The sequence below is a fragment of the Chromobacterium sp. INPA-IVC genome (genome assembly GCF_059047085.1).
On the sequence record NZ_JBTNLS010000003.1, the window covers coordinates 227,095 to 283,192 of the forward strand.

Sequence of the window (56,098 nt, forward strand, 5' to 3'; positions counted from 1 at the left end):
GATCGCCGGCGGCCAGGCGGCCGCAATCGAAGGCGGCCAGATTGTCGTCGCCGTTGCCGCCCTGCAACCGTATCGCCTGCCTCACGGCATCCAGCCTCAGCGGCACCAGGCCGGCCTGCCAGGCGAAGCCCAGCAACAAGACATTGGCCTGCAGCGGCGTAGCGAAACGCTCAGCCAGCGCCTTCGCATCCAAGGCCCGCGCCTGCGCGCCGCTGCGCTTCTCCAACAGAGAAAGCATCCCGGCGCTGTCGACCTGCAGCGTCGGATCTCGCAGCATCAGGCCGACCTGAGTTTCATGCAGGTTGGCGGCGATGCGCGTCCGCCCGGCGCGGATGCAATCCAGCGCCTCGCGCTCGGTGGCCACCACCAGGTCGGCGGCGATCAGGGCATCGGCTCCGCCCCGGTCTATGCGGTTCTGATGCAGTTGCGCGCGATCGCTCGCCAGACGGATGTGGCTCAGCACCGAGCCTCCCTTCTGCGCGAAACCGGTGAAGTCGAGCACCGAGACCGCGGCCTGCTGCAGATGCGCGGCGATCGCCACGATGGCCGACACCGTCACCACGCCAGTGCCGCCGATGCCGGTCAGCAGTATTTCGTACGGCGTCGCGCCAAGCTCCGCGCCCGGGTGCGGCAAGCGCGCGGCAGCCTGTCCAACGGCCTTTTGCAGCGCCGCGTCGGCCCGTTTTGCCCGAGGCCGCCCCTTCAGCGTCACGAAGCTGGGGCAGAATCCCTTCAGGCATGACAGGTCGGTATTGCAGGAATTCTGATCGATGCGCCGCTTGACGCCATGATCGGTCTTCAGCGGCGCCACCGACAGGCAGTTGGAGGCTTTCTGGCAATCGCCGCATCCCTCGCAGACCTGTTCGTTGATCACTACGCTGCGATTCAGCGCCGGCGCCTGCTTGCGCTTGCGACGCCGCCTGGCCTCGGTTGCGCAGACCTGGTCATAGATCAACAGCGAAACCCCGCTAAGCTCCCTTAGCTCACGCTGCACCTCGTCCATGCGGTCGCGATGATAGACCCGGGTGTCGCCGGGCAAGGCATTGTCGCCGACATATCGTCCGGGATCGTCGGCCACCACCACCACTCTCGACACTCGCTCCGCCAGCGCCAGCCTGACGATTTGCGGCACCGTCAGCTTGCCGTCGATGGGCTGCCCCCCGGTCATCGCCACCGCATCGTTGTAAAGCAGCTTGTAAGTGATGTTGCTGCCGGCGGCCACCGCCTGGCGGATCGCCAGATGCCCGGAGTGGAAGAAGGTGCCATCCCCCATGTTCTGGAAGATATGGCCAGTGCCGACAAAGCTTTCGGAGCCGAGCCAGTCCACGCCCTCGCCCCCCATCTGCACGCTGCCGCTGGTGCTGCGCTCCGGAATCCGCGCCGCCATCGCATGGCAGCCTATTCCCAGCTGCGCCCGGCTGCCCTCCGGCACCAATGTCGACAGATTGTGCGGGCAACCGGAGCAAAAATAAGGCGTCCGCTTCAGCAAGCCGGCGGGATGCTCCAGAACCGGCTGCTGCCAGCAGGCCGGCAGACCCGCGCTGACGCCCAGCGCCTGCAAACGCTCTCGCAGCAGCGACGCCAAACGGGACGGGCGCAACTCCTCCGCCACCGGCAGCAAGGGCCGGCCTTCCTCGTCCTGCTTGCCAATGACAATGGGCCGCCGCTCCTCCGGCACGTTGTACAGATGCTGCTTCAGCAGCGCCTCCGCCACCGCCGCCTTCTCCTCGACCACCAGCACCATGCCGGCCGTCTCCGCCAGCTCCGCCAACAACGGGGACAAAGGCCACACCAGTCCGACCTGCAACAGCGCGATGCCAGACGCCTCCAGCTCCGCCTCGCTCGGGCCCAATTGGCGCAGCGCTTCCATCACATCGCCATGCGCCTTGCCGATCGCTGCGATCAGCAAGCGCGGCGCGGCCTGGCCGAAGGTAAGCTTGTCCAGCGGATTGGCGCGGGCAAAAGCGGCGAAGGCCTCCAGCTTGAACGCCATGCGCTGCTCCATCTGCGGCCCCGGCAGATCAGGCCAGCGCCAGTGCAGGCCGTCATTGCCCGGATCCACTGGCGGCAGCGTGAAAGGACGACGCTCGACGGAATGGCAGGAAACCGAACTTTCCACCGTTTCGCTGATGGCCTTGAATCCGACCCATAGGCCGGAATGCCGCGACGCCGCCCAGCCCCACAAGCCGTATGCTTCGTAATCGGCAACCGAGGCGGGGTGGATGACCGGCATTCCCCAGGCGATCAGCGTCTGGTCCGACTGATGGGACATAGATGACGACACGCAGCCATGGTCGTCGCCGACGATGACCAGCACGCCGCCCATCTCGGATGAGCCATAGGCATTGCCGTGATGCAATGCGTCGCCGGCCCGATCCACACCTGGCCCCTTGCCATACCAGAGGCCAAACACGCCATCCACCTTGCGGTCGGCATCGCTGCCCACCCGCTGCGTGCCGAGCACGGCGGTTGCCGCCAATTCCTCGTTGATCGCTGGCAGAAAACGGATGGCGGCCTGCTCGAGAACGCTCTTCGCTTTCCACATCTCCATATCTACCGCGCCCAGCGGCGATCCCCGGTAGCCGCTGGCGAAACCCGCGGTATTCAGGCCAGTCTCGCGATCCGCTGCGGCCTGGGCCAGCATCATCCTCACGATGGCTTGCGTTCCCGACAACATAATGCGGCCGCCCGGGCGGGAAATTCCGATTTCATAGCGGTCGCCGCCGCTAAAACCATTGTCAATTTCCATGAAGCATCTCCATCTTTTTATGGTTGCTCGCTAGCCGGATCGCTGCGCCAGCCGTCTTGCGGTTGTGATCGCGTCGGCGATTGCCGCTCTGTCGTTAACCCGGCTGGCCAGCAATACCAGCAGTTGCGCGTCGACCAGCCTGGCCTGCTCGTCCGGCAAGTCCTGCCCGGCTTCCAACAGCATGGAAAACAGCTCGTCGGGAGACGGCTGCATATGGGATTGCTCATTGCTGGGCATCAGGCGCGCCTTTCGAAAGTGGAAGAAACGGAGTGGCCCAAAGCCAGTTGCAGCGCCGCGGCCAATTCGACCGGGTCCAGCTGGTCGGCGGCGTAACAGATATGCTGGTCGGGACGGATCAGATAAACGCGGCGTTGCGCCGCCCGGTAGCGCTCATGGGCCAGACCGGCGTCATCGACGACATGCGTGCGGCCATCGCCGCCATCGCGTCCCGAGCGGCCCACCGTCAACAACGCCACGCCGTGCAGATGGCAGAAGCGCTCGACCGCCTCGACGCCAGATTCATCGTCGACGAAATGCAGCAAAGTAAAGCGGTTGCTGATCTGCTCCAGCAACCAAGCGGGTTGCCCCCCGAGCGACACCGGCGCGTCCGGGGCAGCATCGCCCGGCCCCGGGCCTTCCCGATGCCCGGCAGACTGCAACAAGCTGCAACCCGCCAGCGACGCCGGCCGCGACAATCGTCCGGAATTGACCATGGGACGGATGGCCTCCTGCTCGGCGGACAGCAGCAGCACCGCCTCCTTGAGCAGCCTGGCCCGCTCCGAGCGCGGCGTAATGAAATCAGCGCTGCGGCTGGAGTTGAGAATATTCTCGTCAGCCGCCAAGCCACGCTCTTCGCCGTAACTGTCCAGCAAAGCCGGACCCGCCCGTCCTGCGATGATTTCGGCTAGCTTCCAGCCCAGATTGTCGGCGTCCTGAATACCGCCATTTCCGCCGCGGCCGCCGAAAGGACTGACCTCATGCGCGCTATCCCCGGCAAAAATCACCGGACCGTGCACGAAGCTGGCCAGCCGGCGGCAACGGAAGGTATAGACGCTGACCCATTCAAGTTCGAAATCGATATCGTCGCCGAACATCCTGCGCAGCCTGGCCGCGACGCGCTCCGGCTCGCGCTCCAGCACCGGGTCGGCATCCGGCCCCAGCTGGAAATCGACGCGCCAGACGTCATCAGGCTGTTTGTGGATCAGGACTGACTGCCCCTCGTGGAAGGACGGGGAAAACCAGAAGCGGCGCTCCGCCGGCAGAGCGGCAGGCATGCGCACATCGGCGATCAGGAAGCGGTCATTGAATGTCCGGCCGTCAAAAGGCAGCTGCAGCGCCTGGCGCACAAAGGATCGGACGCCATCGCACGCCACCAGCCAATCGCAGTGAATCCGGTAGCCGCCCTCGTCGGTCGCGATATCGACAATCGCGCGACGCGGCTCGCGTTGCACGCCGGCGACGCGATGCCCCCAGCGGAATTCCACCAACCCCGATGCCAGGCAAGCATCGATCAACCATTCCTCGAGATAGTACTGCTGAAGATTGATGAAGGCCGGGTACTGGTGCCCTGGCTCCGGCAGGTAGTTGAATTCGAACAGCTGCCGGTCTCCATGCAGCACCTTGCCTAGATGCCAACTGACGCCTTTTTCCAACAGTTGCTCGCCTAAACCCAGCCGCCCCAGTATTTCCAAGCTGCGCTTAGCAAAAACAATCGCACGCGATCCATCAGAAACCTTGTCATCCTGATCGACAACCAGCGTGCGCACTCCTCTCCTAGCCAGATCAAGAGCCAGAACCAGCCCTACCAACCCAGCGCCGGCAATAACAATCTCCTTATTAATCAGCAGATTGCCATCAAATTTTGTGCGTTCAAAAGTACGACGTCTTACCACCATGGCCTGCTCCCGCGGATAAGTGACAAAACCATTCACCGCGGCGGAATTTACATTAGTAATAAATACTCATCAAGCATAATTATTCATTATGGTATATTCGATTCGAAAAAATAATACGGATGAAACAATCAAGTTAGAACATTATGAAAATAATTTATTTTATTTTTCAACAAGATAAAGAAAATCGCACCTGACCAGAGCAAATCATGCCGCCCTGAGCAAGCATGGCAATTTAATAGGCAAATCATGAGTCAATCATCGATACTCAAATACTATTTCTATAGTTATTACTCGCATGCGATCATATTTGAAGGTCATAACGACCAGGTTGAAAACACTCTTTGGCATGACAGCCCCATTCCATCCGACAAGACCCATTTAACAGTCAGCGGAAGGAGTGGCGCATGACCCTCTCGCGACGCGCGTTTCTGGAACACAGCCTGCTGTATGCAGCGCTGGCCCCCTTCGCTTCGCAAATGGTCAAGGCCGAAGGAGTGATGCCCCGAGCCCTCTCCAACACGCAAGGATCCAACATGAAACTGTCCCGCAACGAATTCGACTATCGTCCGCCGCACCTGCAAGACCTGCAGACAGCAAGCGACCCGCTGATCGTCTTGTGCACGCTGCTCGCGCGGGCGGACAGTTCGCCGCTCAGCGAGCGCCGCCGCGACCCTGGCTTTCTGATTGACCGCGATGGCCAAACCATCGAGGATCCGACCAGCCACAACCAACGCCCGGCCTTCGATAGCCCGGTCAACGTATCGTTTGAAAAATGGGGAGAGTATTGGCGAAAAGTGCACGGCCCGCGCTTCCTGTATGCGCAGAAACCGCAAGATGGCGGCATCCAGCGCATGGTTCGCTACGACCAGGTTCATCGCCTCGCCTTCGGCCCCAGCAAGGGCAGCCCGATGCCATACCTCCCGCCGGTCGACAACGACGGCGAACTGTTCCACACAGTAGTGGACCATGTGCCGGCATACCGCCGCCCAGACTGGGACGGCATCGCCTACCTGGGCTTCAAAAGCACCGACGACATGGGCGCGGTCTTCTCGCAACCCAGCCTCGCCGCCACCATCATTCCGGAAGACAAGGCGATCTTCCGCGAACTGGCCCCGGTTTTGTCCCGCCAGCACATCATCATCCCCAGCGCGACTCAGCGAGACCCGATCCTGCTGGTCAAAACCCACCAGCGCCGCGCCGACCTGAACCGCCAGGCGTTCCAGCATCAGTGGCTGGCCGAGCACGCCGATCTGGTGCGCACCAAACCTGCCACCGCGCGCTATGTCCGCCGCTACGTCCAACTGCATGCGATCGGACCGGAACAGGAAGGCCAGCCTTTCTGGCATCCCGCCAGCAGCAAGATAGACGGCGTGACCTTGATGGCTTTCTCCAGCCTGAATGATCTGGAAGACTACATGCTGAGCGAAGACTATCAGGCCATTGAACGCGACGAGCAGCGCTTCGCCGATGCGGACCGCTCGGACTTCTGGACCGCGATGGGCATCAATGTGGTGAACCGCATCCAACAGGAAGTCGCCACCCCGCGCTAAGCCAAATTCCCCGCCATAGGCGGGCAACTGGCTGAGATGCGCCCGGACCTGCAGGCCGGGCGCATCCTGTCCTTCACGTACCCGGCAATCACGAGAGCAAAATGAGCAAGGCACTCCCCTTCAGACTGATATTGGTCATGGCCATCGCTTGCGGTTTTTCCATCGCCAACATCTATTACAACCAGCCCCTGCTGGGCCTGCTGCAGCGTGAATGGGGAGAATCCCCGCTGATCGGCCTGATACCAGCCCTGACTCAGTTGGGATTCGCCTTCGGCCTGATTCTGCTGGTTCCACTTGGCGACGTCATGGATCGCAAGCGGCTGATTCTGGCGCAGACGCTGGCGCTGATCGCCTCCCTCGCCTGCATGGCCGCCAGCCCGACGCCGCCGCTGCTGTTGCTGGCCTCGGTGCTGGTCGGCGCCACCGCCACCATCGCCCAGCAAATCATTCCATTCGCCGCGGAACTTGCCGGACCGGAGCAACGCGGCAAGGTGGTCGGCCATGTGATGAGCGGCCTGTTAAGCGGCATTCTGCTGGCGCGTACATTGAGCGGCTTCGCCGGCGCTTATCTGGGCTGGCGCGCCATGTTCATGATGGGCGCGGCGCTGGCGATCGCCATGGGATTGATGCTGCTGGTCTTCCTGCCTAGCAGCAAACCGACTGCCCAACACGGCTATCCTGCGCTGCTCGCCTCCCTATTCAAGCTGGCGCGCGAGGAAAGGGAGCTACGCTACGCGATCCTGACCCAGGGCATGCTGTTCGCCGCCTTCAGCGCCTTCTGGAGCACCCTGGTTCTGCTGCTGCAACAGCCTGAGTTCCACATGGGCAGCCGCGAGGCTGGCTTATTCGGCATCATCGGCCTGGTCGGCGTCCTGCTGGCGCCGCAAGCGGGCAAGCTTGCAGACGCGCGCGGGCCTCACGGCATCGTCAAGCTAGGGGTAGCGCTGGTTGTCGCGTCTTTTCTGGTATTCGGCGTGGCGCCTAACCTGATGGGGCTGGTCATCGGCGTGATTCTTCTGGACGCTGGCGTACAAGTCGCCATGGTTTCGCATCAGACCATCATTTTCGCTTTGAACCCCTCGGCCCGCAGCCGCATCAATACCGTATATATGACCGGACTGTTTTTGGCTGGCGCGGTAGGCTCGGCGATAGGCGGGTTCTGCTGGCAAATGCTGAAATGGAACGGCGTAGCCTCCGCCGGATTCGCTCTGGGCGTGCTCGCGATGTTTTTCCATCTTGGAATGGGCAGCCCGCAACCTAGCCGTCAAACCGGCGGCTGAGAACTAGCTCAGCCCTCCGGCATCGTCTGCCAACGGCCGCCGTACAGCATCTGCAGCGGCCGATAGCCGGACTTGTACGCCATCTTGCGGCAGTCTGCGATCCAGTAGCCCAGATAGACGTAGCTCAGTCCCAGCATGCGGGCCTGCTCCACCTGCCACAGCACGTTGTAGACCCCCAGGCTGGACTGGCTGTCCTCCGGATCATAAAAGGTGTAGACGGCTGACAGGCCGTCCACCAGCCTATCCACCAGACTCACCATCTTCAGCTGGCCGTCCAGCCGGAACTCGGCCAGGTGGCTGTCCACGCCGCTCTTCAGGATGAACTCGGAATACTGCTGCGCGTCGTCGTCCGACATGCCGCCGCCGGCGTGGCGGGTCTGCTGATACCAGCGGTACAGCGCGTAATGCTCGGCGTCGAAGCCCAACGGCAGCCAGCGCGCGCTCATCTCTGCGCCGCGCCGCCACACCCGCCGCTGGGTTCGGCTCGGCCGGAACTGATCCACCGGCAGCCGCACCGGGATGCAGGCCTGGCAGGAGTCGCAATAAGGGCGGTAGGTGTAGAGGCCGCTACGGCGAAAGCCCAGCCTGACCAGCTGGCTATAGACGCCGCTGTCTATCGCCTCGGCCGGAATCGCCACCTGGGAGCGCGCCTGCCGGCCGGACAGATAGCTGCACGGGTATGGCGCAGTGGCGTAGAAATGGATGGCCGCGACCTGGCCGGCTTCACGATGACTCATGGCGGTAATGGTAATCCCACATCTGATCCGGCTGGGGATGCCGGATGCTCTCTTTCAGAGTAGCAAGAAAAACATCGCGCGATATCAGCCTCGCGCCGAGGCTGGCCAGGTGCTCGGTGTGCATCTGGCAATCTATCATCGCCACGCCCTGGGCTTGCAGATGCCGAACCATGTGGACGAAGGCCAGTTTGGACGCGTCCCGCCGCCGCGAAAACATCGACTCGCCGTAGAACATGCGGCCGATGGACACGCCATACAGCCCCCCGACCAGCTCGCCGTCCATCCAGGTTTCGAAACTGTGGGCATAGCCTAGTTGGTGCAGCCGGCAATAGGCGGCCACCATGTCCGGCACGATCCAGGTGCCGTCCTGCCCCTCTCGCGGCTCGGAACAGGCGCGCATCACTTCGAAGAAAGCGGCATCGACGCGCACCTCGTAATCGAGATTGCGCAGCGTTTTGGCCAGCGAACGGCTGACCTTGAGCTCATCGGGAAACATCACCATGCGGGGCGCGGGCGACCACCACAATATCGGTTCGCCCTCGGAAAACCAGGGGAAGATGCCTTCGGAGTAGGCAGTGAGGATGCGGCGCGACGACAGGTCGCCGCCAGCCGCAAGCAGGCCGTTGGGATGACTGAGGGCCTGCGACACCGGCGGGAAGACAGGCTCGGGACCGAGCCAGGGAATCATCCGCGGCGGCCGCTCTTGCCCAGGCAGTCCGGGCACTCGCCATACATGTACAGCGCGTGCTCGACGATGCGGAAACCGTGCTGTTCGGCGATCCGGTCCTGAAGCGCTTCGATCTCCGGATCGAAGAACTCCACCACCTTGCCGCAGCTGATGCACACCATGTGGTCATGGTGGCCGCCCTGGTTCAGCTCGTACACAGCCTTGCCGGTTTCGAAATGGTGGCGCACCAGAATGCCCGCCTGCTCGAACTGGGTCAGCACGCGGTAAATGGTGGCGAGCCCGATGTCGATGTTTTCCGCGAGCAGCTTGCGATAAACGTCTTCGGCGGACATATGGCCGGCGTCGCCCTGCTCGAACAGATCAAGGATTTTCAGACGCGGGCCGGTGGCTTTCAGGCCGATATCTTTGAGGTGACTGGCTTTGCTCATCGTGATATAAAGTGTGTCGGTTTTCGAATCATGATAAAGCCTTTTGACGGCTTTGCCTAATTACAGCCTCATAAACGTTTGAGTCAATCGGAGTACCATGCGCGCCCTGATTTTCGCCGCCGTCATCGCAGTCGCCGGCTGCAGTTCGATGAATCCCCTCGACTGGAGCCACCGCGTGGAAGTCCAGCAAGGCAATTACGTCACCCAGGACGCCGTCGCCAAGCTCAAGCCCGGCATGACCCGCGCCCAAGTGCGCTTCCTGCTTGGCACCCCACTGCTGACCGACCCCTTCCATGCCGACCGCTGGGACTACAAGTATAGCGACGCCAAAGGCGGCAAGGTGGACCCCGCCAGCGACAAACTGCTGACCGTCTATTTCAAGGGCGATACGCTGGACCGCGTCGAAGGCAATGCCCAGCCGGCGCCGCCGGCGAAACAGCTGGACGCGTCTGCGCCCGCCCAGGAAGCCAAGAAGCCATGAGCGGCCAGAACATCGTCATCGTCGGCGCATCCGGCCGCATGGGCCGCGTGCTGATCGAGTCGGTGCTGAATGCGCCGGGCGCCCGGCTGCACGCCGCGATAGACCGCGCCGACTCCGGCTTCATCGGCCAGGATGCCGGCCTGTTCTGCGGCCGCAGCAGCGGCGTCGCCATCAGTTCCGATTTCATCTCCGCCCTGGACGGCGCCGACGTGGTGATCGATTTCACCCGCCCCGAAGGCACGCTGGAGCACATGCTCGCCTGCGCTGAGCGCGGCGTGCGCATGGTCATCGGCACCACCGGCTTCGACGACGCAGGCAAGGCCGCCATCCGCGCCGCGGCGGACAAGATCGGCATCGTGTTCGCGTCCAACTTCAGCGTGGGCGTCAACCTCACCTTCAAGCTGCTGGACATGGCCGCCCGCGTGCTGAACGAGGACTACGACATCGAAATCATCGAAGCCCATCACCGCTTCAAGGTGGATGCGCCGTCCGGCACCGCGCTGCGCATGGGCGAGGTGATCGCCGACGCGCTGGGCCGCGATCTGAAGCAATGCGCGGTTTACGGCCGCGAAGGCGTGACCGGCGAACGCGATCCGCAAGCCATCGGCTTCGCCACCGTGCGCGGCGGCGACGTCGTCGGCGATCACACCGCGCTGTTCGCCACGCTGGGCGAGCGCGTGGAGATCAGCCACAAGGCCTCCAGCCGCGCCACCTTTGCCAACGGCGCGGTGCGCGCCGCGCGCTGGCTGTCCGACAAACCGCGCGGCCTGTTCGACATGCAGGACGTGCTCGGCCTGCGCTGACGCACCGGAGGGGCTCAAGCCCCTCCCTCTTCCACCCATGCGCGTCCGCTCTCTTCTCTTCATCCTACTCCCCCTGCTCGGCTTCACCGCTCTAGCATCCCTGCTGCACCACAGCCAATTGCGGCCCGCCAGTCTGCTCGCTCTGGATCCGCAGCCGGCTCTCGAATGGCAGCTGCTGCTGGAACTGCGCCTGCCGCGACTGCTGGCGGCCGCCTCCGCGGGCGCGCTGCTGGCCAGCGCCGGTTGCGCGGTGCAGGCCCGCTTCCGCAACCCGCTGGCCGAGCCCGGCCTGATCGGCATCAACAGCGGCGCGGCGCTGGCCGCGGCCCTGGCGCTGAGCCTGGGCGCGGGCCTGTACGCCGTGGCGGCGGCCGGTTTCGCCGGCGGCCTGGGCGCGCTGCTTCTGGTCCGGCTATTGGGCGACGACAAGGACGGCAACCGCTTGATTCTCAGCGGGCTGGCGGTCAGCACCCTGCTCAGCAGCCTGCTGACCTTGCTGATCACCATGCTGCCGGACGGTTCCCTGCGAGTGGTGACCTTTTGGCTGATGGGCAGTTTCGCCAGCGCCGAGTGGCCGCTGGCTCTGGCGCTGACCGTGTCCGCGCCCCTTGTCTGGCTAGCGCTGTTCAGCCACTGGCGTTTCCTGAACGCCTTGCAGCTGGGGGAGAGCGCCGCCTTTCATCTGGGCTTTTCCGTGCGGGGACAGGAGTGGCGCATCGTGCTGCTGGCCGCGTTAGCGGCCGGCCTGGTGGTGTCCGGCTGCGGCATGATAGGGTTTGTCGGCCTGATGGCGCCGCACTTGGCGCGCCAGCTGCTCGGCAGCGACTCCCGCCGGCTGCTCGCCGTCTCCCCGCTGCTGGGCGCCTGGCTCACCGTCAGCGCCGACTGGCTGGCCCGCTCGCTGCTGGCGCCGGCGGAATTGCCGGTCGGCGTGATCACCAGCCTGCTGGGCGCGCCGTTCTTCCTGTGGCTGCTTCGCCGCCAGGGGCCTCGCCATGCTTGAAGCCCGCGGCCTGTCGCTGAGCAAAGGCGGCCGAACCTTGCTGGCCGATATCGACCTGACGCTGCGCCCCGGCGAGCTGCTGGCCGTGCTGGGACCCAACGGCGCCGGGAAAAGCAGCCTGCTCAAGCTGCTGTCCGGCCTTTGGCAACCTGACCGGGGAGACATTCTGCTCGCCGGACAGCCGCTGGCGCGGATGCGCAGCGCGGAGCTGGCCGGCTGGCGCGCCGTCGTCGAACAGCATCCGGTGACGCCGGACGGCTGGCGCGGGGCGGAGCTGGTAGCCGCCGGCGCCTACCTGCGCCCGGAAGCCGGACGGCAACGCATCGACGCCGCCGTGGCTAAGGCTCTGCGCCTCAGCGATGCCGCGGACCTTGCCGATCGATACCTGACCCGCCTCTCCGGCGGAGAGCGGCAAAGGCTGCAGCTGGCGCGCGCATTGTGCCAGCTGCTGCTGTCGCCGCAGCCCGAGCGCTATCTGCTGCTGGACGAGCCCACCGCGGCGCAGGACTTCGCGATGGCAGACGCGCTGATGGCGCAGGTCCGGACCCTGGCTCACGAACTGGGCATAGGCGCGCTGGCCGTGGTCCACGACCTCAATCTGGCGTTGCGCCACGCCGATCGGGTGCTGCTGCTGAACGACGGCCGCGCGGCAGGCTGCGGCGACAACCGCGAGATGATGCAGCGCGAGCGGCTGGAGGCGGTTTATGGCGTGCGGCTGGCTGAACTGGCCCACCCTGAGCAGCCGTGGCGCGCCTTCATCCCCATGCCCGGACAGACTCCCCCGCAAGCCTGACCCGTATTGCATTCGCCAGGCAAACCTGCGATCCTGACCGTCTCGCATCCGCAACCGGAAGAGAGAAGTCATGCCGCTGCTAGCCGCTCTGCAATCGCTTCCCAACCAGTTCTGTGGCGAAGGCATCAACCACGAAGACCAGACCTTCACCGGCTGCCTGCACTGGCAGGCCTTGCCCGGCCAGCGCGCGCTGCTGCTGCACTATACGGCCAGCGGCACCGACGGCGAAATCCTGCATCGAGAAACCACCCTGCTCGGCTATCTGCCCGACGGCACGCTGTGCCTGTGGCCGGTAATGGACGAGCTGCCCTATGTGCTGGCCCACCCGGCGATACGCCAGGCGGAAAGTGGACACGGCGTGCTGGAAGTGGTGTTCGCCAGCGGCCCCCGCAGCCTGAGCGAGCATTTCCGTCAGGAAATCACCATTCGCGTCGAAGCCAATGGCCAGGTGCTGTACGCCCAGGCCTGGGGCGAACCCAACGGCAGCTTCGAAGACCGTTCCCACTGCCGGCTGTCGCCGGTGGCCGGCACCGCCTGATCCCGCAGCCGCCAGCCCAGCCTCTCGGCCTGGCTGGCAGGAAAAGAAAACGGACGGCGCGCCCGCGCCGTCCGTTTTGATCCACGCCCAAAGGCTTCAGGCTGTTTCCGTCTCTCTCACCGCCTGCACCTCGTACACCTGCTTGACCTCGCCGTTGATGTCCACGCTCTCCAGCCGGACGTCGAAGCCCCACAGCCGGCATACGTGCTTCAACACCTCTTGCGCGCTCTGTTCCTCCAGCGGCCGACGGTTATGCATGGTATGGCGCAGCGTCAGACTGCGGTCTCCGCGCATATTGACCGACCACACCTGGATATTGGGCTCGCGCGAGCCCAGATTGTATTGCTCGGCCAGCTTGCCGCGGATGTCCCGATATCCTTCCTCGTCGTGAATGCTGGAAATCTCCAGCTTGTCGTCGCGGTCGTCGTCGCGGATCGAAAAGAGGCGAAAATCGCGGATCAGCTTGGGCGACAGGTATTGGGAGATGAAGCTTTCGTCCTTGAAGTTGCGCATCGCGAACTCCAGCGACTCCCGCCAATCGCTGCCGGCCAGGTCCGGGAACCAGGCGCGGTCCTCGTCGGTAGGCTCCTCGCAAATGCGCTTGATGTCCTGGTACATCGAGAAACCCAGCGCATAGGGATTGATCCCGCTGTACCACCGCGCGGTGACCGGCGGCTGAGACACCACATTGGTGTGGCTCTGCAGGAACTCGAGCATGTAGCCGTCGGTGATCAGGCCCTTGTCGTACAGCCTGTTCATGATGGTGTAGTGCCAGAAAGTCGCCCAGCCCTCGTTCATCACCTGGGTCTGCCGCTGCGGATAGAAGTACTGGGCCACCTTGCGCACGATGCGCACCACCTCGCGCTGCCAGGGCTCCAGCAGCGGCGCCGACTTCTCGATGAAGTACAGGATGTTCTCCTGCGGCTCAGCCGGGAAGCGCGGCGGCATCTTGTCGCCGCCATCCTTGTCCCGCTTCGGTATCGTACGCCACAGGTCGTTCACCTGCATCTGCAGATAATGCTCGCGCTCTTCCTGGCGCGCCTGCTCCTTGGCCAGCGACAGCTTCTGCGGCCGCTTGTAGCGGTCGACGCCGTAATTCATCAGCGCGTGGCAGGAATCCAGCAGCTCTTCCACCTCGTCTATGCCGTAGCGCTCCTCGCACTTCATGATGTAGCTCTTGGCGAACACCAGGTAGTCGATGATGGCCGAGGCGTCGGTCCAGGAGCGGAACAGGTAGTTGCCCTTGAAAAAACTGTTGTGGCCATAGGCGGCGTGGGCGATCACCAGCGCCTGCATCATCATGGAATTCTCTTCCATCAGATAGGCGATGCAGGGGTTGGAATTGATCACGATTTCATAAGCCAGCCCCATCTGGCCGCGCTTGTAGCTCTTCTCCGTGGAGACGAAATGCTTGCCGTAGCTCCAGTGGTTGTAATTGACCGGCATGCCCACCGAGGCGTAGGCATCCATCATTTGCTCGGCGGTGATGATTTCCAGCTGGTTCGGATACACGTCCAGCTTGAATTCGCCCACGGCGATCTCTCGAATCGCGCGGTCGTATTCGCCGACCAGATCGAAAGTCCATTCCGACCCAGTGGAAATCGGCGCCATGCCCTCCCCCTTGCGCGTCCGTTTCATGCCGACACCCTCCCATTCGCCGGCTGGCGCTTGAACAGTTCCCGGAACACCGGATAAATGTCGGATGCGGAGCGGATTTTCTGCATCGCGAACTGCGGGCACTGAGCCTTGACCTTCAGGTACTCGTACCACAGGTTCTGCGGCTCGCCTTCGGTGATCTCGATGTAGGCGAAATACTGGCAGTACGGCAGCAGGTTCTCTTCCAGAATGCGGCCGCAATTGGCCGAGTCGCTGTCCCAGTTGTCGCCGTCGGAGGCCTGGGCGGCGTAGATGTTCCACTCGCTGCTGGCGTAGCGCTTGCGGATGACGTCGCTCATCAGATTCAGCGCCGACGACACCACAGTGCCGCCGCTCTCGCGGGAATGGAAGAAATCCTGCTCATTGACCTCCACCGCGCTGGTATGGTGGCGGATGAACACGACTTCGATCTTCTCGTAATTCCGCTGCAGGAACATGTAGAGCAGGATGAAGAAGCGCTTGGCCATATCCTTCTTCTGCTCGTCCATCGAGCCGGACACGTCCATGATGCAGAACATCACTGCCTGGCTGGTCGGTTTGGGCTGCTTGACTCGGTTGTTGTAGCGCAGGTCGAACGGATCTATCCACGGAATGCTGGCCAGACGTTCCTTCATCTGGTGGATGCGCTGCCGCCTGTCGCGCACCTCCATCGCATTGTCATCGTCGGACTCGATCAGGGTATCGAGCTCCTCCTCCGCCTCGTCTATGCTGCTGAGCGTCGGCGCGGCCATCGCCACCCGACGCGCCAGCGCGCCTCGCAGCGAACGGACGATGTTGATATTGGTGGGCGTGCCGTCGTTGGTGTAGCCGGCGCGCACCGTCTTCATCTCCTCGATGCCCATCAGCTGCGTCTTGACCAGATTGGGCAGGGCCAGGTCGTCGAAGAACACATTCATGAATTCCTCGCGCGACAGCTGGAACACAAAATCGTCCTCGCCCTCGCCATCCTGGCTGGCCTTGCTGCCGCCGCCGCCGGCTCCACCCTGCGGCCGCGGAACGCGGTCTCCCTTGATGAACTCCTCGTTGCCGGGATGAACGTTTTCCCAAACGCCGCCCTTTCCATGATGGAAGTTTGGCTCGGAAATGTCCTTCACCGGGATGGATACCTTTTCCCCGCTCTCGATATCGGTGATGCTCCGCCCCTTGATCGCCTTGGAGACGGCTTCCTTGATTTGCGCCTTGAAACGGCGAAGAAAGCGTTCGCGATTGACCGCCGACTTGTTCTTGCCGTTGAGGCGTCTGTCTATGATGTGGGACATAGCCACCTCTCTGGCGCGCAGCTGGCGGCTGCCGGCTTCCTTGCCGGAATCCGTGGCCGATCGCCGCGCGCGGTTGTGTCTCCTTGTCGCCGAGCCGCGCGGACCCGACGCCTCCTGCCGGCCCGGCTCACGGGCCGGGCCGGCTCAGGCGGCTTATGAGGATTTGCGCACGCGCAGGTACCACTCGCACAACAGCCTCACCTGCTTCGCGGTATAGCCCTTCTCCACCATGCGGTTGACGAAGTCCTCGTGCTTCTTGGCATCCTCGGCGCTGGCCTTGGCGTTGAAGGAGATCACCGGCAGCAACTCCTCGGTGTTGGAGAACATCTTCTTCTCTATCACCGTGCGCAGCTTCTCGTAGCTGGTCCAGGTAGGATTTTTCCCGCCATTGTTGGCGCGGGCCCGCAGCACGAAATTGACGATCTCATTGCGGAAATCCTTGGGATTGGAAATTCCAGCCGGCTTCTCGATTTTCTCCAGTTCGGCATTAAGAGACGTGCGATCGAAGATTTCACCGGTATCCTGATCGCGATACTCCTGATCCTGAATCCAGTAATCAGCGAAAGTTACGTAACGGTCGAAAATGTTCTGCCCGTATTCGGAATAACTTTCCAGATAAGCGGTTTGAATTTCCTTGCCGATGAATTCAACGTATTTCGGCGCCAGATATTCCTTCAGGAACGTCAGGTATTTCTGTTCCGTTTCGGCCGGGAATTGTTCGCGCTCGACCTGCTGCTCTATTACATACAGCAAGTGCACCGGATTGGCTGCCACCTCGCTGTGGTCGAAGTTGAACACCTTGGACAGGATCTTGTAGGCGAAGCGCGTCGACAATCCGCTCATGCCTTCGTCCACGCCGGCATAATCGCGGTATTCCTGCAGCGATTTGGCCTTGGGATCGGTATCCTTCAGATTCTCGCCGTCGTACACCTGCATCTTGCTGTACAGGCTGGAATTTTCCGGCTCCTTCAAGCGCGACAGCACCGCGAACTGGCCCATCATCTTCAACGTGCCCGGCGCGCACGGCGCCTTGCCCAGCGAGGAGTTGCGGATCAGCTTGTCGTAGATCTTGATTTCCTCGGCCACGCGCAGGCAATAAGGCACCTTGACGATGTAGATCCGGTCGAGGAAGGCTTCGTTGTTCTTGTTGTTGCGGAACTGCTTCCACTCGCTCTCGTTGGAGTGCGCGAGGATGATGCCGTCGAATGGAATCGCGCCGAAACCCTCGGTGCCCTTGAAGTTGCCTTCCTGGGTGGCGGTCAGCAGCGGATGCAGCACCTTGATCGGCGCCTTGAACATCTCGACGAACTCCAGCAAGCCCTGGTTGGCCAGGCACAAGCCGCCGGAGTAGCTGTAGGCGTCCGGATCGTCCTGCGCGTATTTCTCCAGTTTGCGGATGTCCACCTTGCCCACCAGCGAGCTGATGTCCTGATTGTTCTCGTCGCCCGGCTCGGTTTTGGCAACCGCCACTTGGCGCAGCACCGACGGATAACGCTTGACCACGCGGAACTGGCCGATGTCGCCATTGAACTCGTGCAGGCGCTTGACCGCCCAGGGACTGGGGATGGATTTCAGGTAGCGGCGCGGGATTCCATACTGCTCCTCCAGTATCGAGCCGTCCTCGTCATAGCTGAACAGCGACAATGGCGACTCGTTGACCGGGCTGCCTTTCAGGCAATAGAACGGCACCAGCTCCATCAGCTCTTTCAGCTTCTCGGCGATCGACGACTTGCCGCCGCCCACCGGCCCCAGCAGGTAGAGAATCTGCTTTTTCTCTTCCAGGCCCTGTGCCGCGTGGCGGAAGTAGGCGACCACCTGCTCGATCACCTCCTCCGTGCCGTAGAAATCGCGGAACGCCGGATAAACCTTGATGACTTTATTGGAGAAAATTCGGGACAGCCGGGAATCGTGGCGGGTGTCCACCAGCTCGGGCTCGCCGATGGCGGTCAGCATGCGCTCGGCCGCGGTGGCGTAAGCCCCCGGATCTTTCTTGCACAGCTCCAGGTACTCCTGGATCGTGTACTCCTCCTCGCGGGTCTTGTCGTATCGCACTGCGTAGTGACTGAAGATATCCGGGTGCATGACTCTCTCCTGGCTGGTAGCAGGGGCCGGGCGCGCTGCAACTCGCAATCTGCCTTTCCCCTTGCTGAATTAGAGTACTGACTGTGTCTCCGGTTCTGTTTTGGGTATAGCATAGCAGCGCCAATCAACCGGACAAAAGCCGGTCAGAACCGGGTTCAGGCAGTGCCGAGAACATTGTGCGAGGGAAGCCTTTGAATCAATGGATTTTTTTAATTGCGGATTTTTGTAACAATAGATGAAGCTTAGTAAATTCTTGTAATGGCTACTGAAATTAGTGCCTGAAAACGATGAATATCTCGCCGTTCAGGTTTTTCGCACCAGGATGCGCACGCCTATTTCATAAATCAGCCCGCGCTGCACTTCATTGCAGCGCTTGACCTCCACCTCGGCCTCGAACGGTTTGCCCGAAGTGGCGCCGACGCCGGGCACCAGCACGATCACGCTGAGACGCTCGCCGAATTGCGGCACGAAGGCTGAGCGCAAGGCCATGCCGTCCACCGACAGATCCACGCACTCCCCGTAAAACGTCTGCCCGCTCAACAACGACTTGATCCGGGCCTTGCACCCCATGCTTACCCGGCGGCCTCGCCGCCGGTCGTAATACGCGTCAAATCTCGACACCCCGCATCCTCCCGCCCAAGTAGGCCGCCAGCCAGTGCAGGCCGACAATGGATTTGCTGTCGCAAATTTCGCCGGTCAGCGCCATGTTCATCGCGGCGTCCAGAGGCACGGTCAATACTTCCAGAAACTCGCCGGCGTCCAGTTGCCTTTCGCTAAGCATAAGTTCTTGCGCGAGGTAATAGCTGATTTTTTCGTTGGAATATCCGATGCAAGGGTGGGCGGTGCCCAGATACGTCCAGCGGCCGGCCCGGTAGCCGGTCTCTTCCAGCAGCTCCCGCTTGGCGGTCTGTTCCGGCGCTTCGTCCGGATCGATCTTGCCGGCGGGGATCTCGATGAACTCGCGACCGGCCGGATAACGGTATTGCCGCTCCAGCACCAGCTCGCCTTCCGGCGTGATCGCCAGCACGGCCACCGCGCCGGGATGAAGAATGTATTCGCGCGAGGACTCGTTGCCGTCCGGCAAGGCTACCCGGTCCTTGCGCACATTGATGAATCCGCCCTGGTAGACCAGCTCCGACGACAACCGCTTTTCAACGAGATCCACACTTCGCCTTTCTATCGTTCCATGCGCTGACCACCGCCCAGCGCCACAATACCCGGGTGGCCAGATAGCCCGCCGCGCCCAGGGTCGCTCCCAACGCCGGCATGCCCACCAGCAGCGGCCAGCCCAAATCAATCAGCCACCCCAGAGTCTGCCGCGCCCAGGCCGCCGGCCCCAGCGCGAGCAAACCCGGGGGCGCCGTCATTGTAGCCGCTGCGTCCGAGCCCAGCAGCCATCGTCCATAGCAATAGGCCAGATAGTACAGCGGCAGCACGGTCAACGGATTGCTGTACAGCGAAACCACCATCGCCGCCGGAATGTTCACCCGCAGCAGCAAGGCCAGAACCAGCGCCGTGGCCTTTTGCGTGAAGCCCGGCATCACGCCCGAATACAGCCCCACCGCCACGCCCATCGCCACCTTGCGGCGATTGAACGACCAATAGGCCGGCCGATCCAGGTACGGCGCCAGCCGCCGCATGCCTGGGCGCGCGAACCAACTATGCCGCGCCGCGGAAAAGCGGCGCATCTTGCGTTTAAGCCAGGTCATTCCATTTCTTGCCGTCGCGTTGCCGTTAAACCACACCCCCGCCAAGGCGCGAGCGCGATTTAGTTGTCAAAATCCCGGGAATAATTTAAACAAGCGTTTGAATGAATACCCCAGCCTACACAGGGTCTCATCATAACAACGTATCGCCCTGGCACGCACCAGGCGGCGCCAACCAACTGGAGAAACCGAATGCCCGCTTACAAAGCCCCGCTGCGCGATTTTGATTTCGTTCTCAACGAGTTGATCAAGGTACAGGACATCATCCCCACATTGCCGGGATATGAAGAAGCCACCCAGGACATCTTCAGCGCCTACCTGGAACAAGCGGCCCAATTCTGCGAATCCGAACTCGCGCCGCTGAACCGCCAGGGCGACGAGGAAGGCTGTCACTACGACAGCGCCACCAAGTCGGTCACCACTCCAGCCGGCTTCAAGGAAGCGTACAAGCAGTATTGCGAGCTGGGCTTCCCGGCGCTGGACTGCGACCCGGCCTACGGCGGCCAGGGCCTGCCCAAGAGCCTGGGTTTCCCCATCATGGAAATGCAGTGCTCCGCCAACGTGGCGTGGTCGATGTACCCGGGCCTGTCCCACGGCGCCTATTCCGCCATCCACGCCCACGGCACCGACGAGCAGAAGGCGACCTACCTGCCCAAGCTGGTGGACGGCAGCTGGACCGGCACCATGTGCCTGACCGAGCCGCACTGCGGCACCGACCTGGGGCTGCTGAAGTCCAAGGCCGAGCCTCAGGCCGACGGCAGCTACCTCATCAGCGGCACCAAGATCTTCATCTCCGCCGGCGAGCACGACCTGTCCGACAACATCATCCACCTGGTGCTGGCCCGCCTGCCGGACGCGCCCAAGGATGTGAAGGGCATCTCGCTGTTCATCGTGCCCAAATACCTGAAGGACGGCAGCCGCAACGCCGTCGCCTGCGGCAGCCTGGAACACAAGATGGGCATCAAGGCCAACGCCACCGCGGTGATCAACCTGGACGGCGCCAAAGGCTGGCTGATCGGCGAAGCCAACAAGGGCCTGTCCTGCATGTTCACCATGATGAACGCCGCCCGCCTCGGCTGCGGCATGCAGGGTCTGGGTCTGGGCGAAGCCTCGTTCCAAGGCGCGCTGGCCTATGCCCGCGAACGACTGCAGATGCGCGCGCTGAATGGCGCAAAATGCCCGGACAAAGCGGCTGATCCCATCATCGTCCACCCCGACGTGCGCCGCATGCTGCTGACGCAGAAGGCCTACACCGAAGCCGGCCGCGCGCTGGCCGGCCTGCTGGCGCTGCAGCTGGACATCGAGGACAAGCATCCGGACGCAGCCGTCCGCGCCGACGCCGCCGACCTGGTGGCGCTGCTCACCCCGGTGGCCAAGGCTTTCATGACCGATAACGGCTTCGCTGCCGCCAACCACGGCGTGCAGGTGTTCGGCGGCCACGGCTACATCCGCGAATGGGGCATGGAGCAATTGGTGCGCGACGCCCGCATCTCGCAGATCTACGAAGGCACCAACGGCATCCAGGCGATCGACCTGCTGGGCCGCAAGGTATTGCTGGACCAGGGCGCCAAGTTGCGCAAATTCACCAAGCTGATCCACAAGTTCTGCCAGCAGCACGAAGGCCATCCGCAGCTGGGCGAATTCGCCAATCCTCTCGCCAAGCTGATGAAGGAAGTGGGCGAGCTCACCATGGGCGTAGGGATGGCCAGCATGCAGGACAAGGATGAAGCCGGCGCGGCCGCTTCCGACTACCTGCGCCTGATCGGCCACCTGACCTACGCCTGGCTGTGGGCGCGCATGGCAGAAGTGTCGTTCGCCAAGCTGGGCCAGGGCGATGACGCGTTCTACAACGCCAAGATCGCCACCGCCCGCTTCTACTACGCCAAGCTGCTGCCGGAAGCCGAAGCGCTGAAAGCCAGCATCAAGACCGGTGCCAAGCCGCTGATGGCGCTGGACGAGGAGCACTTCGTCTTCTAAGCATCGACGCATCGCTGTTCTTCAGGCCGCGCCCAGGCGCGGCCTGTGTCATTTTGATCAGCAAAATCACTTACTTGCCCACCCTGCCCCCAAGTTTTCGGCCGGATTGCCGATATCGGGGCATACTGGAGTTGTCCTCTCAACCACCACAAGCGTGCGCCAGCCAAATAACGACGCGCCGACAGGAGTCCGTGATGTCGATATCTTCTCTGAACAACAATCAGCCCGGCCAGGCCGGCAGCGCGCAACCGGCCCAGAACTCCGCCTACAGCGCCCAGAACGCCCGCAACCAGCTCAACTCGGTGCTGGTGCAATCGCTGGACGTGTCGATCAGCAGCGGCAAGCAGTCTCAAACTCTGCTGTTCCACGCCTCGCTCACCAATATCACCCAGATTCTCAACGCCGATTTCTCCGACCAGAACGGCTCGCAGCAAACTCAGGGCAGCGCCTCTCTCCAGGTCAGCAGCACGCAGTTGAGCATTTCCATCCAGCAGGACGGCCAGAGCGACGACAACTCGCCGGAAGCCACTTCCAAGCGCATCCTGGACGGCGCCACCAGCATGTTCGCGCTGTACCAGCAACAGCACCCCGAACTCAGCGCCGACGACCAGGCGCGAAATTTCGTCAGCCTGATCCGCCAGGGATTCGAACAGGGTTACGGCGAAGCCACCGACGTTCTGAAGAGCCTCAAGGTGTTCAACGGCGACGTGCAAAGCGGGGTGGAGAAAACCAAGGATCTGGTCGAAAAAGGCCTGGACGCCTTCCTGCAAAGCAACCTGTCCTCCAGCGCCCAATCGGCCTCGTCCGGAACGGGAAGCAGCCAGGCCAGCGCTAGCTGAGCCAGCGGGAGACGGCGATGGCGGTGGATAACGATATCACCGTGCAACCGATCCGCGGCGTGCAGCCGCGGCCGGCCGGCAACCATGAGCCGTTCGCCGTCTCGTACCGGAACGGCCAGCACGGCGGCAAGCCAGCGGGCGAAGACAGCGCCGACATCAGCCTCAGCCAGGGCGCGCAAGCCGCCGAGCTGCTGTTCAGCGCGGCCATGGATCAAATCTCCCGCCTGGCCGGCCTGGACATCGAACCGGTGCTGCCGCCGGAAAACGAGCTGACCGGCGGCAGCCACAGCCAGCGCCTTCTGCTGGGCATGGAAATCCTGCTGGAGCTTTATCGCCGGCAGCACGAAGACCTGTCCTCCCAGGCGCTGCTGCAGGCATTCGCGCCGCTGGCGCGCTCCGGGCTGGAGCGCGGCTACCAGGAAACCTGCCAGGTTCTGCGCCAATTGAACGTCTACACACCCGTCGTCGCCGACCAGTTGCAAGGCTTGTTCCTGCTGGCCCAGCAGCTGTTCGAGGAGAGGCTGCAGGCTGTCTAGCCCCGCATCAAGGCCGCGCGTTTCCGACAGGTGCTGGGATTACGGTTTTCTCTGATCGAGAAACAGCTTCCAGGCCAGCTCCGCCGACTCAACATCGCCATTCTGATGCCCCAGCAGATGCGTGTATAACGCGCCGACCCGATGGGCCATGCTAGGCTCGACATGGCCGCCGCCGCTGATGGTCAGCAGCAGCACCCTGCGCCCCGCCCCCTCTTCTCCCCATTGCGTCAGCGTGGCCCGGGTCGAATCATCGGCATTCGCATGCGGCAACTGCGCGGTGACATGCGGGATGTCCGGCAGGTCGTCCAGCCGGCGCCAGAACGCGGCGCTGTCCGCCACCGGCATCACCTCGCCCCTTCCCTTGCTGTCAAACAGACGGACCTGGCCGCCGGCGTAAGGCACAACCGGATCTCCGGTACCTGAGATGATCAGCGCAGACAAGGGGTGGCTGGGCGCGGCGCAATCGCTGTTGCGCGCCATCGACGCGCCGACCGTGGCAAAGGCGGCTAGACGATCGCCCAACTCGCTGGCCAGGCGGAAAACCATCATGCCGCCATTCGACATGCCCATAGCGTAGACGCGCGCCGGATCGGCGCCGCGCTCTGTCACTTCGCGCCGGATGATGGCGGCGATCAGGCCGACGTCGTCGGTCTGCGGGTTCTTGACTGCGTCGGCCCGGCAATCATGCCAACCCTGTTTGCCGTCGCCGCCGCGCGCGCCATCGGGAACCGCCAGCAGCAAGCCTTCGCGGTCGGCGATCTCCATCCACTGCGACAGCGGCGCCGCCCCGGCCCCCAAACCCAGCAGTTGACGCGCCGAACCGCCGTGGCCATGCAGCAGAATCACCAAGGGACGCTTGCCTGCCGGCAAGGGATGCGGCGTCGCAAGCAGATAATCGCGCGGACCTTCCGGACGCTGAATCCGCATCGACGCCACCTCCGCGCCCAGCGAAGCGGCGGCGGCCAAAACGGCCGCTCCGCCGCAGAACCACGTTTTCCAATCCATCGCCGCCTCCCAGGCCCGCCGGCCCCTTTCGCCATGATTTCGTTCTATCACCCGCTCAGGCTTCCGGCCAGCGCCATGCCAGGCTGCCAGGCAGGGAGCCCGCGGCGGGGGAAAACAAAAAGCGGACCGAAGTCCGCTTTTTTCATGGTCCTGTCCGCCTCAGTTGGCGCCGCAGCAGGCCTTGTATTTCTTGCCGCTGCCGCACGGGCACTGATCGTTGCGGCCCACCTTGTCGCCTTCGCGGCGAACGGTGGTGGGGGCCTGGTCCTTGGCGCGCCAGTAGGCGAACACCGCGGCCAGCGCGTCGCTCAGCTCGCCTTTGTAGCCGTCGACTTCTTCGTCGGTGAAAGTCAGCAGGTCTTCGCCGCCTTCCTCATCCTCGAAAGCGCCGCCCAACACCAGCATCGGCATCATCAGGCTTTCGAAGCCCTCATCCTCTTCCGCCACTTCGAACCAGTCGGTATCGACCAGATCCAGCGCGTACAGGTAGGCGTTGGCCCACGGCCAGTAATCCGGCTCGCCTTCTTCGCCGCTGTCTTCCTCGGCGTACAGAATCAGGTCCAGCTCATCGCCCGCGGCCAGCGCGTCGCGGGTGGAATCGAACAGCTTCTGCAGCAGGGCTTTCAGTTCGGTTTCGTCGGCCGGATTTTCAAAAGCCGGCGCGTCGCCCAGCACTTCCGGCAGCCAGAAGTCAGTGCCCACCGCGTCCGGACCGCTGACCAGGGCGGAGAAGAAGCCCTGCACCTCGTCCGGGCGCATGGTGCTGCCGCTGGCCGACAGCGGGGTCAGCAGGGTTTCGAGACGGGTCAGGTCTGCATCGTTGAAAACGGTTGCGGTCATGGTGTGATTCCTCTGGATGTATCTGGTCTGGCGGCATTGTAAGCCAAAAGCGCGGCGGCGGCCTCGCATTTCGACTAGCGTTCTTGTCCTCGATCAGGCCGTCCTGGCGTCGCTCAGGCCCAGTTTTTCCACCATCGTTCGCCGCATCAGGTACTTCTGTATCTTGCCGGTGACGGTCATCGGAAAGCCGTCGACGAACTCGATGTAGCGGGGGATCTTGTAATGGGCGATCTGCCCCTGGCAGAAAGAACGGATTTCGTCCTCCGTCGCCCGTTCGCCGTCCCGCAGCCGGATCCAGGCGCACAGCTCCTCGCCATAGCGCGCGTCCGGCACGCCGACCACCTGCACATCCTGGATCTTGGGGTGGCGGTACAGGAACTCCTCTATCTCGCGCGGATACACGTTCTCGCCGCCGCGTATCACCATGTCCTTGAGCCGGCCGACGATGTTGACTGCGCCGTCGTCGCCCATCGCCGCCAGATCTCCGGTGTGCATCCAGCCATCGGCGTCGATGACGGCGCGCGTCATCTCTTCGTCTTCCCAATAGCCCAGCATCACCGAATAGCCGCGTACGCACAGCTCGCCGCTCTGGCCGCGAGGCACGATGCCGCCATCGGCATCGATGATCTTGACCTCCACATGCGGATGGACCGCTCCCACCGTGGCGACGCGCTGCTCCAGTGGCGTGTCGGTGGCGCTTTGCAGGCTGACCGGGCTGGTCTCGGTCATGCCGTAGCAGATGGTCACCTCGGCCATGTGCATCCGGTCTATCACCCGTCTCATCACCTCCACCGGGCAGGGACTGCCGGCCATGATGCCGGTTCGCAGGCTGGACAGGTCGAACTCGGCGAAGCGCGGATGGTCGAGCATGGCGATGAACATGGTCGGCACGCCGTGCAGCGCGGTGCAGCGCTCCTCCTGCGCCGCCTCCAGCACGGAAAGCGCGTCGAAGCCCTCGGCTGGAAACACCATGGCCGCGCCGTGGCAAAGGCAGCTCAGCGAGCCCATCACCATGCCGAAACAGTGGTAGAGCGGCACCGGGATGCACAGTTTGTCGGCCGGCTCCAGCCGCATCGCGGCGCCGACGAACCAGGCGTTGTTGAGAATGTTGCGGTGGGACAGCGTCGCGCCCTTGGGATGGCCGGTAGTGCCGGAAGTGAACTGGATATTCACCGCCTGCTCGGCCCGCAGCGTTTCGCCCAGCGCCTGCAACGCCGCCAGCTCGTCCGCGGATGGTTCCGCCAGCAGCGCGGAAAACGCCAACATGCCAGGCAGGCTCTGCTGGCCGATGCGCACCACCCAGCGCAACTCGGGCAGACGCTCGGCCCGCAACTCGCCGGGACCGCAGCGGTCCAGCTCCGGGGCCAGATCGCGGATCATCTCCACGTAATCGCTGCTCTTGAAGCTTGGCGACAACACCAGCGCCCGGCATCCCACCTTGTTCAACGCGTATTCCAGTTCGGCGCGGCGATAACCGGGATTGATATTGACCAACACCAAGCCGGCCTTGGCGGCGGCGAACTGCACCAGCACCCATTCCGCGCGGTTCTGCGACCAGATGCCCACGCGGTCGCCGGCTTGCAAGCCCAGCCGCAGCAAGCCGCAGGCCACGCGGTCCACCTGCCCGCGCAGCTCGCCATAGCTCCACGCGACATCCTGATGCCGCACCCGCAGCGCCAGGCTCTCCCCATGACGCTCGCAGGCATCGTCGAAAAATCGTCCTATCGTCTGCGCCAGCAAGGGCTGATCGCTGGCGCCTTGGGCATGACTGGCCTTCTGCATTGAAACTCCCCCATCAACGAAGGAACAGATTGACGATTACGTAAACGTAAATCAAGCTTTCAGCAAGCCGCGTGGGAAAAACGCTACAATCGCGCCTGTAAGGAAATCTATGACCCCAGCCGAACTATTCACCATCTCCGATCTGGCGCGCGAATTCGACGTCACCCTGCGCACCATCCGCTTCTATGAAGAGCAAGGCCTGATCGAGCCCCAGCGCGACGGCCGCCAACGCCTGTTCACCCGTCGCGACCGCGCTCGGCTGAGACTGATCCTGCGCGGCAAGCGCATCGGGCTGTCGCTGGCGGAAATCCGCGAAATCATAGACATGTACCAGCTGGCCCACGATGAAGCCAGCCAGTCCCAGAAGCTGCTGGACCTGCTGCTGGCCCGGCGGCGCCAGCTGGAAGAGCAACGCCGTGACATCGACGCGGTGCTGGACGAAATCGGCGCGCTCGAAGCGCACTGCCGCGGCGTGATCGCCAGCGGCGGCGCGGCGGCCTGACCCAACAGATTATTGCATTGGCATTTCCGCTTCGGCAGAATGATGGCCCCGATTCAGGAGATGCCATCATGCCCAGCCCGTACATCGCCCCATACACGCTGCAGCCGCTCACCCCCGAGCGCGCCGAGGCATTCTGGCAGTTGACGGACAGCGTGGCCAGAGAGCGGCGCTACATGCCATTTCTGGAAATCGCGCAAGCGGACTCGGCGGCATATGTGCGCGGCCAACTGGCCAGCCAAGCGCCGCATTTGTTATTGCTGGACGGCGACCAGGTCGTCGGGTGGTGCGATGTCACCCTTCATCGCCTTCCTAGTTGTCAGCATGGCGGCACATTGGGCATGGGCTTGCTTCCCCGCTACCGCGGCATGGGCCTGGGCGGATGGTTGCTGGAAAGCACATTGCACTTAGCGGAACAGCGCGGCCTCCGCCGTCTGGAGCTAACCGTGCATGAGGATAATCTCAACGCGATCAAGCTTTATGAAAAGCATGGCTTCCAACTCGAAGGCCGCAAGCGCAACGCAGTACGCATCGATAGCCGCTATAAAAACGTCCTGATGATGGCTCGTTTGAGCGCCGACGCCGCGCCAGACAATCCTCGGCCCTGAATGCCCATACCGTGGCGGCTTGCCGCCACGATCTCCCCCGGCAACCGACCGCGCGGGTCAAGCTTCACAGAGACCACCAGTATTTGATCAGCCCACCGCTCCCGATAGCAATCCAACGCCCGCATCAAGCTTAACGACGAAAACATTAATATTTCACTGCATTTTCAGCGTGCCTGCGGGCGGAAAATATAGCGCCGCAAAATAAGACTAACGCATCCTATTAGTCTAAATAACATTACTAACGATTACATAACATCACGCGCCCAATCGATTTAAGATAGCCACGACCCATCCTCTTATCCCATCACGCATAAAATCACACCTTCAGCCACCAAACCATATCTTTCAATCACAAATCCAATACATAGTAAACTTTTCAGCTATTTTCTCACCAATTTCAGTCAATAAACTGGTATTAATTTAGCCATCGATAAATATTTCCTTTCGTTTTCTCATTCGAAACTTTCAAAAAATAAACCCAAAAATATACTCAAAAACCTGTCCTAGATAACAGGTTCACACCAAAGCAACGTGGTCGTATTATTTTCGAAAAAATCAAATGCTAATTTCATAAAAAATAAAATCAAACCCATATCCGCATGATGCAACGCAAGAATAACGTTTAGTAGAACTGCAGGAGATTCGGAAATTGCAGAACCACGCATCAATGACGGACGCCATTCTATCTGCGCTGGAGCATCCTCAGTCGGGCGCAGAGCGACACATCGCCATATTTGAGGAAAACGGCGAAGAAAAACGAATCTCCCATGCCAACTTGGCCCGGCGCGCGCTGGCCGTCGCCGCGGCCCTGCGCGAATTGGGCGCGTCACGCAACGATCTCGTCATTCTGGCGCTGCCCGCCTCCATCGACCATCTGCTGCTGCAAACCGGCTGCGCGCTGCTGGGCGCCCTGCCCTGTACCGCGCCGCTGCCGGGCCGGACGCAAGCCGACTCTTCGCGCAACCAGATCCATCTCGCCTGCCGGCTGTTCTCGCCGCGCCTGCTGATCGCGGCGCCGCCTCAGGCCGACATTCTGCGACAGCAACTCGCCGGGCTGCCGGTGCGCGTGCTCTCCACCGCGGAGGTGGAGCTGGCAGCCGAGGCCGCCGGTTCGATCCAGCCTTTCCGCGCCGGCCCGGACGACGCCCACCACGTGCAGCTGACCTCCGGCTCCACCGGCCGCCCCAAAGCCGTGGTGCTGAGCCACCGCAACGTCATCGACAATGTGCGCGGCATCGGCGGCGTCGTCGGCTACGATCCAGCGTGCGGCGACGCCTCCGCCAGCTGGCTGCCGCTCTACCACGACATGGGCCTGGTCACGCTGCTGTCCAATCTTTACTACCAGGCGCCGCTGCTGCTGATGCAGCCGTCCGGCTTCATCCGCAATCCGCTGGGCTGGCTCAAGCGCATCGCCTCCTTCGGCGCCACCACCACGGCCACGCCCACCTTCGGCCTGCAATACTGCGTGCGCCGCTACCGCGCCGCGTCCATGCAGGACGTCGATCTCTCCTGCCTGCGCAACATCTTCATCGGCGCCGAGCGGGTCGACCTGGCCTGCCTGCGGGAATTTTCCCGGGTGTTCGAAGCGCACGGGCTGTCCCGTTCCGCGCTGCAGCCGTGCTACGGCATGGCGGAGACCACGCTGGCCGCCACCATGCACGACGCCACCACCGGCTACGACAGCCAGTCGTTTTCCTATCTGATTCCCGACCGGATCGATTCCGACGCCCTCGTCGCCGAGGCCGTCGCCCGCCCCGCCGACGCGCGGACGCGCGCCGCGGAAACGGTGCTGGCGATGGGCAAGCCGATTCCCGGCATGTCGCTGCGCGTGGTCGACGCCAACGGCGCCGAGGCCGCGGCCCGCAAAATCGGCGAGATCCAGCTGCGCGGCAGTTCGCTGATGTCCGGCTATCTTCCCGCCGAAGGGCAGAACGAGCCCTATCGGCCGGGCGAATGGTTCGCCACCGGCGACCTGGGCTATCTCGCCGACGGCCAGCTGTTCGTGCTCGGTCGGCAGAAGGAAATCATCATCATCCGCGGCAGCAACTATTTCCCCCACGAAATAGAAGACGCGCTGGCCGCCCATCCGCTGCTGGCAGGCGGCAACGCCATCGCCGCCACCGGCGTCTACGACGAAACCCAGGGCACCGAGAACCTGATCGCGATGATCGAGTTCGACCGCGAAGACCAACAAACCGCGCTGCGGGCCGAACTGCAGGCCCTGCTGCGCGAGCGCTTCGGCTTCGGCGCCCACGCCATCGTCTTCGTCGCGAACGGCAGCCTGCCGCGTACCACCAGCGGCAAGCTGCAAAGGCTGAAATGCCGCGGCCTCTACATCGAACAGGCCTTGCGCGACGTGGATCAGGAAACCGCGACGACGGCCTGACGGCGGCGCCAGCGCCCCTCCCTCACAATCAAACGGAAGCCCCATGCACACCACCACTCCGCTGGCGGACGGCGTCGCCGCGCCCGCCACTCAGGCCCCCGGCTTGCCGGAACTGGCCGCCCAGCCTGTCCTGCAGCGGCTGCGCAGCTACGGCGAAATGCCCGCCGGCCTCACCGCCATCGTGGCGCGCGCCTCGGCCCGGCTGCTGGATTCCGACATGCTGATCCGGCAGACGGCGCAGCCATTCGCCGCGCCGGAAGCCAGCGCGCACGCGCCGGTGCCGCTGGAACACCGCGAGCATGCGCTCAGCGAAAGCATACTGGAGCAGATACGCCAAGATGGCCTGGCGCCGCACTACAAGCCCTTCATGCGCACCTTCGCCCGCATCCTGTTTTCGCTGTTCCTGACGCCGGACCAATACGACCGGGCCTGCGCCTGCATAGACAGCGGCAATAATCTGCGCTTCCTGATGAGCGACGCCGGCGGCCCGACGTTGGGCAGCTGGCGCACCGTGGCCCAGCCCGACGGCGATGGCTTCAAGCTGCGCATAGACAAGGTCTGGGGCATGTACGCCAACCTGGACGGCATGGCCATCGTCGCCGCTCGCACGCCGGGCAGCTTCTTCCCGTCCGCTTTCCTGGTCTGGCCCGAACAGTACGCGACGCTGCAGCGCAGCCTCTGCGGCGACAGCTTCCTCGACGACGTGGTGCAGTTGGGCAATGTGCGCGGCGAAGTGACGGTGGCCGCCGCCGACAAGCTGAAGGCCGGCGGCCCGGCGGCTCTGAACAAATACCTGACCACGGTGCGGCCCTTCCTGGTGCGGGCGCTGATGGCCCACGTCGAATGGCTGCATGGCCAGGGACGGCTGCGGCTGGGCGAGGACGAGCGCGCGGCGCGCGACTTCATCGCCGCCGCCGCCCGGTCCAAGACGCAGTCCGGCACCTATGCCGGCGAAGACGTGCACAAGGTGCTGGCGCTGAAATTCGCCTCCAACGAGCTGCTGCTGCATCTGGTGTCCAGCGGCGCCGTCGAGCGCTTCGCCGACCAGCGCGACCTGATGGCCTTCACCAAGATGGAAGGCAGTTCCTACCGCTGCTACCACGAGCTGCGCGCCGCCGCGCGCATCCACCCCGCCTGACCCTACCCAAACGAAGGAGAAACACCATGTCCGAAACCATCAACACCCTGGAAATGCTGCGCAAGGAAACCGCCAAGATCCTGAACGTGGAAACCGTGGACACCCACGTCGGCCTCGGCGAGCTGGGCATCGACTCGCTGAACGTCGTCGAGTTGATCGTGTTCTGCGAGCAACTGTACGGCTCGATCGACCCGGAGCAGTTGAACATCACCCAATTCACCACGCTGGAACAGCTGGACGCCCAGCTGCAGCAGCAGACCGTCTGATCGCCACGCCGAGGCCGGGGACCGCCATGACCGAACCGCAAACGCCGCCCGCATTCCGGGTCGACGTCGTCGCCTACCGCCAGACGGAAACGCCGTTCGTCTCGGCGTCGGCGCCCCTGGCCGAAGCGGCCGCAGAACTCGGCCGCCGCGCAGGCGCCGAGGCCGACCGCCACGCGGCGGGCGCCCGCATCGACGACTACGTCGTCACTTCCACCGTGCTGTCCCAGTACCTGGCCGACGACACCCCGGAAGCGGAACGCTTCCGCCGGGCCATCGCCGACGGCTGCGGCCGCGAGCCGGACTGGATCACCAACGGCTACGAATGCACCGGCTGGGGCTACATCCTCCGCCACGTCAAAGACAAGGCCAGACTGACCGGCCCCCGCCGGCTGCTGCTGCAGATCGTCGACGTCGACATCCACAATTTCGCCTTCTGGCGCGGCACCAGCCGCTGGGGCCGCTCCGGCTTCGGCATCGCCACGCTGCTGCTGGACATCCACCCAGACGGCGGCGATGGCGCGCTGTTGCTGGGCGCCGCGCCGCAAGCGCACGCGCTGACCATGATGGGCCGCGCGCTGGGCCGCTTCACCGAGCCCCGCCCCGGCATCCCGCTGGCGCTGCCATTCTTCCCCGAAGCCACCCGCCATGCGCTGTTCAAGAGCTTCGACGCCGCCGCCGCCCACCCCGACCACTACCCGCGCTTCGGCCATGCCTTCGGCAGCGACCCTTGGCTGTCGCTGCTGGCGGAAATGGAGGCTGGGGAAGATTACGCCGGCGGGCGTTGCGTGCTGGCCTCGCTGGCGCTGAACGGCTATTTCTCCATCGCCGAACTGGCCTTCGCGCCGGACCTGCGCCACTCGCTGGAGGCCGCATGACACCGCAGCAAACCCTGGCGCTGCGCCTGACGCGCAACCCCGACCACGGCCGCGCCGCGCCGTGCGCCAGCGTCAACCTGCCGCTGCTGGAAACGCCGGATTACGCGCGCCGCCACGCCTACGCGCGCGCCAACCCGACGCCGGTGCTGGTCAATCACCGCCAGTACTACGCGCTGCTGGACCGCCTGGTCCGGCAAGCGTGGTCTGGGCTAGGCGAGCGCTGCCGGCTGTTCGTGCAGCTGCGGCTGCCGGCGATGGACCTGGCGCTGCCTGCCTCGCTGCTGGACGCGCGGGTGACGGTGGGCGCCGGCTTGCAACGGGAAGCCGCGCAGCGCGCCGGCCTCGATCCGGCGCCGGTGGCCTGGATCGCCGCCGAGCGCGTGCGCCGCGACCTGTGGGACGCCGGCGACAACACGCTGCGCCTGGCTTTCTGGAACGCAGGCCAGCCCGATCCGGCCGCCCTGCTCCTGCCCGCGCTCGACGCGCTGGCGCCCCGCTTTCTGGATCTGACCGACGGCGGCCCCGCCGCCGACGCCACGCGATAGAGGAATCGATATGCAAGCGACGCTAGAGACGCGGATGGATGCCGCCCAGCCGTATAAATGGAACTTCGCGCTGGACGCGTTCATGTCCGAAAACTACGACTTCGGCGACGACAGCCTGAACGCCATCTACCAGAAAGCCAAGGCCAACCAGTGGGACGTCAACACCGATCTCGACTGGAGCTGCGAGCTGAACGCCGACAACCCGCTGGGCATGCCGGACGGTACGTTGCTGATCTACGGCAGCGATGTCTGGAACAAGCTGGACGCCAAGGGCCGCGCCGAAGTGCGCCACCACTCCCAGGGCTGGACCCTGTCTCAGGTGCTGCACGGCGAACAGGCGGCGCTGATCTGCGCGTCCAAGCTGGCGGTGGCCGAGGAGAGCCTGTCGGCGCGGCTGTGCGCCGCCGGCCAGATCATGGACGAGGCCCGCCACATCGAGGCCTTCGGCCGCCTGGTCAACGACAAGCTGCCGATCAGCTATCCAATGAGCCAGTCGCTGAAGAGCCTGCTGGGCGACACCATCACCAGCAGCCATCTGGACATCACCAATCTCGGCATGCAGGTGCTGGTGGAAGGCATCGCGCTGTCGCTGTTCCAGAGCATCGTCGCCTACACCCAGGACCCGTTCATCCGCGATCTGGTCACCCGCATCCAGCGCGACGAGGCCCGCCACTTCGCCATCGGCCGCATCACGCTGTGCCGCGTCTACAAGGAGATGACGGACACCGAGCGCAAGGAGCGCGAGGAATTCGTCGCCGAGGGCGCCAACACCCTGCACGAACACCTGTGCGCAGACGACATCTGGGAGCCGATGGGCCTGTCGAAGAAGGAGTGCGGACACCTGGTGCGGAACTCCCCGGTCACCAGCTCGATGCGCCGCTCCATCTTCCGCCGCCTGGTGCCCACTATACGCGAGATGGGCCTGCTCAGCCCGCGCGTGCAGCGGGTGTTCGAGCAGCTGCAGGTGATGGACTACGCCGCCATGCCGCTGCCGGCCTGAGGAGGAAAACGCATGACAAGCATCGCCAGCATTCCCGTCCAAATGGGCATCACGGCCGCCGCCTACCATTTTCCCGGCGAGCTGCAGGATATCGAAGCCTGCGCCGGCCAGCACAATTGGCCGGATGCCCGCGTCCAGGCCATCATCCGCTCCGGCTGCCGCCACTTTCACGCCGCGCCCGACATAGGCGAGGTCGAGCTGGCCGAATGCGCGATGGCGCGGCTGTTCGACGAAACCGGCCTCAAGCCGGCCGACGTCGGCGCGGTGATCCATGTGCACACTCAGCTGTTCAGCGTGCCGGCCGCGCCGCGCAGCCTGCCGCTGGAGCTGGTTTCCCGCTTCGGCCTGCGGCCGTTGTGGGCCGGTTCGGTCAACCAGCTGAATTGCTCGTCCAACGCCGCGGCGATCCAGCTGGCCGGCGCGCTGATGGCCAGCCACGCCGAGCTGCGCCACGCCATCATCGTATCGGTCGACCGCGTCTACGGCGAACGCTTCCGCCTGCGCCAGATGTCCGGCATCCAGAGCGACGGCGCCGCCTGCCTGCTGGTCAGCCGCGACTGCGGCCGCAACCGCATCGGCGCGCTGGCGCTGCGCAACTACGGCAAATGGCACCAGGGTTCGGACACCAATGCCGCGGTGGAGCGCGACATGATCAACCTGGAATGGCACTACACCCGCAAAGTGATGCAGCAAGCGGTGGCCGACAGCGGCGTGGCGCTGGAAGACTACGGCTGCCTGCTGCCGCACAACTCCGACCACAAGGGCTGGATCTCCATCTGCAAGGCGCTGGACATCCCGCTGGACAGGCTGCGCGCCGACAACATCCTGCTGAAGGGCCACGCCTGCTGCTCGGACCTGGCGGTCAATCTGGCCGACATCGGCCTGGCCGAAGTGGACGCCGGCCGCCATCTGCTCAGCGTCACCCAATCCAACAGCGGCGCCTTCTCCGCCCTCACCCTGCACCCGGTGGCCAGCCATGACTCAAACTGACGCCCTCTCCATCCCGCTGCCGGAAGACGACCAAGCCATCCAGTGGCTGTGGGACGTCAAGACCCCCGGCTACGTGTTCGACCCGTCCATCGTGCTGGCGCGCTACCGCAGGCTGCGCGAGCTGCTCGACACCGGACTGATCGTGTCGCTGAAGGCCAACTCCAACCTGGAGCTGCTGACGCGCTGCGGCCACGGCTTCGTCGACGGCGTGGAGCTGGCCAGCCTGGGCGAGCTGGACCTCGCCGTCGGCCGGATAGCGGCGACCAAGTACGTCAACAACCCCTCGATGGACGAAACCTTCATGCGCGCCGCGCTGGCCTCGCGCTGCGTCTTCATCATCGACAGCCTGGGCCAGGCCGAGCGGCTGGCCGGCCTGATGGGCAAGCAGCCGGCGCCGCAGACCGTGTTGCGGCTGAACGCGGCCGAGCTGATGCCGGGCCGCCGCCGCGAGCCGGCCGACCATTTCGGCATGAGCCCGCAGGAAGCGCTGCTGGCCGCGGCGGCGCTGAGCCGAGCCGACGTGCCGGTGATCGGCCTGCACAGCTTCGCCGGCTCGCACCAGTTCCGCGTCGACGACAGCGGCGGCGACTCCGCCGACCTCGCCCATGCGCTGGCCGCCTTCGCCGCCGACGCGGCCGGCGCCACGGGCGCGCCGATCGAATTCCTCAACTGCGGCGGCGGCTTCGGCGAGCGCTTCCACGACGACGAGGCCGCTTTCGCCGCCTACCGCGAGCGCCTGGCCCCGCTGCACCGCCGCTTCCGGCTGGTCCACGAATCCGGCCGCGGCATCTTCGCCGGCGCCGGCCTGTTCGCCACCCGCGTGCGTGCGGTGAAGACGCTGGGCGGCCGCGCGGTAGCCGTCTGCGACGGTGGCCTCAGCCACAACTTCCTGCTGGCCCGCACCGAATCCGCGATCAAGAAATACGCGCGGCCCCGGTTGCTGCGCCGCCAGCCAGCCGCCGACGGCGCGGCGACGGCTCCGGCGCAGTACGTCGGCAGCACCTGCAGCCGCGCCGACATCATCGGCTGGCAGCCGGAGGCCATCGCCGCGCCGGGCGTCGGCGACTTGGTGATCTTCGAGCAATGCGGCGCCTACCATCCCAGCTACAGCGTCAGCGGCTTCCTATCCCTGGGCGCGGCCGGGGCCTATATCCACCAGTCCGGAGCAAGCGAATGAACCGCGCCCGCGTCAGCCTCTATCATCTGCTGCAACTGAGCGCCGAGCGCCACGGAGGTCGGCCGGCCTTCGTCCAGGGCGACACGCGCGCCGACTACGCCCGGCTGCTGGCCGACGTCCGCGGTCACGCCGCACGGCTGGCCGCCACCGACATCCAGCCCGGCGACCGGGTGGCGGTGTACGCCGGCAAACAATACGACACCGTGGCGATGATGCTGGCCATCAACGCCCGCGGCGCCATCCTGGTGCCGATCAACCCGCAACTGAAGCCGGCCCAGGTGCGTCACATCCTGCAGGACAGCGGCGCGCGCCTGCTGCTCAGCAGCAGCCCCCGGCTGCAGCGGCTCAAAGAGGCGCTGGACGGGCTGACGCTCGACGCCTGGCGGCTGGAAGCGCTGCCCGAGGCCTCGCTGGCGGCACCGGAGCCAGCGGTGGTCGACAACGACCCTGCCGCCATCCTGTACACCTCCGGCTCTACTGGCCGTCCCAAGGGCGTGGTGCTGTCGCAGCGCAACCTGGTGGCCGGCGCCGACAGCGTGTCGGCCTACCTGGGCCTGGCCGAAGACGACGTGATACTCGGCATCCTGCCGCTGAGCTTCGACGCCGGCCTCAGCCAGTTGACCACCGCGCTGGCCAGCGCCGCCTGCTACGCGCCGCTGGACTTTTTGCAGCCCAACGAAGTGCCCGCCTTCTGCGAGCGCCACGGCGTCACCGCCATCACCGGCGTGCCGCCGCTGTGGATGCAGCTGATGGCCGCCGACTGGCCGGCGCAAACCGGCGCGCGCGTGCGCCGCTTCGCCAATACCGGCGGCCACATGCCGGGTCCGTTGCTGGACAAGCTGCGCCAAGCCTTTCCGCAAGCCAGGCCCTATCTGATGTATGGCCTGACCGAGGCCTTCCGCTCCACCTATCTGCAGCCGGAAGACGCCGCCGCCCGCCCCGGCTCCATCGGCAAGGCCGTGCCCAACGCCGACATCCGCGTGCTGCGGCCCGACGGCGGCGAATGCGCGCCGGGCGAGCCGGGCGAGCTGGTGCACCGCGGCGCCTTCGTCACGCTGGGCTACTGGAACGATCCCGAGCTGACCGCGCACCGCTTCCGGCCGTGGCAAGGCCCGCACGGCCAGATTCCGCGCGGCGACGTCGCCGTCTGGTCCGGCGACATCGTCTACCGCGACGACGAAGGCTATCTGTATTTCGTCGCCCGCGGCGACGACATGATCAAGACCTCGGGATACCGCGTCAGCCCCACCGAGGTGGAGGAAATCCTGTTCGCCTTGCCCGGCGTCCATGAAGCGGCCGCCTTCGGCGTGCCCCACCCGATGCTGGGCGAGGCCATCGTCGTTAGCCTGTACGCGGCGGACGGCGTGGCCGAGGCCGATCTGCTCCGGCTGTGCCGGGAGCGGCTGCCCGGCTATATGGCGCCGCAGCGCCTGGCCTTCCACGCCGAGCCGCTGCCGCGCAATCCCAACGGCAAGATAGACCGCAAAGAGCTGAAACAGCGGCTGATCGGCCTGTTCGCCTCTTCCTCCACCATCAACGGGTGACGCCATGCTCAGAATCCGCGCCATCGCCTCCGCCGTGCCGGAGCGCACCGACTTCCACGGCGTGCAGGCCGCCGAACGCAATTTCGGCTACGGCCATCTGCTGTTCCCGTCCGCCGCCAGCGCGCTGCCGCGCGGCAAGGGCCGGCTGGACGAGGCGGAAAGCCTGCGGCTGATGCCCGGCTCCCCAGCCTCGCTGCCGGTGGCCGAGGCCAAACTCAGCCACGCCGACCTGGCGCTGCAGGCCGTGGCCGCGCTGCGCGAGCAGATCGCCGCCGAGGAACTGGCCGCGGTCAGCCACATCGTCGTCGCCAGCGCCTCGCTGAACCAGCGCATCAACGAATCGGTGGCCGGCCGCGTCCAACACGCGCTGGGCCTGGACGACGCGCTGCCGTTCGCGGTCGGCCAGTCCGGCACCGCCGGCGCCTACAACGCGCTGCCCCTGGTCGACGCGCTGGTTCGGCTCGGCGGCCGCGTGCTGCTGGTGGCCACCGACAAATGGCTGTACCCCTTCTTTCGCGCCTGGGGCGATCTGGTGGCCTACGGCGACGGCGCGGCGGCGATGCTGCTGGACGGCGGCGAAGGCGGCTGGGGGGAGATCGAATCCCACGCCGTCCACTACGGCGAAGCCATCGCCAATCCGTGGGCGCTCGCGCCGGAGCGGCTGGCCGGCCAGCTGCTGCCGCTGGCCCTGGCCGCCGCGCGCGCGGCGCTGGACAAGGCGCGCATCCGCCCGTCCGACATCGACTGCATGCTGCCGGCCGGTTTCGGCCCCGCCTTCGCCGCCCGCGTGGCCGACGAACTGGGCATCGCGCCGGAACGCCGCATGGCGCGCGCGGGTAGCCATCTTTCCAACGCCGATCCGCTGCTGGCGCTGATGGAGCTGCGCGCCTCGCTGCGGCCGGGCCAGCAAGCCACAGCCCTGCTGTGGGACGCCGCGCTGTGTGGCGTCGCCGGCGCCGTCGTGGCCAGGGTTTCCGCCGCGGCCTGAACGCCAACAAGGAAAAACGATATGTCCGCTTACAAAGTCAGCCTGCGCGAACTGCGCTTCTTCCTGTGGGAGCAGAACCAGGCCGCGCGCCGCTTCCTGTCGCGGCCGCCGTTCAACGACAAGGACCGCAACCACTACGACCTCCTGCTGGAGAAAGCGCGCGCCTTCGCCCTGGATCTGGGCCGCGCCTACCAGGCGTCCGACCGCCAGGAATGCCGGCTGCTGGCCAACGGCGAAGTGGAGATCCCGCGCGAGTTCCACCCGCTGTGGCAGCGCTACAAGCAGGAATGGGTGCCGGTGCTGGGCAATGGCGGCGACGTCCACCGCCCAGCGCTGCCGCCCATCGTTCGCCAAGCCATCCAGGAAATGTTCATGGGCGCCAATCCGGCCTTCATGACCTACGGCGGCTTCAACCTGCCTGCGATCAAATTGTTCCGCCTGCACGGCACGCCGGAGCAAAAGGCCGTCTACCTGGACAAGCTGCAGCGCCACGAATGGGACGCCTGCTTCTGCGCCACCGAGGCCCAGGCCGGCAGCGACCTGACCGCGGTGAAGACGCTGGCCGAGCCGCTGGAACAGGACGGCGTCTACGCGGTGACCGGCGAGAAGGTGTTCATCTCGGCCGGCATGCACAGCCTGACCGACAACACCGTCTACTTCGTGCTCGGCCGCCTGGGCAACGCCGGCGGCAGCTCCTACTCGCTGTCCTGCCTGCTGGTGCCGCGCTTCTGGCCGAATCCGGAAACCGGCGAGCTGGAGGAAAACTTCGTCGAGTGCGCCGAGCTGCCGGTGAAGATGGGCCTGAAGGGCTGCGCCAATACCCGGCTGGTCTTCGGCCGCCAGGGCGTCACCCGCGGCGTGCTCTTGGGCGGCCGCAAGAACGCCGGCCTGCTGCAGCTGATCCCGCTGATGAACCAGGCGCGCATCAGCACCGCCGTCATCGGCCTGGGCCTGGCCTCGTCGGCCTATCTGCACTCGGTGGAGTTCGCCGCCAAACGCCTGCAAGGCCGCGCGATCGAACGCACCTCGGATAGCGGCGCGCCCAGCCTGCCCATCGCCGAGCACGGCGACGTGCAGCGGATGCTGCTGGAGATGAAAGCCCGCGTCGAAGGCTGCCGCGGCCTGTTGGGCAAGCTCACCGCCGCCTCCACCGAGGCCTTCGCGCTGGAGGCCGAGGCCGCGCCGGACGAGATGAAGGTGGAGAAACAGCGCAAGCTGGTCCAGCTGCTGACCCCGGTGTGCAAGGCTTTCGTCTCGGACCAGGCCTGGCGGATCTGCGAACTGGCGATACAGGTGCACGGCGGCATCGGCTACACCGACGCCTACCCGGTGGAGCAGAACGCGCGCGACGTGAAGATCCTGTCGATCTGGGAAGGCACCAACTACATCCAGGCGCAGGATCTGGTGCGCGACAAGCTGGGCTTCGGCCGCAACTCCCGCCTGATCAAATATCTGCGCGAGGAACTGGACGCCTTCCTGGAAAACGCCGACGCCTCCGCCGAATCGGCGCCGCTGTCGCGACAGCTGGACGAGGCGATGGCCGCCGTGGAAGCGGCGCTGGAGCGGATAGGCGAGGCGGTGCGCGACGGCCGCATGCGGGAGAGCAGCCAGTTCTACACCCGTTTCCTAGAAATGCTGGGCTACACCGTCTCCGGCTGGACGCTGCTGGAAGGCGCCCATCTCGCCGCGCGCGCGCTGGAGCGGGAGCTGCCGCAGACCGAGGCCGCCTTCTACCGCGGCAAGCTGAAAACCGCCCGCTATTTCTTCGCCAATATCCTGCCGACCGTGCACCTGCACGGCCGGATCATCGCCGACCTGCCGGCCGCGGCCGTCGCCGTCGCCATCGACGAACTCGCCCAGGAGGACCGCCATGACGCAGACCGTCGCCACGCCGCCATCTGAGGCCGCGCCGCAATCGCTGTTCGGCGGCCCCCGCACCTTGTACCGCGGCACGGACATCGACGGCGCCACCATCGAGCCCAACGAGGGCCTGTGGGTGCGCGGCAGCAATCTGAACGAATTGATAGGCGGCATCGATTTCGCCAGCGCGCTGTGGCGGGTGTGGTTCGGCGAGATGCCGGAACCCGCCGTCGCCGAATCGGTGGACGCCGCGCTCGCCGCCGTATCCGAGGCGCTGGTCGGCGAAGCCGGCCGGCCCGCCATCGCCGCGGCGCGGACAGTGGCGGCCAGCGGCGCCGGCATGGTTCAAGCCGCCGCCTGCGGCTTCCTGGCCGACCTGTCGGCGCTGGAGAACGTCGCCCGCGAACAGGCGGCCGCCAGCGGCCTGCCGGAGGACGAGGACTTCATCCAGGGCCTGGCCGCCATCGCCTGCGCGCCGGTCTTCCTGGCGGCGGCGCTGAGCGGCGAGGCCGAGGCCGGCGGCGGCCGCCACGCCGAGCGGGTGCTGGCCGCGATGCGCGCCGTCCGCCGCGATGAGACCGCCATCCGCGTCGTCGATGCGCTGCTGGTGGCCTGGCACGCCGGCTTCGGCTACATCACGCCGACGGTGCTGGTGCCGCGCGTCGCCATCGGCACCGGCGTCACCCTGACGCAGGCGGTGGCGGCCGGCTTCATGGCCAGCGGCCCCAAGCACGTCGGCGCCGCCGAGGAGGCGCTGGCCTGGCTGAAAGCCATCGGCCCGGACGCCGGCGACGACGCGGTCCATGCCGCCGTCGACGCCGCGCTGGATTCGCCCGGCCAGCTGTTGTTCGGCTTCGGCCATCCGCTGTTCGTCGAAGACCCGCGCCCGCCGCGCATCCGCGCGCTGTTCGCCGAATGGGGCTTCGAAGGCCCGCATATCCGGCTGTTCGACCTCGCCTGCCGTCGCGCGCTGGAGCGCAAGGGCCTGCGGCCCAACATCGACTTCATCACCGCCGCCGCGCTGCTGGACCTGGGCGTGGAGGAACCGCGCTGGGGCGTGGGCCTGGGCCTGTGCGCCCGCGTCGCCGCGATGGTGGCGCACGCGATAGAACGCCGCGACCGGCCCGCCTTCGGCGTCAGCAGCAAGGCGGCCCGGAAGTTGTTGGCCACCGTCCCCGTCGGCTGGCTTTGAACGCGACCAAGCCGCTCGCCACCCTGTTTGTTTAATTGGAGAAACCCGATGCTACTGAAAAACCTCCGTCCCGCCGACGAGTACGACCGCTTCGCCTCCCAGGCGCTGGAGCCGTGGGACGTGCTGTTCGTCGCCCGCATCCGCCAGCTGGCCCGCGACATGACGCCCGGCGCGCTGGTCGACATCGGCACAGCCACCGCCGTGGTGCCGGTGCGCCTGGCCGCCGACCCGGTGTTCAAGGACTGGCGCTTCGTCGGCCTGGACCTGGATGAAACCATGCTGGACGGCGGCCGCCCGCGCATCGCCGAGCTGGGGCTGGAAAGCGTGATCGAGCTGAAAGTCGGCGACGCGCAGAACCTGCCGTTCGCCGACGGCAGCCTGGCGATGGCGGTCAGCCGCGCCACGCTGCACCACCTGCCGGACAAGCTCAAGAGCCTGACAGAAATGTACCGCGTGCTGCAGCCGGGCGGCATCGGCCTGGTGCACGACATGCGCCGCGACGTATCGCCGGCGCTGCTGGAAAAATTCACCCAGATGCGCGCCGCCGTCGGCTACCCGCCCACCCACGTCGAGGAGAAGGTGACGCTGGACGAGGCGCGCGCGCTGGTGGCCGAGGCCGGCCTCGCCGATTGCAGCGCGGTGACCAGCCCCGGCATCGGCCTGGGCGCGCTGGGCTTCGAAATCCTGATCCGCAAGCCGCTGCCGGCCTGAGCGAGGAGAAGACGATGGAACATGCCGCCGATACGGCGCCGCGCCGCCGGCTCGCCCTGGAAGACGATGGCCGGGTGGACTGCCGCCCGCTGTCGCCGTGGCGGATGCCGCTGCTGATCACGCCCAGGGAGCAAGCGCTGCGCGACAACCCGACCGCGGTCGCCGACTGGTACCGCGGCAGCCTGCCGGCGCTGGAGCAGGCGTTGCTGGAATACGGCAGCCTGCTGCTGCGCGGCTTCGCGCTGCGCGACACCGCCGATTTCCAGACCATCGCCGGGCTGCATCCGGAGCACGCCTTCGGCTATATCGGCGGCGCCACGCCGCGCCGCAATATAGACGGCAAGGTCTACGAGTCCACCCGCATCCCCCCCTCGCTGAAGATAGGGTTGCACCAGGAAAAGGCCTATATGGCGCACTACCCGCGCAAACTGGCCTTCTTCTGCAAACAACCGTCGGACAGCGGCGGCGAGACCGTGATCTGCGACATGCGGGCGGTGACGCGGCGGCTGCCGCCCGAGCTGGTGGAGCGCTTCCGCGCGCGCGGCATCCAGTACCTGCGCAATTTCCGCCGCCCGAGCGCCGACGGCGAGCCGCGCAACTCCACGCTGCGCGAATATCACCGTCCCTGGGACGACGTATTCCAGAGCGACGATCCGGCCCGCATCGAACAACTGTGCCGCGACACCGATCTGGACTACCGCTGGCTGGACGATGGCAGTCTGACCGTATCCCACGTCGGCGGCGCCACCGCGCGCCATCCGGCCACCGGCGAGGAAATCTGGTTCAACCAGCTGTCCACCCAGCACAACAACGCGCGCTCGATGGGCGCGGCCGGTTACGAATACATCCGGCTGCTGTACCGCGACCGGCCGGCGCGGCCGTACGAAGTGAGGATGGGCGACGGCGAGGCCATCGCGCCGGAAGACATCGCGCCGGTCTACGACGCGCTGGAGGCCGAGGAAATCGCCTTCCCCTGGCAGCGCGGCGACCTGCTGCTGCTGGACAACATCGCCGTCGCCCACGGCCGCAACCCCTTCCAGGGCCCGCGCGAAATCCAGGTCGCGCTGTTCGACTGAGCCGTCCCGCGCGCCATCCGGCGCGCGGCCATGCCAAGCAAGATGAAGGAAGATGTCCATGTTTCCTCCGCGATGGGTCCGTTCCTATCTCATCCACGCCGCCGCCTTCGCGCCGGCGATCGCCTTTCTGCTCTGGGGCCGTTTCGGCCCCGGCGACGCCGGCGCGCGCTGGGCCGCCGCCTACCTCGCCGGCGGCCTGCTGGCGCTGCCGCACGCGGCCTGGCTGCTTAAGCGGCGAGCCGGCAGCTGGATCGCGCTCGGCGTCGATCTCTACCTGGCGATAGGCGGACTGCTGGCCCTGGCCTCGGCCCAGGCGGTCGATCTGTGGGGGCGCGGCTACGGCGCCGCGCCGGCGCTGGCCTCGGTGTTCGCCATCGGCCTCGCCGCCACGCTGTTGTCGCCGCTCGGCTTCATCGGCGAGCCGCATCCGGATCCGGAACAGGTGCGGCGAATGTCCGCCTGGCTGCTGCTGGCTTCCGGCCTGGCCGCCGGCATCGCGCTGTGGCTGCGCGCCGATCCGCTGCTGGGCGGCGTGGCGCCGGTGCTGGCGGTGCTGCTGATCCGCGGCCGGCTGGCGCAACAGCTGGCGCTGGCGAGGTAAGGCGCGATGGACGCCGCCCTGCTCGCCCCCGCCGCCGGGCTGGACGCTTTCCTGGCCGAAGCCGCCGCGCTGCTGCCGCCGGACGCGCTGCTCTACGGCGACGCCTGCGCGCCCTACCAGGCCGACGCGTCCAGTTGCCGCGGCCAGGCCGCCGCCGTGCTGCTGCCGTCCGACGCCGCCGCCGTCAGCGCGCTGCTGCGCGCCGCGGTCCGCCACCGCGCGCGGCTGGTGCCGCAGGGCAATCTCAGCGGCCTGGTCGGCGGCGCGGTGCCCGATGGTTCCGGCCGCCAGGTGGCGCTGTCGCTGGCGCGGATGCGCCGCCTGCGCGCCTTCGACCCGCTGAACCGCAGCGCGGTGGCCGAGGCCGGCATGCCGCTGTCGGAGCTGAACCGCCAACTGGAGCCGCACGGCCTGTGGCTGCCGATCGACGTCGGCAGCGACCCCGCCGTCGGCGGCCTGGTCGGCTCCAACACCGGCGGCAGCCGGCTGCTGCGCCACGGCGACGTCCGCCGCAATCTGCTGGGGCTGGAAGTGGTGCTGGCCGACGAGCAGGGCAGCGTGCTGGATCTGACCGCCCCGCTGCGCAAGAACAACGCCGGCATCGATCTCAAGCAGCTGTTCGTCGGCAGCGGCGGCGCGCTGGGCGTGGTCACCGCCGCGTCCTGGGACCTGAAGCGGCGCGACGCCTCGACGCTGACGCTGTTCGCCGCGCTGCCCGGCCGCGAGGCGGCGCTCGCGGCGCTGGACGCCTGCGAGCAACGCTTCGGCGAGATGCTGTCGGCGTTCGAGGTGATCGGCGCGCCGGCGCTGGCCGTCACCCTGCGCCACTTTCCGGCGCTGCGCCATCCGCTGGCCGATTCGCCGGCCGGCTGCTACGCGCTGGTGGAAATCGCCAGCGCGATGCCGGGGCTGGACGCGCTGCTGCGGGAACAGGCCGAATCGCTGCTGGCCGGCCTGCATGAGCGCGGGCTGGTCGCCGACGCCGCCTTCGCCCGGCCGGAGGCGCTGTGGCCGCTGCGCGACAGCCTGCCCTTGGCGCTGGCGGCCGAGGGCCTGCCGCTATCGTTCGACGTCGGCCTGCCGCGCTCGCGGCTGCCTGCCTTCCACGCCGCCGCCGAGCGCTGGCTGGCCGCCGAGCATCCCGCGCTGCAGTTGTACGACTTCGGCCACTTCGGCGACGGCGGCTGCCATTTGATCGCCCTGCTGCCGCGCGAACACGCCGCCGCCTACGGCCCGGCCAAGCTGGCGGTGCTGAAAAGCGGGCTGTACCGGCTGGTGGCCGAGCACGGCGGCAGCTTCAGCGCCGAACACGGCGTCGGCCCGCTGAACGCGGCGTTCTACCGCAAATTCGCCGACGCCGGCGCGCAGCGGCTGGCCGCCGGGCTGCAACGGCTGCTGGACCCGTCGGCGGCGCTGGGCCGCCACCGCTACGACTGAGTGGGACGTTTTCCGTTGTCGAACCCGGCTTGCAAGCAAGCCCAACAGACAGGAGTGCGCAACCGTGAATGATGGCCAGACCGTCAACTATCGCCGCAAATACGCCGCCGAGGCGCAAGCGCTGCAACGCATACACCCCCTGCGCAGCCTGTGGCTGATCGCCCGCCAGTGGCTGGCCATCGCCGCCGCGCTGGCGCTGCCCTTCATCGTCCTGGAGCTGCAGGGCGGCGTCGACGCCCTGTCGGCCGCCGGCTGGGCCGCGGTCGCCGCCTGCTTCGCGCTGTCCTTTTTCCTGGTCGCCTGCAAGCAGCACGCGCTGGGCATCATCATGCACGACGCCACCCATTACCGGCTGTTCTCCAACCGCCGCCTGAACGAGCTGGTCAGCAACTGGCTGTGCGCGTTCCCCGCCGGCATGGTTACCTCCTGCTACCGGCGCGGCCACCTGCCCCATCACGTGTTCACCAACCGTCCCAACGACCCGTACTGGGCCAGGCTGGTAGAAGACCCCGCCTACCGCTTTCCGCAAAGCCGCCAGTCCTTCCGCCGCCTATTGCTGCGCGACCTGCTCTGCCTGAACTTCGCGGCCTGGCGGCCTATCCTGCGCTACTGGACCGGCTGGGGCGCCGTCATCGACAACCGCGAGAAACTGCTGACCCGCTCAGAGCGGCTGCAATTCGCCGCCTTCTGGCTGATCGTCGCCGCGGCGGCCATCGCCAGCGGCGCCTGGCCCTGGCTGATCGTCCTGTGGCTGCTGCCGCTGCACACGCTATGCCTGGCGTTCATGCGCGTCCGCATCGTCGCCGAGCACAATCTGGACGACAGCGGCCCCGAGCTGTCCCACACCCGCCACGTCGACGCCGGCTGGCTGGAGCGGCTGACTTTGGCGCCGCTGAACATCAATTACCACATCGCGCACCATCTGTTTCCCTCGGTGCCGCTGCACAACCTGCCGCGGCTGCACGCGCTGCTGCTGCGGGACCCTACTTTCCGCGCCCAGGCCATGTTGTGGCCCCGGTATTTCGGCAAGAACGACAAAGGGCTGATGAACAGCCTGCTCCGCTAGCGTCCTTCCACCCCTCACACGACAACAAGGTGCCCCATGACCGCAACCGAACTCCTGGACGCCCCCGTCTCGCACAGCGACGCGCCTGACTGGCAGGAAATGTACGACTTCGTCAAAGCGCGCGAATCCGGCGCCCGCACCTATGCCAACTCCATCGACACGGTGATCGAGCGCGGCCGCCTGGCCCGCGTCTTCGACCGCGCCGGCCGCGAGTACCTGGATTGCCTGTCCTGCGCCGGCACGCTGGCCACCGGCCACAACCACCCGCAGGTGCAGGCGCGGGTGATCGAATTCCTGCAATCCGGACACGTGACCCAGGCGCTGGACATCACCACGCCGGCCAAGTACCGCTTCCTGCGCAAACTGCTGGAATGCCTGCCGCCGGACTTCGCCCGCCACGTCCGCGTCCAGAGCTGCGGCCCCAGCGGCGCCGACGCGGTGGAAGCCGCGATCAAGCTGTTCAAGACCGCCACCGGCCGCCGCGGCGTATTGGCCTTCCACGGCGCCTACCACGGCATGACCGCCGGCGCGCTGGCGCTCACCGGCAATCTCGGCGCCAAGCGCCAGGTGGCGTCCTTGATGCCCGACGTGCATTTCCTGCCCTATCCCTATTCCTACCGCTGCCCGTTCGGCGTCGGCGGCGAGCGCGGCGAAGACATCTCGCTGGCCTACATCGAGCGCACGCTGAGCGATCCGGAAAGCGGCATCATCCCGCCGGCGGCGATGATAGTCGAAGCGGTGCAAGGCGAAGGCGGCGTGATCCCGGCCTCGGCGCGCTGGCTGCGCGGCATCCGCGACATCACCGCGCGGCTGGGCATTCCGCTGATCATCGACGAAATCCAGACCGGCTTCGGCCGCACCGGCCACATGTTCGCCTTCGAGCACGCAGGCATCGAGCCGGACGCGGTGGTGATCTCCAAGGCGGTCGGCGGCGGCTTCCCGCTGGCGCTGCTGCTGTACCACGAGAAATACGACGCCTGGCAGGCCGGCGCCCATGCCGGCACCTTCCGCGGCAACCAGATCGCGATGGCGGCTGGCGCCGCCGCGATGGAAGTGATCCAGTCCGAACAACTGGTGGCTCAGGCGGGCGCCAAGGGCGAGCGCCTGGGCGCCGCGCTGCGCGGCTTGGCCGAGCGGCTGCCCATCATCGGCGACGTGCGCGGCCGCGGCCTGATGTGGGGCGTGGAGATCGTCGACCCGGCCGCGCCGGCAGACGCGCTGGGCAGCCGCCCGGGCGACGGCGAACTGGCGCGGGCGATCAAGAAGCGCTGCCTGGCCAATGGCCTGATCATCGAAACCGGCGGCCGCCATTCGGCCGTGCTGCGGCTGCTGCCGCCGTTGGTGATCAGCGAGGACGAACTGGATGAAGCGGTAGAGAAGCTGGAGCGCTCGATGCGCGAGGCGATGGAGGGCTGATGGACATCCGCGGAGAAATGCTGATAGGCGGCGAGCCGGTCTACGGCCGCGAAGGCGCGCTGCGCGCGCTGGACCCGGCCAGCGGCGAGACGCTGGCGCCCGCGTTCGGCTGCGGCGGCGCGGCCGACGCGGAGCGCGCCTGCCTGCTGGCGGGCCAGGCCGCCGCGCCTTTCGCCGCCGCGGACGGAGAAACGCGGGCGCGCCTGCTGGAGGCCATCGCCGCCGGCCTGCTGGCGCTGGGCGGCGCGCTGCTGGAGCGGGCGGCGCGGGAAACCGGCTTGCCGCAAGCGCGGCTGATCGTCGAACGCGGCCGCGCCGTCGCCCAGCTGCGCCAATTCGCGCGCGCCGCGCGCCAGGGCCTGGATGCCGGCGCGGCGCTGGAACCAGGCCAGCCCGACAAATTGCCGCCGCGCCCCGACCTGCGCGTCCGGCGCGTGCCCATCGGGCCGGTGGTGGTATTCGGCGCCGGCAACTTCCCGCTGGCGTTCTCGGTGGCCGGCGGCGACACCGCCTCGGCGCTGGCCGCCGGCTGCCCGGTGGTGGTCAAGGCGCATCCAGCCCATCCCGGGGTATCTGAATTGACCGGCCGGGTCATCCGACAGGCCGTCGCTGACTGCGGCCTGCCTGGCGGCGTGTTTTCGCTGCTGATCGCCGATGGCCACGCGCTGGGCCGGCAATTGGTCGAACACCCGGCCATCGCCGCCGTAGCCTTCACCGGCTCGCGCCGCGGCGGCGAAGCCCTGATGCGCGCGGCCGCGCTTCGTCCTCGGCCGATTCCGGTATACGCCGAGATGGGCAGTCTGAATCCGGTGCTGGCGCTGCCGCATGCGCTCGCCGCGCGGGCGGAAGCCATGGCCGCGGGCTGGGTGGACGCGCTGGCGCTGAACGCCGGCCAGTTCTGCACCTGCCCGTCGCTGCTGCTGGCGGTGGAGGGAGAGGATCTGGACCGGTTCCGCCGCGCCGCGGCAAACGCGGCGGCGGCCAAACCGGCGGACGCCATGCTGACGCCGGCCATCCACGACGCCTACCAGAGCGCGCTGCACCGGCTGCGCCATACCCCGGGCGTCGCCGAGCTGGCGTCCGGCCAAGCCGGCGGCAGCCCGTACGCGGCGCAAACGGCGCTGTTCGAAATAGACGCCGCCGGCTTCGCCGCGCGGCCGGAACTGGCCGAGGAAGTTTTCGGCCCCTGCGCGCTGATCGTCGCCTGCCACGATCAAGATGAATTGTTGTCGATCGTGGCCGGCCTGGACGGCCAGCTGACCGCTACGCTGCATATGGACGACGCCGACCTGCCGCTGGCGCGCCGGTTATTGCCGCTGCTGGAAGCGCGGGCCGGCCGGGTGCTGGCCAACGCGTTTCCCAACTGGGTGGAGACATCGCCGGCCATGGTGCATGGCGGACCGTTCCCCGCGGGCTCCGACAGCCGCGCCACCTCGGTCGGCCTGGCCGCGATGGACCGCTTTCTACGGCCGGTATGCTACCAAAACCTGCCGGCGGCGCTGCTGCCGCCGCAGCTGGCCGACGACAATCCGCTGCGGCTGTGGCGGCGGGTGGACGGCGACTGGCGCCGGGACTGAGCGTCAGCCGCGCCCGCTCCTCGCCGGCGCGGCGCCGCTCCACTGCACGGCCAGCACGCTGGCCAGCACCACCGCCATGCCCAGCAGCGATTGCGCGGACAAGGCCTGTCCCAGCAGCGCCCATCCCAGAATCACCGCGGTCAGCGGACTGAGCAGGCCCAGCGACGACACCGCCACCGGCGATAGCCGCGCGATGCCGCGGAACCACAGCAGATAAGCCAGCAGCGCGCCGAACAAGCCCAGGTAGGCGTAGCCGGCCACCTGCGCCCAGCCCAGGCTGGGCAGCGGCGGATCGACGGCCAGCGCCAACGGCAGCAGCATCAGCCCGCCCAGCGTTAATTGCCAGCCGGTCAGCGCCGTCACCGGAGCCGGCAGTTGCCAACGCCGGGTCAAGTAAGTGCCGCAGGCCATCGCCACCGCGCCGCCGAAAGCCGCCAGCATGCCCAGCCCGTCCCAGCTCGAACCCGGCGACAGCAGCAGCGCCGCCATGCCGGCCACGCCCGACAGGCTGGCCCACAGCGCCAGCGCCGCCGGCCGCCTGCTGTCCAGCCGCCAGGCCAGCGCCATCACCAGCAAAGGCTGGCAAGCGCCCACCACCGCCGCCAGGCCGCCCGGCAGCCGGTAGGCGGCGACGAACAGCAAGGCCTGGAACGCGCCGATATTGAGCGCGGACAGGATCAACAACCTGCCCCACTCCGCCGAGCGCGGGCGCCAGCCGCCCATCCACACCAGCAACAGGCCTGCCGGCAATACCCGCAGCAAGGCGGCGATGAATGGCCGGTCCGGCGGCAGCAGCTGGGTGGTGACGATATAGGTGGAACCCCAGATCACCGGGGTGAGCGCAGTGAGCAATACGTCGCGCCAGTGGCCGGCTTCGTTTTCCGCAGACATGGGCAATCCTTCCGCTTGTGCTTATAATTCAGACATTATTAACTTGAATTCAAGATAACATTTATCTTGAATTCAAGGCAAACTAATCTTGCAACCAAGACAAGGAGACGGCATGAACAATGCCCTTCCCGGCGACGCGGTAGACCGCATACTCGAACAATGGGCGCGCGAGCGCCCGGATCTGGACGTCAGCCCGATGGGCGTGATCGGCCGGCTCAGCCGCTGCGCCGCGCTGCTGTCGCAACGGCTGGACGGCGTGTTCGCCGAATACGGCCTCAGCGGCTGGGAGTTCGACGTGCTGGCCACGCTGCGCCGCGCCGGCGCGCCTTACCAGTTGGCGCCGACTGAATTGTTCTCGTCGCTGATGGTCACCTCGGGCACGATGACCCACAGGCTGAAGGTGCTGGAGGGCAAAGGCTGGATCGTGCGCGAAGCCAGCGATCAGGACGCGCGCAGCACGCTGGTGCGCTTGAGCGGCGAAGGTTTCGCCTTGGTGGAGCGCGCGCTGGAAGGCCACGTCGCCAATGAGCACGCGATCCTGTCGGCGCTGCCGGCCCGCAGCGTGGACGCGCTGGAGAAGCGGCTGGCGGAATTGCTGGCCGCGCTGGAGGCATAGCGCGGCTGAGCCGGCTTATTCCGGAAAGCGGAATGATCCATTGTCAGCCGCGGGGATTCATGTCTTCGTCATTGCCAGGCAGAATGATGGCCCGAATCCCGTTTTTTCCCCGAGGAGAAACGCATGACCCATCCCGCTATCAAACTGTACGATTTCACGCTGTCCGGCCACAGCCACCGCGTCCGGCTGATGCTGTCGCTGCTGGGCCTGGAGTACGAAACCATTCCGGTCAATCTGCGCGAAGGCGAGCATAAGCGGCCGGACTTTCTCAAGCTCAACCGCTTCGGCCAGATTCCGGTGCTGGTGGACGGCGACGAAACGATTCCCGACTCCAACGCCATCCTGGTTTACCTGGCGCGCCGCTACGGCCATGGCGACTGGCTGCCGGCCGATCCCCTCGGCGAAGCGCGCGTGCAGCGCTGGCTGTCAGCCGCCGCCGGCCCGCTGGCGTTCGGCGCCGCCCAGGCTCGAGTGCACAAATGGCGCGGCGTGCCGCTGGACTACGAACTGGCCGCCAGCCGCGCCAAGGCGCTGCTCCAGGTCATGGACGAGGAACTGGCCGACCGCCCCTTCCTCGCCGGCGACGCCGCCACCATCGCCGACGTCGCGCTGTACACCTACACCGCGCGCGCGCCGGAAGGCGAGATCCCGCTGGAGCCGTATCCGCATGTCCGCGCCTGGCTGGCCCGCGTCGAGGCGCTGCCCCGCTTCCTGCCCATGCCGGCCGTCAACGCTTAAACGACTGGAACAACGGATGTCCGATACCCGCCCCGCCCCCTCTCCCTGGCATCCCGGCGAACTGGAAATGCAGCGCCGCGCCGGCAGCCAGGACAGGATGGCCGCCACCGGTCAGCGGGTGATCCGCGACCACATGCCGGAACAGCACCGCGACTTCTTCCGCCAACTGCCCTTCATGGTGATGGCGGCCGTCGACGAGGCCGGCAGGCCGTGGGCGGGCATCGTCGAGGGCAGGCCCGGCTTCGCCGACTCGCCCGATCCGCGCTGCTTGCGGATAAACGCCCAACCCAGCCCGGCCGATCCGCTGCGCGACTGCCTGCGCCCCGGCGCGGCGGTCGGCCTGCTCGGCATCGAGCTGCACACCCGCCGCCGCAACCGGATGAACGGCGAACTGACGGCGCTGGACGACGATGGCTTCACCATCGCCGTCGGCCAGTCCTTCGGCAATTGCCCCAAATACATCCAGTTGCGCGAGTTCGAATTCGCGCGCGAACCGGGGCCGCGCATCCTGGGCTCGGTGGAGTGGATGCACGAGCTGGACGACGACGCGCGCGCCGCGATCTCGTCCGCCGACACCTTCTTCATCGCCAGCGCCTGGGCCGGCGAAGACGGCCGCTGGCAGGCCGACGCGTCGCACCGCGGCGGCAAGCCCGGCTTCGTCAAAGTGGAAGGCGACACGCTGACCATCCCCGACTTCGCCGGCAACGGTTTCTTCAACACCCTGGGCAATCTGCTGCTGCAGCCGCGCGCCTGCCTGCTGTTCGTCGACTTTTCCAGCGGCGACACGCTGCAGCTTGCCGGCCGGGCCGAGGTTCCGGACAAAGACGAGCCGCCCCCATTGGCCGGCGCCGAGCGGGCGTGGACCTTCCGCGTCGAGCGCGTGGTCCGCCGCCGCAACGCGCTGGCCCTGCGCTGGACGCTGCGCGAGTACTCGCCGTTCGCGCTGGCCACCGGTTCCTGGCCGCAGCAGGCCCCGGAGCGGCAATGGCTGCCGCTCCGGGTCAGCCGCGTGGAGGACGAAAGCGATTCGGTCAGATCGATCTACCTGGCCCCAGCCGACGGCTCCCCGCCGTCGGCGTTTCTGCCCGGCCAGCACCTGAGCCTGAAAGTGGCCGGCGTGGACGGCGTGCGCCTGCGCAACTACACGCTGTCGCGGACCGGCGGCTACCGCATCAGCGTCAAGCGCCAGGGCAAGGCATCCGCCCGGCTGCACCAGCTGGCGCCGGGCGACATCGTCGAGGCGCTGCCGCCGCGCGGCGATTTCACGCTGGCGCATGCCGACCGGCCGATCGCCATGCTGGCCGGCGGCATCGGCATCACCCCTTTGCTGGCCATGCTGCACCAGTTGGCCGACCACCCCGCCGCGATGCCGCCGACGCTGCTGGTCTACGCCACCCGCACGGTCGCCGAGCGCGCGTTCGACGCGGAATTGGAAGCGCTTCAAGCCAAGGCCGCCGGCAGGCTGCGCATCGTCAAGGCCGCCAGCCAACCGGAAACCGGCCGCCGGCCGGGCGTGGATTACCAGCATGCCGGCCGCGTCGACATCAAGCTGCTGCTGCAGTCCGGCGCGGATCTGGCCGGCGATTTCTACCTGTGCGGCCCGGCCGGCTTCATGCAGGCGCTGTACGATCAGTTGACCGCCGCCGGCGTCGACGACAATCGCATCCACGCCGAAGCCTTCGGCCCTGCCGGGCTGCAGCGCAGCGGCCATGCCGCGCAAGCGCTGCCGCCGCTGGCCGACGGCGCGGTGCCGGTCCGGTTTTCCGCATCCGCCGTCAATGCCGAATGGCAGCCCGGCCAGAGCCTGCTGGAACTGGCCGAATCCTGCGGTCTCAACCCCGACTTCAGTTGCCGCGGCGGCACTTGCGGCAGTTGCCGCGCCGCGCTGCTTGCCGGCCAGGCCACCTATCTGCAGCCGCCGGATTATTCAACCCGGCCCGGCGAGATACTGCTGTGCTGCGCCTATCCCGCCGCCGGCGCGGACAAGCTGGAAATCAACCTGTAAGCCGAGGGTCGGCGCGCAGCCGCTCAGCCAGGAAATCGATGAAGCGGCGCATCCGCGTCGAGCCGTAGCGGCTTTCGGCATGGACGATGTGTATCGGCAGCGGCGCGCTCTCGTAAGACGTCAGCACCCGCTCCAGCTTGCCCGCCGCCAGCGCCTCCGCCACCTGGTAGGACATCACCCGGATCAGGCCGAAGCCGCCCTGCGCCGCGTCTATCGCCACATCGTTGCCGCTGACCGTCAGCCGCGGCCGCACTCTCACCCGCCGCTCGCCGTCCGCGCCGAACTTCCACTCCAGCGAGGCCGAGGCGGCGGTGGACGCGATCACCGTATGTTCCCGCAAATCCTCGGGCGCGGCCGGCGCGCCATGCCGCGCCAGATAGTCCGGCGCCGCGCACACCAGCCGCCTCACCTCGCCCACCCGGACCGCGCGCAGCGAGGAGTCCGGCAAAGGGCCGATGCGCACCGCCGCGTCCAGTCCTTCCTCCATCAGGTTCACCACGTTGTCGCGCAGCTGCGCCGACACCTCCACCAGCGGGTGCTGACGCAAAAAGTCCAGCACAGCCGGCATCACGTACAGCCGGCCGAACAGCACCGGCGCGGTCAGCCGGATCAGGCCGCGCGGCTCGGCGTTGCCCCCCGCCGCCGCATCTTCCGCCTCGGCCACCGCCGCCAGGATGCGGCGCGCGTCGTCCAGATAACGCGCGCCGGCCTCGGTCACCCTGACATAGCGCGTGGTGCGGTTCAGCAGGCGCACGCCCAGGTTTTCCTCCAGCGCCGCCACCGCTCGCGTCACCGCCGGCGGCGACAGCTTGAGCCTGCGCGCCGCGCCGGCGAAACCCTCTTCCTCCGCCACGGCGACGAAAACGCCCATCAAATGGAAACGGTCCACTTACTATTCCTCAAAACGGAACAATCAATTAAATAAAACAGATATTCTTCCAAAATAAAGAATTTGGCAAAGTGCACCCATCGCGGAAACGTTCCGCACCCACCCAGGAGACTTGCCATGAGCCGCATCGCCATCCCCGCCGCCAGCCAGCCGCTGTTGGCAGCCGTGCAACAACAACTGGGCATGGTGCCCAATCTGATGAAGCTGCTGGCCCACAGCCCCGCCGCGCTGGAAGGCTATCTGTCGCTGAACGGCGCGTTGGCCAAAGGCAGGCTCGATGCCGCGCTGCGCGAACGCATCGCGCTGGCGGTGGCCGAGTTCAACGGCTGCGACTACTGCCTGTCAGCCCACAGCTACCTGGCCAAACACGTGGCCAAGCTTGGCGATGATGAAATCGCCGCCGCCCGCGATTTCGCCAGCGCCGACGCCCGCCAGGACGCCGCGCTGCGCTTCGCGCTGAATGTGACGGAGCGGCGCGGCCGCGTGGCCGACGCCGAGCTGGCCGCGCTGCGCGGCGCCGGCTTCGACGAGGCGGAAACGGTGGAGATCGTGCTGACGGTGGCGCTGAACATCCTGACCAACTACGTCAACAACACCGCCGCCACCGCGGTGGACTTCCCGCTGGTCCAGTCTCGCGGCTAAGCCCGCCGCAGCCGGAAGCCTGCGGGCTTCCGGCCCTCCCATGCCCATGGTCTTTTATTGGCCGCCAGGCTGCTCCAGCCGTCCTCATGCCTTAAAATGGCGTCAACTATTCCGTTTTCCGCGGCCGCCGCCGCGGCTTTGCCCCCGATGATAGAAAACAATCCCAATATGCTGCTGCTCGCGGTGTTCGAGCGCGCCGCGCTGATGCTGATGGCGCTGTTCTTCCTGACCCGCGTCCGGCCGTTCCAGCACTTGCTGCGCCAGCAGGCCCACAGCCCGGCCGAGCTGGCCGGCGTGTCGCTGCTGTTCTGCCTGTTCGCCGTGTTCAGCACCTATACCGGCATTCCGGTGGACGGCTCGCTGGTCAACGTCCGCACCATCGCCATCCTGGCCGGCGGCATATTGTTCGGCCCCTGGGTGGGCATACCCGCCGGCGTCGTCTCCGGCCTGCACCGCTACCTGATAGACATCCACGGCTACACCTCGCTGCCCTGCCTGATCTCCAGCATCTGCGCCGGCCTATTGGCCACCGCCATCCACTTCCGCGCCGGCCGCAAGCGGCTGTGGCTATACGGCATCGCCGCCGGCATCGCCTGCGAGAGCCTGACCATGGCGCTGATCCTGTGGCTCACCGAGCCGGCGGTCGGCCAGGCCATCGTCGGCCACATCGCCTACCCGATGATCACCGGCACCGTCTGCATCGGCCTGATCATCAAGCTGGTGCAGGACCTGGACGAC

General features: G+C 66.2%; 53 protein-coding genes (2 of these 53 running past the window's edge). 36 read left to right on the forward strand and 17 right to left on the reverse strand.

Annotated features, from left to right (window positions below; all coding sequences use genetic code 11):
- The 3 genes in view from ACX17K_RS06485 to ACX17K_RS06495 are tightly spaced (at most 30 nt apart) and all read right to left on the reverse strand, a layout consistent with a single transcriptional unit that may run on beyond the window.
- A protein-coding gene (locus ACX17K_RS06485; RefSeq protein ID WP_493774172.1) for an indolepyruvate ferredoxin oxidoreductase family protein crosses the window boundary here: on the reverse strand, positions 1-2,749 show its 5' portion. Its footprint begins 752 nt before the window's first position; only the first 2,749 of its 3,501 coding nucleotides appear in the window; its start codon is at positions 2,747-2,749; its stop codon lies beyond the left edge, outside the window.
- 30 nt (positions 2,750-2,779) lie between these two features.
- Positions 2,780-2,986 carry a DUF2783 domain-containing protein gene (locus ACX17K_RS06490; protein ID WP_493774173.1) on the reverse strand — a complete coding sequence of 69 codons (207 nt, stop codon included), beginning with the start codon at positions 2,984-2,986 and terminating at the stop codon, positions 2,780-2,782.
- Positions 2,986-4,644, reverse strand: a complete 1,659-nt coding sequence (locus tag ACX17K_RS06495; RefSeq protein WP_493774174.1) for an FAD-dependent monooxygenase — start codon at positions 4,642-4,644, stop codon at positions 2,986-2,988. Before ACX17K_RS06495 ends, ACX17K_RS06490 begins: the two co-directional genes overlap by 1 nt.
- 533 nt (positions 4,645-5,177) lie before the next feature.
- Between ACX17K_RS06495 and ACX17K_RS06500 the strand changes: the two genes are divergently transcribed.
- Together ACX17K_RS06500 and ACX17K_RS06505 are read left to right on the forward strand one after the other, a co-directional pair.
- Positions 5,178-6,194 carry an EthD domain-containing protein gene (locus ACX17K_RS06500; protein ID WP_493774175.1) on the forward strand — a complete coding sequence of 339 codons (1,017 nt, stop codon included), beginning with the start codon at positions 5,178-5,180 and terminating at the stop codon, positions 6,192-6,194.
- A gap of 101 nt (positions 6,195-6,295) precedes the next feature.
- Positions 6,296-7,474, forward strand: coding sequence for an MFS transporter (locus ACX17K_RS06505; protein WP_493774176.1), 1,179 nt, complete (start codon positions 6,296-6,298; stop codon positions 7,472-7,474).
- Positions 7,475-7,482: 8 nt separating this feature from the next.
- On the opposite strand, the gene ACX17K_RS06510 is transcribed toward ACX17K_RS06505, so the two are convergent.
- From ACX17K_RS06510 to fur, 3 genes are read right to left on the reverse strand one after another with little or no spacing between them, the layout of a single operon-like run.
- The gene (locus ACX17K_RS06510; RefSeq protein ID WP_493774177.1) at positions 7,483-8,211 is read right to left on the reverse strand and encodes an arginyltransferase; all 729 of its coding nucleotides are present in this window, start codon (positions 8,209-8,211) and stop codon (positions 7,483-7,485) included.
- Complete coding sequence (gene aat, locus ACX17K_RS06515; protein WP_231162227.1) at positions 8,198-8,899, reverse strand: leucyl/phenylalanyl-tRNA--protein transferase; 702 nt, start codon at positions 8,897-8,899, stop codon at positions 8,198-8,200. The genes ACX17K_RS06510 and aat overlap by 14 nt, the downstream gene beginning before the upstream one ends.
- On the reverse strand, positions 8,896-9,327 hold the full coding sequence (fur, locus tag ACX17K_RS06520; RefSeq protein ID WP_463090748.1) for a ferric iron uptake transcriptional regulator: 432 nt from the start codon (positions 9,325-9,327) through the stop codon (positions 8,896-8,898). Before fur ends, aat begins: the two co-directional genes overlap by 4 nt.
- Before the next feature lie 97 nt (positions 9,328-9,424).
- Here fur and ACX17K_RS06525 point away from each other — a divergent pair, with 97 nt between their 5' ends.
- From ACX17K_RS06525 to ACX17K_RS06545, 5 genes are all read left to right on the forward strand, one after another.
- Positions 9,425-9,808 carry an outer membrane protein assembly factor BamE gene (locus ACX17K_RS06525; RefSeq protein ID WP_231162228.1) on the forward strand — a complete coding sequence of 128 codons (384 nt, stop codon included), beginning with the start codon at positions 9,425-9,427 and terminating at the stop codon, positions 9,806-9,808.
- Complete coding sequence (gene dapB / locus ACX17K_RS06530) at positions 9,805-10,611, forward strand: 4-hydroxy-tetrahydrodipicolinate reductase (RefSeq protein ID WP_231162229.1); 807 nt, start codon at positions 9,805-9,807, stop codon at positions 10,609-10,611. Before ACX17K_RS06525 ends, dapB begins: the two co-directional genes overlap by 4 nt.
- A gap of 37 nt (positions 10,612-10,648) precedes the next feature.
- Complete coding sequence (locus tag ACX17K_RS06535) at positions 10,649-11,614, forward strand: FecCD family ABC transporter permease (protein ID WP_493774178.1); 966 nt, start codon at positions 10,649-10,651, stop codon at positions 11,612-11,614.
- The gene (locus tag ACX17K_RS06540) at positions 11,607-12,407 is read left to right on the forward strand and encodes an ATP-binding cassette domain-containing protein (RefSeq protein WP_493774179.1); all 801 of its coding nucleotides are present in this window, start codon (positions 11,607-11,609) and stop codon (positions 12,405-12,407) included. The genes ACX17K_RS06535 and ACX17K_RS06540 overlap by 8 nt, the downstream gene beginning before the upstream one ends.
- Before the next feature lie 70 nt (positions 12,408-12,477).
- Positions 12,478-12,945 (forward strand): hypothetical protein, encoded by a 468-nt coding sequence (locus ACX17K_RS06545; protein WP_231162232.1) that lies wholly within the window; start codon positions 12,478-12,480, stop codon positions 12,943-12,945.
- A 96-nt stretch (positions 12,946-13,041) separates the two neighbouring features.
- On the opposite strand, the gene ACX17K_RS06550 is transcribed toward ACX17K_RS06545, so the two are convergent.
- The 6 genes from ACX17K_RS06550 to ACX17K_RS06575 form a co-directional block, all read right to left on the reverse strand.
- Positions 13,042-14,583: a SpoVR family protein gene (locus ACX17K_RS06550; protein ID WP_493774180.1), complete on the reverse strand. Its 1,542-nt coding sequence runs from the start codon at positions 14,581-14,583 to the stop codon at positions 13,042-13,044.
- Complete coding sequence (locus ACX17K_RS06555; protein WP_493774181.1) at positions 14,580-15,860, reverse strand: YeaH/YhbH family protein; 1,281 nt, start codon at positions 15,858-15,860, stop codon at positions 14,580-14,582. The genes ACX17K_RS06550 and ACX17K_RS06555 overlap by 4 nt, the downstream gene beginning before the upstream one ends.
- A 153-nt stretch (positions 15,861-16,013) precedes the next feature.
- Entirely contained in the window at positions 16,014-17,942 is a 1,929-nt protein-coding gene (locus tag ACX17K_RS06560) for a PrkA family serine protein kinase (protein WP_231150602.1), read from the reverse strand.
- Positions 17,943-18,245: 303 nt separating this feature from the next.
- Positions 18,246-18,563: a PilZ domain-containing protein gene (locus ACX17K_RS06565; RefSeq protein WP_104946755.1), complete on the reverse strand. Its 318-nt coding sequence runs from the start codon at positions 18,561-18,563 to the stop codon at positions 18,246-18,248.
- The gene (locus tag ACX17K_RS06570; protein ID WP_493774182.1) at positions 18,550-19,107 is read right to left on the reverse strand and encodes an NUDIX domain-containing protein; all 558 of its coding nucleotides are present in this window, start codon (positions 19,105-19,107) and stop codon (positions 18,550-18,552) included. The genes ACX17K_RS06565 and ACX17K_RS06570 overlap by 14 nt, the downstream gene beginning before the upstream one ends.
- Positions 19,094-19,651: a DUF2062 domain-containing protein gene (locus ACX17K_RS06575; RefSeq protein WP_493774183.1), complete on the reverse strand. Its 558-nt coding sequence runs from the start codon at positions 19,649-19,651 to the stop codon at positions 19,094-19,096. The genes ACX17K_RS06570 and ACX17K_RS06575 overlap by 14 nt, the downstream gene beginning before the upstream one ends.
- Before the next feature lie 189 nt (positions 19,652-19,840).
- On the opposite strand from ACX17K_RS06575, the gene ACX17K_RS06580 reads away from it, so the two are divergent.
- From ACX17K_RS06580 to ACX17K_RS06590, 3 genes are all read left to right on the forward strand, one after another.
- Positions 19,841-21,625, forward strand: a complete 1,785-nt coding sequence (locus tag ACX17K_RS06580; RefSeq protein WP_493774184.1) for an acyl-CoA dehydrogenase C-terminal domain-containing protein — start codon at positions 19,841-19,843, stop codon at positions 21,623-21,625.
- Between the two features lie 194 nt (positions 21,626-21,819).
- Positions 21,820-22,464 (forward strand): DUF5610 domain-containing protein, encoded by a 645-nt coding sequence (locus ACX17K_RS06585; protein WP_493774185.1) that lies wholly within the window; start codon positions 21,820-21,822, stop codon positions 22,462-22,464.
- Positions 22,465-22,481: 17 nt separating this feature from the next.
- A complete protein-coding gene (locus tag ACX17K_RS06590; RefSeq protein WP_493774186.1) occupies positions 22,482-23,000 on the forward strand; it encodes a DUF5610 domain-containing protein in 519 nt (172 codons plus the stop codon).
- A gap of 39 nt (positions 23,001-23,039) precedes the next feature.
- Here the strand turns inward: ACX17K_RS06590 and ACX17K_RS06595 are convergent, their stop codons facing one another.
- From ACX17K_RS06595 to ACX17K_RS06605, 3 genes are all read right to left on the reverse strand, one after another.
- On the reverse strand, positions 23,040-24,005 hold the full coding sequence (locus ACX17K_RS06595; protein ID WP_493774187.1) for a CE1 family esterase: 966 nt from the start codon (positions 24,003-24,005) through the stop codon (positions 23,040-23,042).
- A gap of 159 nt (positions 24,006-24,164) precedes the next feature.
- Positions 24,165-24,845, reverse strand: a complete 681-nt coding sequence (locus ACX17K_RS06600) for a UPF0149 family protein (protein ID WP_493774188.1) — start codon at positions 24,843-24,845, stop codon at positions 24,165-24,167.
- A 93-nt stretch (positions 24,846-24,938) separates the two neighbouring features.
- Positions 24,939-26,627, reverse strand: a complete 1,689-nt coding sequence (locus ACX17K_RS06605) for an AMP-binding protein (RefSeq protein WP_493774189.1) — start codon at positions 26,625-26,627, stop codon at positions 24,939-24,941.
- 109 nt (positions 26,628-26,736) lie between these two features.
- Between ACX17K_RS06605 and ACX17K_RS06610 the strand changes: the two genes are divergently transcribed.
- The 21 genes from ACX17K_RS06610 (at position 26,737) to ACX17K_RS06710 (ending at position 49,579) form a co-directional block, all read left to right on the forward strand.
- Positions 26,737-27,129 (forward strand): MerR family transcriptional regulator, encoded by a 393-nt coding sequence (locus tag ACX17K_RS06610; protein ID WP_493774190.1) that lies wholly within the window; start codon positions 26,737-26,739, stop codon positions 27,127-27,129.
- Positions 27,130-27,197: 68 nt separating this feature from the next.
- Positions 27,198-27,734 (forward strand): GNAT family N-acetyltransferase, encoded by a 537-nt coding sequence (locus ACX17K_RS06615; RefSeq protein ID WP_493774191.1) that lies wholly within the window; start codon positions 27,198-27,200, stop codon positions 27,732-27,734.
- Positions 27,735-28,401: 667 nt separating this feature from the next.
- Complete coding sequence (locus tag ACX17K_RS06620) at positions 28,402-30,120, forward strand: AMP-binding protein (RefSeq protein WP_493774192.1); 1,719 nt, start codon at positions 28,402-28,404, stop codon at positions 30,118-30,120.
- A 43-nt stretch (positions 30,121-30,163) separates the two neighbouring features.
- On the forward strand, positions 30,164-31,258 hold the full coding sequence (locus ACX17K_RS06625) for a hypothetical protein (RefSeq protein WP_493774193.1): 1,095 nt from the start codon (positions 30,164-30,166) through the stop codon (positions 31,256-31,258).
- Positions 31,259-31,284: 26 nt separating this feature from the next.
- A complete protein-coding gene (locus ACX17K_RS06630) occupies positions 31,285-31,524 on the forward strand; it encodes an acyl carrier protein (RefSeq protein ID WP_346194064.1) in 240 nt (79 codons plus the stop codon).
- Between the two features lie 26 nt (positions 31,525-31,550).
- Positions 31,551-32,399: a hypothetical protein gene (locus ACX17K_RS06635; RefSeq protein WP_493774194.1), complete on the forward strand. Its 849-nt coding sequence runs from the start codon at positions 31,551-31,553 to the stop codon at positions 32,397-32,399.
- Entirely contained in the window at positions 32,396-32,944 is a 549-nt protein-coding gene (locus ACX17K_RS06640; protein ID WP_493774195.1) for a hypothetical protein, read from the forward strand. Before ACX17K_RS06635 ends, ACX17K_RS06640 begins: the two co-directional genes overlap by 4 nt.
- Before the next feature lie 10 nt (positions 32,945-32,954).
- Positions 32,955-33,944, forward strand: coding sequence for a ferritin-like domain-containing protein (locus ACX17K_RS06645; RefSeq protein WP_347369403.1), 990 nt, complete (start codon positions 32,955-32,957; stop codon positions 33,942-33,944).
- A gap of 12 nt (positions 33,945-33,956) precedes the next feature.
- Positions 33,957-34,934: a beta-ketoacyl-[acyl-carrier-protein] synthase family protein gene (locus ACX17K_RS06650; protein WP_493774196.1), complete on the forward strand. Its 978-nt coding sequence runs from the start codon at positions 33,957-33,959 to the stop codon at positions 34,932-34,934.
- On the forward strand, positions 34,921-36,111 hold the full coding sequence (locus ACX17K_RS06655) for a type III PLP-dependent enzyme domain-containing protein (protein WP_493774197.1): 1,191 nt from the start codon (positions 34,921-34,923) through the stop codon (positions 36,109-36,111). Before ACX17K_RS06650 ends, ACX17K_RS06655 begins: the two co-directional genes overlap by 14 nt.
- A complete protein-coding gene (locus tag ACX17K_RS06660; RefSeq protein ID WP_493774198.1) occupies positions 36,108-37,655 on the forward strand; it encodes an acyl-CoA ligase (AMP-forming), exosortase A system-associated in 1,548 nt (515 codons plus the stop codon). Before ACX17K_RS06655 ends, ACX17K_RS06660 begins: the two co-directional genes overlap by 4 nt.
- A gap of 4 nt (positions 37,656-37,659) precedes the next feature.
- Positions 37,660-38,643 carry a hypothetical protein gene (locus ACX17K_RS06665; RefSeq protein WP_493774199.1) on the forward strand — a complete coding sequence of 328 codons (984 nt, stop codon included), beginning with the start codon at positions 37,660-37,662 and terminating at the stop codon, positions 38,641-38,643.
- Between the two features lie 21 nt (positions 38,644-38,664).
- Positions 38,665-40,545, forward strand: coding sequence for an acyl-CoA dehydrogenase C-terminal domain-containing protein (locus ACX17K_RS06670; protein WP_493774200.1), 1,881 nt, complete (start codon positions 38,665-38,667; stop codon positions 40,543-40,545).
- A complete protein-coding gene (locus ACX17K_RS06675; RefSeq protein WP_493774201.1) occupies positions 40,514-41,695 on the forward strand; it encodes a citrate/2-methylcitrate synthase in 1,182 nt (393 codons plus the stop codon). The genes ACX17K_RS06670 and ACX17K_RS06675 overlap by 32 nt, the downstream gene beginning before the upstream one ends.
- 48 nt (positions 41,696-41,743) lie before the next feature.
- Complete coding sequence (locus tag ACX17K_RS06680; RefSeq protein ID WP_493774202.1) at positions 41,744-42,406, forward strand: class I SAM-dependent methyltransferase; 663 nt, start codon at positions 41,744-41,746, stop codon at positions 42,404-42,406.
- A 14-nt stretch (positions 42,407-42,420) separates the two neighbouring features.
- The gene (locus ACX17K_RS06685) at positions 42,421-43,482 is read left to right on the forward strand and encodes a TauD/TfdA family dioxygenase (RefSeq protein WP_493774203.1); all 1,062 of its coding nucleotides are present in this window, start codon (positions 42,421-42,423) and stop codon (positions 43,480-43,482) included.
- A gap of 58 nt (positions 43,483-43,540) precedes the next feature.
- A complete protein-coding gene (locus ACX17K_RS06690) occupies positions 43,541-44,083 on the forward strand; it encodes a hypothetical protein (protein WP_493774204.1) in 543 nt (180 codons plus the stop codon).
- A gap of 6 nt (positions 44,084-44,089) precedes the next feature.
- Positions 44,090-45,520, forward strand: coding sequence for an FAD-binding oxidoreductase (locus ACX17K_RS06695; protein ID WP_493774205.1), 1,431 nt, complete (start codon positions 44,090-44,092; stop codon positions 45,518-45,520).
- A gap of 64 nt (positions 45,521-45,584) precedes the next feature.
- Positions 45,585-46,586, forward strand: a complete 1,002-nt coding sequence (locus tag ACX17K_RS06700) for a fatty acid desaturase family protein (RefSeq protein ID WP_493774206.1) — start codon at positions 45,585-45,587, stop codon at positions 46,584-46,586.
- A 36-nt stretch (positions 46,587-46,622) separates the two neighbouring features.
- Positions 46,623-48,002: a diaminobutyrate--2-oxoglutarate transaminase family protein gene (locus ACX17K_RS06705; RefSeq protein ID WP_493774207.1), complete on the forward strand. Its 1,380-nt coding sequence runs from the start codon at positions 46,623-46,625 to the stop codon at positions 48,000-48,002.
- Positions 48,002-49,579: an aldehyde dehydrogenase (NADP(+)) gene (locus tag ACX17K_RS06710; RefSeq protein WP_493774208.1), complete on the forward strand. Its 1,578-nt coding sequence runs from the start codon at positions 48,002-48,004 to the stop codon at positions 49,577-49,579. The genes ACX17K_RS06705 and ACX17K_RS06710 overlap by 1 nt, the downstream gene beginning before the upstream one ends.
- Positions 49,580-49,582: 3 nt before the next feature.
- Here the strand turns inward: ACX17K_RS06710 and ACX17K_RS06715 are convergent, their stop codons facing one another.
- Positions 49,583-50,470 carry an EamA family transporter gene (locus ACX17K_RS06715; RefSeq protein ID WP_104946734.1) on the reverse strand — a complete coding sequence of 296 codons (888 nt, stop codon included), beginning with the start codon at positions 50,468-50,470 and terminating at the stop codon, positions 49,583-49,585.
- 112 nt (positions 50,471-50,582) lie between these two features.
- Here ACX17K_RS06715 and ACX17K_RS06720 point away from each other — a divergent pair, with 112 nt between their 5' ends.
- The 3 genes from ACX17K_RS06720 (at position 50,583) to ACX17K_RS06730 (ending at position 53,829) form a co-directional block, all read left to right on the forward strand.
- Entirely contained in the window at positions 50,583-51,086 is a 504-nt protein-coding gene (locus tag ACX17K_RS06720; RefSeq protein ID WP_493774209.1) for a MarR family winged helix-turn-helix transcriptional regulator, read from the forward strand.
- A 123-nt stretch (positions 51,087-51,209) separates the two neighbouring features.
- Entirely contained in the window at positions 51,210-51,824 is a 615-nt protein-coding gene (locus tag ACX17K_RS06725; protein WP_493774210.1) for a glutathione S-transferase family protein, read from the forward strand.
- A gap of 16 nt (positions 51,825-51,840) precedes the next feature.
- Positions 51,841-53,829, forward strand: coding sequence for a 2Fe-2S iron-sulfur cluster-binding protein (locus ACX17K_RS06730; RefSeq protein ID WP_493774211.1), 1,989 nt, complete (start codon positions 51,841-51,843; stop codon positions 53,827-53,829).
- Here the strand turns inward: ACX17K_RS06730 and ACX17K_RS06735 are convergent.
- Complete coding sequence (locus tag ACX17K_RS06735) at positions 53,819-54,718, reverse strand: LysR family transcriptional regulator (RefSeq protein ID WP_347751094.1); 900 nt, start codon at positions 54,716-54,718, stop codon at positions 53,819-53,821. The genes ACX17K_RS06730 and ACX17K_RS06735 overlap by 11 nt on opposite strands.
- Before the next feature lie 117 nt (positions 54,719-54,835).
- Between ACX17K_RS06735 and ACX17K_RS06740 the strand changes: the two genes are divergently transcribed.
- Both ACX17K_RS06740 and ACX17K_RS06745 read left to right on the forward strand, forming a co-directional pair.
- Positions 54,836-55,360: a carboxymuconolactone decarboxylase family protein gene (locus tag ACX17K_RS06740; RefSeq protein ID WP_493774212.1), complete on the forward strand. Its 525-nt coding sequence runs from the start codon at positions 54,836-54,838 to the stop codon at positions 55,358-55,360.
- A 147-nt stretch (positions 55,361-55,507) separates the two neighbouring features.
- Positions 55,508-56,098, forward strand: partial view of a LytS/YhcK type 5TM receptor domain-containing protein gene (locus ACX17K_RS06745; protein WP_493774213.1) — the beginning only. 1,083 nt of this gene lie beyond the right edge of the window; 591 of the gene's 1,674 nt are visible here — the first part of the coding sequence; it begins with the start codon at positions 55,508-55,510; its stop codon lies off the right edge, out of view.

Excerpts from the sequence above, each read along its gene's own strand:
- ACX17K_RS06600 (WP_493774188.1), bottom strand. The coding sequence starts at position 24,845 with ATGACCGCAACCGTTTTCAACGATGCAGACCTGACCCGTCTCGAAACC.
- ACX17K_RS06660 (WP_493774198.1), top strand. The coding sequence starts at position 36,108 with ATGAACCGCGCCCGCGTCAGCCTCTATCATCTGCTGCAACTGAGCGCC.
- ACX17K_RS06595 (WP_493774187.1), bottom strand. The coding sequence starts at position 24,005 with ATGGATTGGAAAACGTGGTTCTGCGGCGGAGCGGCCGTTTTGGCCGCC.
- ACX17K_RS06560 (WP_231150602.1), bottom strand. The coding sequence starts at position 17,942 with ATGCACCCGGATATCTTCAGTCACTACGCAGTGCGATACGACAAGACC.
- ACX17K_RS06695 (WP_493774205.1), top strand. The coding sequence starts at position 44,090 with ATGGACGCCGCCCTGCTCGCCCCCGCCGCCGGGCTGGACGCTTTCCTG.
- ACX17K_RS06655 (WP_493774197.1), top strand. The coding sequence starts at position 34,921 with ATGACTCAAACTGACGCCCTCTCCATCCCGCTGCCGGAAGACGACCAA.
- ACX17K_RS06500 (WP_493774175.1), top strand. The coding sequence starts at position 5,178 with ATGAAACTGTCCCGCAACGAATTCGACTATCGTCCGCCGCACCTGCAA.
- ACX17K_RS06675 (WP_493774201.1), top strand. The coding sequence starts at position 40,514 with ATGACGCAGACCGTCGCCACGCCGCCATCTGAGGCCGCGCCGCAATCG.
- ACX17K_RS06740 (WP_493774212.1), top strand. The coding sequence starts at position 54,836 with ATGAGCCGCATCGCCATCCCCGCCGCCAGCCAGCCGCTGTTGGCAGCC.
- ACX17K_RS06715 (WP_104946734.1), bottom strand. The coding sequence starts at position 50,470 with ATGTCTGCGGAAAACGAAGCCGGCCACTGGCGCGACGTATTGCTCACT.
- ACX17K_RS06730 (WP_493774211.1), top strand. The coding sequence starts at position 51,841 with ATGTCCGATACCCGCCCCGCCCCCTCTCCCTGGCATCCCGGCGAACTG.
- aat (WP_231162227.1), bottom strand. The coding sequence starts at position 8,899 with ATGATTCCCTGGCTCGGTCCCGAGCCTGTCTTCCCGCCGGTGTCGCAG.
- ACX17K_RS06635 (WP_493774194.1), top strand. The coding sequence starts at position 31,551 with ATGACCGAACCGCAAACGCCGCCCGCATTCCGGGTCGACGTCGTCGCC.
- ACX17K_RS06630 (WP_346194064.1), top strand. The coding sequence starts at position 31,285 with ATGTCCGAAACCATCAACACCCTGGAAATGCTGCGCAAGGAAACCGCC.
- ACX17K_RS06680 (WP_493774202.1), top strand. The coding sequence starts at position 41,744 with ATGCTACTGAAAAACCTCCGTCCCGCCGACGAGTACGACCGCTTCGCC.
- ACX17K_RS06610 (WP_493774190.1), top strand. The coding sequence starts at position 26,737 with ATGACCCCAGCCGAACTATTCACCATCTCCGATCTGGCGCGCGAATTC.
- ACX17K_RS06490 (WP_493774173.1), bottom strand. The coding sequence starts at position 2,986 with ATGCCCAGCAATGAGCAATCCCATATGCAGCCGTCTCCCGACGAGCTG.
- ACX17K_RS06705 (WP_493774207.1), top strand. The coding sequence starts at position 46,623 with ATGACCGCAACCGAACTCCTGGACGCCCCCGTCTCGCACAGCGACGCG.
- ACX17K_RS06670 (WP_493774200.1), top strand. The coding sequence starts at position 38,665 with ATGTCCGCTTACAAAGTCAGCCTGCGCGAACTGCGCTTCTTCCTGTGG.
- ACX17K_RS06615 (WP_493774191.1), top strand. The coding sequence starts at position 27,198 with ATGCCCAGCCCGTACATCGCCCCATACACGCTGCAGCCGCTCACCCCC.
- dapB (WP_231162229.1), top strand. The coding sequence starts at position 9,805 with ATGAGCGGCCAGAACATCGTCATCGTCGGCGCATCCGGCCGCATGGGC.
- ACX17K_RS06555 (WP_493774181.1), bottom strand. The coding sequence starts at position 15,860 with ATGTCCCACATCATAGACAGACGCCTCAACGGCAAGAACAAGTCGGCG.
- fur (WP_463090748.1), bottom strand. The coding sequence starts at position 9,327 with ATGAGCAAAGCCAGTCACCTCAAAGATATCGGCCTGAAAGCCACCGGC.
- ACX17K_RS06720 (WP_493774209.1), top strand. The coding sequence starts at position 50,583 with ATGAACAATGCCCTTCCCGGCGACGCGGTAGACCGCATACTCGAACAA.
- ACX17K_RS06495 (WP_493774174.1), bottom strand. The coding sequence starts at position 4,644 with ATGGTGGTAAGACGTCGTACTTTTGAACGCACAAAATTTGATGGCAAT.
- ACX17K_RS06685 (WP_493774203.1), top strand. The coding sequence starts at position 42,421 with ATGGAACATGCCGCCGATACGGCGCCGCGCCGCCGGCTCGCCCTGGAA.
- ACX17K_RS06665 (WP_493774199.1), top strand. The coding sequence starts at position 37,660 with ATGCTCAGAATCCGCGCCATCGCCTCCGCCGTGCCGGAGCGCACCGAC.
- ACX17K_RS06510 (WP_493774177.1), bottom strand. The coding sequence starts at position 8,211 with ATGAGTCATCGTGAAGCCGGCCAGGTCGCGGCCATCCATTTCTACGCC.
- ACX17K_RS06575 (WP_493774183.1), bottom strand. The coding sequence starts at position 19,651 with ATGACCTGGCTTAAACGCAAGATGCGCCGCTTTTCCGCGGCGCGGCAT.
- ACX17K_RS06625 (WP_493774193.1), top strand. The coding sequence starts at position 30,164 with ATGCACACCACCACTCCGCTGGCGGACGGCGTCGCCGCGCCCGCCACT.
- ACX17K_RS06505 (WP_493774176.1), top strand. The coding sequence starts at position 6,296 with ATGAGCAAGGCACTCCCCTTCAGACTGATATTGGTCATGGCCATCGCT.
- ACX17K_RS06525 (WP_231162228.1), top strand. The coding sequence starts at position 9,425 with ATGCGCGCCCTGATTTTCGCCGCCGTCATCGCAGTCGCCGGCTGCAGT.
- ACX17K_RS06620 (WP_493774192.1), top strand. The coding sequence starts at position 28,402 with ATGACGGACGCCATTCTATCTGCGCTGGAGCATCCTCAGTCGGGCGCA.
- ACX17K_RS06545 (WP_231162232.1), top strand. The coding sequence starts at position 12,478 with ATGCCGCTGCTAGCCGCTCTGCAATCGCTTCCCAACCAGTTCTGTGGC.
- ACX17K_RS06550 (WP_493774180.1), bottom strand. The coding sequence starts at position 14,583 with ATGAAACGGACGCGCAAGGGGGAGGGCATGGCGCCGATTTCCACTGGG.
- ACX17K_RS06535 (WP_493774178.1), top strand. The coding sequence starts at position 10,649 with ATGCGCGTCCGCTCTCTTCTCTTCATCCTACTCCCCCTGCTCGGCTTC.
- ACX17K_RS06605 (WP_493774189.1), bottom strand. The coding sequence starts at position 26,627 with ATGCAGAAGGCCAGTCATGCCCAAGGCGCCAGCGATCAGCCCTTGCTG.
- ACX17K_RS06710 (WP_493774208.1), top strand. The coding sequence starts at position 48,002 with ATGGACATCCGCGGAGAAATGCTGATAGGCGGCGAGCCGGTCTACGGC.
- ACX17K_RS06725 (WP_493774210.1), top strand. The coding sequence starts at position 51,210 with ATGACCCATCCCGCTATCAAACTGTACGATTTCACGCTGTCCGGCCAC.
- ACX17K_RS06590 (WP_493774186.1), top strand. The coding sequence starts at position 22,482 with ATGGCGGTGGATAACGATATCACCGTGCAACCGATCCGCGGCGTGCAG.
- ACX17K_RS06650 (WP_493774196.1), top strand. The coding sequence starts at position 33,957 with ATGACAAGCATCGCCAGCATTCCCGTCCAAATGGGCATCACGGCCGCC.
- ACX17K_RS06640 (WP_493774195.1), top strand. The coding sequence starts at position 32,396 with ATGACACCGCAGCAAACCCTGGCGCTGCGCCTGACGCGCAACCCCGAC.
- ACX17K_RS06645 (WP_347369403.1), top strand. The coding sequence starts at position 32,955 with ATGCAAGCGACGCTAGAGACGCGGATGGATGCCGCCCAGCCGTATAAA.
- ACX17K_RS06540 (WP_493774179.1), top strand. The coding sequence starts at position 11,607 with ATGCTTGAAGCCCGCGGCCTGTCGCTGAGCAAAGGCGGCCGAACCTTG.
- ACX17K_RS06690 (WP_493774204.1), top strand. The coding sequence starts at position 43,541 with ATGTTTCCTCCGCGATGGGTCCGTTCCTATCTCATCCACGCCGCCGCC.
- ACX17K_RS06580 (WP_493774184.1), top strand. The coding sequence starts at position 19,841 with ATGCCCGCTTACAAAGCCCCGCTGCGCGATTTTGATTTCGTTCTCAAC.
- ACX17K_RS06585 (WP_493774185.1), top strand. The coding sequence starts at position 21,820 with ATGTCGATATCTTCTCTGAACAACAATCAGCCCGGCCAGGCCGGCAGC.